We start from the raw sequence: 44,640 nt of genomic DNA, 5'->3' as shown, positions 1-44,640 counted from the left end.
GGTTTTAATAAGCGTTAAAACTGAGTACAAAACGCCTAAAATACCAAGATTTAGACCCACATTTTCGTTATAAAACAAAACGACGAATGCGATGGTGCTTAAAAATATATAGTGATGTGTTTTCATGAGGTTGAGGTTAAGCTTGAGATTAAGTTTGAGGTTGAGATTAATAGAAAACGGGTGTTTCTTTTTGTCTGAAAAATTCCTGAATGTTTTCAAAATTCTGCCACAATAAAGATTCAAAATCGATGTGGTGAAACGCTCTCATATTTTTCCCTTTCTGATAAGCATTGCGATACATTTTATGGTATTCCGGGAGAATAATACTTCCTAAAACAATGGCTGCCAAAAGATGGGCATTAAGTTTTCCGTTCCCGAGAAGCAGGAACTGCATTGCGATTTCGTCTTCGAAATTGGTTCCGCAACCGGTCAGCAAATGATGCACATCGTGGTTTTCCATTTTTGGAATCATCGTAAAGCCATGTTTTTTATAAAACTCGCCAAGCTTTCTGCCTAAAGAATCTTTATGAAACTCAAGCAATTGCTTTTCATTAAACTGCCATTGCCTTTTTTTCTTTTTAAAATATTTCCTGTACAATTTTTGTGTTTTGTCGTAAACAAAAAGAAGGAACTGAACGCGTGTTTTTTTCATTGTTAATGTATTAATAAAATTCTAAAAAGTATGATAAAAGAAGCCAAGCTGGAGCTAAAAATGGCAATGAAACGGAAAACCAAAAGCCAATATTGAATAAATTTTCCCGATACTCGATTGTGTTTTCTTTGTTATGATTAAGATCTTTTGTAACGCCTAAATGATAAAATAAATTAGCAAAAACAATCATTATTAAATAACCTATTCCTTGAAAGGCAATTGTAAATAATGTAATTTCAAAATCTTCATCATAAGGCATTATAAAATTTACTCCAACAATTATATAAAGAATAAATGCAACGAATCCAGAAATAAACAATCCATAATTATAAAGCTTTCTTTTTTCACTCCACCAATCTTTGATTTGAGATTTTGTAAAGTTTGAATTATCTTTCATGATAATAGTATTAAAATGATTATATAGAAAAAAGACAGAATTGGAAAATTGAAAAACAGAAGAAATGCTGACTTTTTAAACTCAATTCTATTTTCTGGAAAAACGTAATATAAAACGAAGAGAAAAACTATTGAAAAAAGATTGATAATCAGATTAAATGCAGTCAAAAACAGTAAACTATAAGCAAGTTCATCATTCGTTTCAAACATTTTTAATAAAATGATTACAATTCCAATCAACCAGCTAGAGTAGAAATAAATAAATGCAACATTGTTTATTTTAAACTTTTTCATCTCGTACAAGTTTAAAAACCGTTATTTCCGGGCGCACCATAAAACGCACCTGATAAGAATGTCCTAAAGCCCGATTGATATAAAGCATTCTTCCGTCTTTCAAATCAATTTCTCCGGAAACATATTTTCGGTTTTCTACCGGAAGAACAGGAGTGATCACACCGGGAATTCTGCATTGTCCGCCGTGAGTATGACCGCTTAAAATCCATCCCTGATAACCATTCCAGACATCTTTGTCGCAAACATCGGGGTTATGACAAAGCACAAGATTTGCTTTTTCGGGATCGTAATCTTTCATTACCTTCATAGGATCAAAATTGGGCGACCACAAATCATCAAAACCGATAATGTTTAAGCCATAAGATTCCGTTTGCTGATTTTTAAGCATCGTAACACCACTGTTTTGCAGAATGCGATAAATTTCTTCCGAAGAACCTAAGTCTTTCCAGCTTTTTCCGTAATCGTGGTTTCCGAGAATCCCGAAAGTTCCCAGTTTTCCGTAAACAGCTTTTGACATTACTTTTTCTAAATTTTTATGGTCTTCAGGAGTTCCGTGGTTAACGTAATCGCCTGTGTAAACCACAAAATCAGGATTGAAATCTTGTGCTTTTCCGAAAGATTCAATCAAAAAATTCCAGTCGAATCTGTTTCCGACATGCAAATCTGAAATCTGCATCAAAATCTTTCCCTCTAATTCTTCAGGTAAATTTTTGATTGGAAGTTTGCGCTCTACAAACTCTACCCAAAACGGTTCGATCTGCCACGAATAAAGAAAAGGTAAAGCTCCGGCTGCAGAAAGTTGCATAAGTCTTTTCAGAAATTTTTTTCTAGTCATTATTGTATGCTTTTAAATAATTTTGCTCTTGCGGATTTAAAAGATTACGCTGATTTCTGATTGCAATCATCAAAATCAGATTATCACCGTGAAAATCATTCAAACTGAATTTTAAAATATTAGATTAGCTTCCCGCAAAAGGCGTCCCGAAAAGACCTACAGCAAGCTCTACCCAGGTAAGGATCAATACAAATAAAACCACGACGCAGAGAAGGATTTTATAGGTTTTGTTTTTCACAATCCTGCGGACCAAATCGATAATAAGAGCAGTGCCGAATAAAAGTATTCCTGCAATAAGAAAGTCTGAGGAAGACCAATTGAATTCTTTTGAGAATAAATTTCCGAGTACCGCAAACCCTAGTAATAGTATTGGTACAGAATAAATCATTGCTGTTTTTTGTTTTTGTGTCATCATAATAATTTAATTTTATTTATTAAAAGTACTTTGTGTTTCAAAGTTTATTTTCAAAAAAATATAGACTTTATCTGCCTATTAATTTTTCTAATGCATCTAAATGTTCGGTAAACGCTGTTCTTCCTGATTGCGTTACACGGTATGAAGTCTTTGGTTTTTTACCTACAAACTCTTTTTTAACTTCAATATAATTGGCTTTTTCCAAAGCATTGCTATGACTTGCCATATTCCCGTCTGTGATTTCAAGAAGGTTTTTCATTTCAGAAAAATCAACCCAGTCGTTGACCATAAGAACAGACATAATGCCCAATCTTACACGGCTTTCGAATTCTTTGTTGAGTTGACTGATGTTAATCATTACTTATAGTATCTTAATTAAAAAAGTTTTTTAGTTTTTTAGTTTTTTAGTTTTTTATAATTCTTATTTCTTTTGATGAAAGTTTTTTATTGTTTTAATATAACCTCCTAATAGTTTTGAAATTTCTTTACTGTGTTGATACGCATTTTCAAAAACTGTGTCATTTATATAACACAAATCTTTCGCCAGGATCAGATAATAATTTACTTCCTGCAAAGATCCTTCAGAATGCGAAATATAATTTAGTTTGTTAGGCAAAGTTTTTTTAGTAAATCCTTCAGCAATATTAGCCGGAACTGAAACTACAGCTCTTCTTAGTTGGCTTGTTAAAGCATAAGTCTCTTCTTTCGGAAACGCAGAACTTATTTTATAAATCTCCAAAACAAACGCATGCGACTTCTGCCAAACAATTAAATCTCTAAACGAAATAATATTCCCCATAACTAACTAACTAACTAACTAACTAACTAACTAACTAACTAACTAACTAACTAACTACTTATACTTCTTATGCATAATCAAACCATACACAATATGCAAAACGCCAAAGCCAAAAGTCCATGCAACCAATCCCCATCCTAAAAAGAATAATGAAATCAATCCCAGACCAATCTGGCAAAACCCTAAATATTTTACGTCTGTCAAAGTATATCTTTCAGCATTTACCAATGCCAATCCATAAAAAATCAAAGTAGCCGGAGCAACTAAAGAGAAAAGATGATGATACAAAAGTCCTAAACAAACAAATCCTCCCGTTACTAAGGGGATTGCAAAGGTAAACAAAAGTCTTTTGGTTGTGGCATCCCAAATTTTCAAACCTTTTTTCTTGCTTTTATTGGCAGTAAAAAAATATCCGCTTAAAATGGCAACTACTAAAATCACTGTCCCGGTAATAACCAATTCATTCACCATACTTTTACTGAAAGTAATTCTGTCGCCATCAAAATAATTGAGCCCTTCTCTTTCAAAAACGAAACAAACATACGCAGCTCCGGATATTGCTGCCAAACCTGCAACCACTCCTGATAATCCGCTTAATGAAATAAACCTTGAAGATCGTTCCATCATAGAACGAATGTGCGATAAGTCTTCGTGATAGTTTTTTGATTCCATATAAAAGAACTTTGAATTACAAAGTTATATTTAATTTTCAAATAGCAAAACTTTTTATGAAATATTTTACTCAAATTCTTAACTTTAAAAAAATGTATTGTATGGACAAAGAAACCTTGCGCTCAGAAATATTCAGACATTTGGACGGCGTTGTTACCGCACCCATCGTAGCTTCATTAATGAAAAAAGAAATGATTGCTCTCATTATAGAACGGAAAAAAATATCTTTAAGAGAGCTTTCAGAAGACTTTAAAGCCAACGAAGGTTATTTGAATGTTGCAATCCGCGCAATGGCGTCACAAGGCTTTGTAGATTATGAGGTTGATAATGAAATCGACCTAATTATATTTTCAGCTAATTCTAAAACTCAGTTTCTTCAAAAGTACAGTTTGCTGTACTTACAAGTAATTTCTTTCCTAAAACATTCTACGGATATTAAAAATCAGATCAATGAAAATATATTTATCGAAGAATTTAAACGATTGAGCGATGCTGTAAAAGATCATTTTGGGATTCAGTTTTCAGAGAATATCGAAGAAAAACAAATTCAGAGACAGATTTTAAAACATATTGAAGGCTGCATCATCGGTCCGGTGATTGTTTATCTTGGCATGACAGGAATGTTTCATAAATATTTTATGGAAACTTCGTTTCAGGCGGCAGAGTTTCACAAAAATTCAGAAAATTTTGAGGCGATTTTAGATTTTCTTACTTATTTAGGCTGGTTTAAAAAGACCGATGATAATTATAAATTTACAGAAACCGGAATTTATTTTGCCAAAAGAGCAACTTCTTACGGCGTTACGGTTTCGTATCTTCCGTTACTCAATAAAATGGATGATCTTTTGTTTGGTAATGCTTCAAAAATAAGAGAAATATCGGAAGGTGAAGACGAAATTCATGTTGACCGTGCAATGAATGTTTGGGGAAGCGGCGGTTCGCATTCCAATTATTTTAAAGTGGCAAACGATTTTATTATTCAGATTTTCAATCAGCCAATCCATCTTCAGCCGAAAGGTGTTTTAGACATGGGTTGCGGTAATGGCGCTTTCATCCAACATATTTTTGAAACCATAGAAAGGTATACCATTCGGGGAAAAATGCTGGAAGAGCATCCTCTTTTTTTGGTAGGAGCAGATTATAACCAAGCTGCTTTGAAGGTAACCAGAGCCAATCTTATCAACAACGATATTTGGGCGAAAATAATTTGGGGAGACATCGGAAATCCGAAACAATTGGCTGATGATTTAAAAGAAAAATATGAAATTGACCTTTCTGATTTACTTAATATCAGAACTTTTTTAGATCATAACCGGGTTTGGAAGGTTCCGGAAAATAATCAGCCAGCAAGAATCAGCACTTCAACCGGAGCATTTGCCCATCGCGGAAAAAGACTTCCGAATAATCTGGTGGAAGAAAGCCTGAAAGAACATTTGGAACTTTGGCTTCCGTACATCAGAAAAAACGGACTTTTAATTATTGAACTTCATGCTTTAGACCCTAAACTTACCAGCAAAAATTTAGGAAAAACTCCGGCAACAGCGTATGAAACGACGCATGGTTTTTCTGATCAATACATTCTTGAAGTTGATGTTTTTAAAAAGGTCTGCCTGGAAACAGGATTGAATATTGACAGAGAATTATTCAGAAAATTTCCAAATTCTGAGTTGGCAACGGTTTCTATTAATTTATTGAAAAACTAAATTTTAAAAAATCTCACATCGATTTTTCTGACTGACCAGGTTTTTAACAACTTACAACAGATATAAAGTGAATTGTCAATGGTCAATTTTTGCTTCGCAAGTCAATTATTGAAATTGATAAAATTTAAACAAACAAAAAAATGACATTTGAAACCATAGAAACAGATCGTCTGCTAATTCAAAAACTGGATTCAGACATAATGAACCAAATCTTTGAACTTAATAACGAAGACGAAATAAGGAAAATATTAGGCATAAAAACCGAAGAAGAGTTTACCCGCCAGAAAAAAATCCGTCAACAAGGCTATGAATCTTACAATCGAAAAATGCTGAATTTTCAAATTGTAGAAAAACAAAGCTCAGCCATTATCGGGAATTGCGGTTTTCACACCTGGAATCCTCAACATCATCGGGCAGAAATTGGTTATGCTTTGAATGCTGATGAATTTAAAAACAAAGGCTTTATGAAAGAAACCTTGGAAAAAGTGCTTGAATTTGGTTTTGAAAAAATGCAGCTTAACAGAATTGAAGCACTCATTGACGAAAACAACATCCCTTCAAAAAAACTGTTAGATCATTTTGGCTTTACCCGAGAAGGAAATCTTCGTGGCCATTATTTAGTTGACGGAATATTCGAAGATTCGGTTTTATATTCTTTATTACAATCAGAATACAAAAAATAAAGCGTTGAAAATCTCAACGCTTATTTTTTATTTTGCTCTTAACCTTTCCTTGATTGCCTCGATATTTTTCTTGGCAGAATCTTCAAGAATCAGACTTGCGCTCATATGAATTCTTGCGGGCATCAATTCGTTAAAATGCTCTGTTCCTTCCCATGAAACTTTTTTGATTAAAGCTAAAGCATCTTCGCTTCTTGTAGCCAGAGTGTTCAAAAATTTCTCAAGTTCAGCATCCATTTCTGCAATGTTTTCTGAAACCGAATGATAGATATTGTGCTGCTCCGCCCATTTTGCCGATCTAAAATCTGCATCAATTGCCATCGCCGAAAACTGAGACTTCCCGATTTTTCTTTCCACATACGGCCCGATTACGAAAGGACCAATTCCCAAATTGATTTCAGTTAAAGCCAACGAAGAATCTTTGGTTGCAAAACAGTAATCTGCTCCACAAGCCAAGCCAACACCGCCACCCGTGGTTTTCCCCTGTACTCTTACTACAACTATTTTCCCACAGTTTCTCATGGCATTTAAAACTTTGGCAAAACCTCCGAAGAATTTTGTAGAAGCTTCCAGCTCTTCGATTGCTAAAAGCTCATCAAAACTTGCACCTGCACAAAAAGCTTTTTCGCCTTCACTTTTTACAAGAATCGCTTTAACTTCACTTTTTGCACCTTCGTCAAGAATAGTTTGTGCTAATTTTTCAAGAATTGCTCCGGGAAGAGCATTACTTTTTGCAGTACCGAAAGTGATTTCGGCAATATTATTTTTAATTTCTGATGTTACAAAATCACTCATCTTAATTTAAATTCGATTTTTACAAAAATACTAAATAAAGGACTTTTGAGAAAGCTAATCTCATAATTTTTAGTTCTAAAAATAAATAAATCAAAATATCATCAGTATAAATACGGAATATAAAATACCGTATTTATACCCTGTTTTACTCTGTGAAAAATCCGTTATTTTGTGATAGATAAAAGAAGTTATCAACTAATTCCCATGAAAACTTTTTATATCTTACAAGTTTTCAAAAAAAACGATTCTAGGCAAATGAAATTCCCCAGTTAATGGGGAATTCATTATTTAAATTTCCYTCCGTACAATAACATTCTTTTGAATGCATAAATTGCAGGAAATTGTACAAAATTTTCTGCTATTCTCTTTTTATATTCATCAATAAAGTCTTTTTGCTGCTCTTCATTCAATATTTCCAGATACGGAATCAGAGCCGAACCTGAAATAAACTTAAACAACTGATCTGCATCTTCAGCAATAATCGGGTAAACTTTCACAACGATATTTAAATCTTTCAATCCTGCATCAAACATCATTTTTGTATATTCATCCAAACTTAAAACCGGAGAAATCCTGTTCCAATCCTGAAGCCGGGTTTTGTAAGGCTCCTCCGATGCAAGTTGAAATAAAATCTGATTGAGTGTATTTTCAGCCTGAACTGGCATTTGAACAGCGAATTGTCCATTCTCACTCAATAAAGAAAGCAGTTTCGGGAATAACTTTTCATGATCATCCGACCATTGCAAAGCCGCATTGCTAAAAATAAAATCCCATTTTTCGGTTGAGTTGTAAAGTTCTTCAATGGTTTGCTGTTTAAAACTCAATCTCTCATTTTCAAATTCAGAAGTTTCCTCAAGCATTTCTGCAGAAGAATCTATTCCTAAAAATTCCGCATTCGGAAATTTTTCCGATAGAATATGAGTTTGTTCACCCGTTCCGCAACCAATATCAATTGCTTTCTTGAGATTTTCTGATGAAATTAAATTCATTAAATCAAAAAAAGGCTGATAACGAATGTTTTTAAATTGGTTATAAATTTCAGGATTCCAAGGCATATCATTTATTTTAGTTAATTAATTTCTGTTACTTCAACAGGAATTTTTAAGCTAATTTTTTATTTTGTCCATTTGTGAAGATGTTCTATTTGTCTATTTTTTTTCATTAAAGACTGAAATCTTAGCTTCAATAAAATTTGTCGCCCTTCAATTGTTCTTGTGAAAATTAGATCAGATTTATCAAAAGTTTCACTCCATGATTTACGGAAGAACTCTGCGCTCTTTTTATTTTTTGCGAAAATTTCAGGAATTGGAAAATATACATTTTTCTTCATGAAAAAAAAATTCTCCCTTTGCTGTAATAAGTATCTCGGATTGTCAACAGGAGAAATCAACTCCTGTAAGGTTTGAATAAACTGAGACTTTTCATAATTACTTCCTCCTTCCAAATAACAGATTGAATTTTTATAAATATCACTTGATGTTATAATTTTTAATTTTTCAGCAGGAGTCTGAACAATTTTTCCGTTGATAAGGTTTTGCAACACTACATTTCCTATCAATTCCAAATGTCTGGCAATTTTTTTATACTTTAAATATTGTTTCGTAGCCCATACAAATTTACTTCCGTAAACAATAATGCCTAAAACTCCGGCAAAAAGAGCAACCTTGAAAAATCCGTTTCGGGAATGAATATCATCTAAAGATTTTATTATCTCTGAAACGACTTCGTATAGAAAAGTGAAAGCTGTAGAAATCATGATCCCGGAAAAATTTCCTATCATTTTTTTCAGATAGCTCAGTTTTATTTCTTCATTTCTGTACATTTCGCTACTTGGGATCTTCATTTCTTCAATCAACACATTTCCTTTATCCAAAGCATTCTTCCAACGTTTTGAAAGATTTTCCCGATCTTTGGCATAAGCAAATGTCTGAAGATTGATCAAAGAAAACTCTTTTTTATTTTCAATGATCTTAATGTTCAAACGTTCAAAATTATTTTCAATAGAAGAGCTATCACTGTTTGAAACACCAACAAAAGTCTTAAATCTTCTTTTTAAAATATCAAAATCCTGTCCGCCTGTCTGGCTTTTTTCGTCAAAACAAACCAAATGCCAGATATTTCCTGTTTTTTGCGGATCATCTTTATCTGTGCGGATCACTCTGCCTCTCATCTGATTGGAAAGGACGAATGAGCTTACGAAACTCGCAAGAATCAGAGAATTCATTTTCGGCGCATCCCAGCCTTCTCCTAAAAGTGATTTTGTTCCAATCAAAACCTGAATTTCTCCCGATTGAAAAATTTGTGTAATAATATGAACAATTACGTGTCTTATCTGATCCGAAACAGCAATCAATAAATATTCCCGATCATAAGAAAGCTCAGAAACTGAAACTCCCGAAACTTCCTTTCTCATGCAAAAATTATCAAAAATTGCTTTCGAACTTTTAGGAATAATAACAATACTTCCCGTAAGAACGCCAATCTTTTTCTTATCAAAATTTTCTCTCCTCAGTTTCTCAAAAATAGGAATCGCACCTATTTTATCAAGATTAAAATTATTTTGCTAATTATTTGTCAAGAATTCTTTTTTGATGAAATCTGTAAGAACAACCATTTTTAAACTTTCCTTAAGCACGGAATATTCAAAATCAACAATTTCTTTTATACCCTGAAGTTTTCCGATGCTCGAATTGAGAATTTGCGTTAAATTTTTATTATTGAAAAAACTTACCATTTTTTTCTCCAAGAAACCATTTCTTCCCAATTTGTTTTCAAGATTGGTACGATGTTCTTCAAACTGTTTAAAATGGATTTCGTCTACAAAAAGATAAAGATTCAGCAATTCCTCAAGCCAGAAAAAATCAAATTCGGGAACAAATTTTTGCTGATCGCCAACAATTTTAAAATGAATATCTGCAATTTCCCTTCCTCTGAAATTTAAATACACCAATCCTGAAGTATAAGATGAAAGATTTTCGTAGATCCAGTCCAGATATTGTTCCGGGTTTCGGTAAATAGGATGGTTTTCTAAAGCAAGTAATATGATTTTATCATTTTTAATTTCTTCGAAGAATTTATTTGCATAATTGTAATGATCTTCAATTTTGTATTGCTCTTTTTCAGTCGGCAAAGTAAAATAAACTAAATCCTGATGTGGACAAAGATCTCCTTCAATCATCAATTCAGGAACCGATATTTCTACATCCATCGGCCCGTTGAGCTGAATATATTTCTGCCATTCTGCGCCTGAAACATCAAAAGGAGGAGTTGCCGTTAATGTAACAATGGCAGGATTGATTTTTTGCTTCAGATCCATCAGACTTTTCCACCATGCATTTTTCAGGTGGTGAGCCTCATCAAGAATGAAGGTATTTATTTTCTGCTTTTTTAGCTTGTTTACAATTTCAGAAATATTACTAGGAGAGTATTCTTCATCGGAATTTTCATCATTTTTTTCTATTTCTTTTGTATCGCTACAAGCCGCATGAATTCCCTGATAAGTCGTCACTGTAACAAAATTGGGATTTCTAAAATCTGTGGATATCCAATCAGGAATATTTTCAGTTTCTAAAAATAATTCGCAAAATCTATGTATCCATTGATTTCTGATAGCTAAAGTCGGAGCCACAATTAAGGTCGGCTTGTTCAATCTTAACATAATTTCCAATCCCAAAACTGTTTTTCCAGAACCTGGAGGCGCTACGATATGAAGATGGTTGTCATTGAGATATTCACCAGCGGAATCCAAAAATTTTTTCTGATATTTTCTCCAATTATATTTAAATTGTATTCCTGAAGGAAATGAATTCATTTGCGTCTATTTTTTTAAGGCTAAAATATACTTATCAATATACAACTGTTTTTCTTTCGATTTGTATTGCTGAATGTATCTCGGGTGTTCCAAAACTGTCATTTTTTGAAATAAATTTGCTTCCTGATTTAATTTTGAAATAAAATCTGCGTTTTTTTTACCTAAAATAAACACTTCTGAAGTATCGAGATTTAAACTGATATGTTTTTTCAAAGAGTCGATCATAAAATCTTTTACATCATTAAAAAGTTCTTTATCGTCGTAATAATTAGCATTAATCCAGCTTCCTTTTGATTTTCTGACAATCGCTAAAGGAAACGGAGAATTGATGTAAACATCTTTGTAGAATTCTTCTGCACCGCCATAAGCAGCAATCATATCATACATAAAAACCGAAGAAACTTCATGCGTGTGAGCAGATTTCATTTTAATTCCGCAGACACTTTCCAGACGTTTCGTGTCGGTAAAAGGAACACCTGTAACTCCTGCTCCGTGACGACTCGGATTAATTCCTATCAAAAATTTACGCTGATTTGAATCATTATAATATTTTTGATAAAATTGTTTCATGGCGAACATCGTTTCAGGATTATCTAAATACGGATTTATAACCTGAAAATCTTCGGGAAGCTTTCCATCGTATCTTAAATTTTGATTAAACTCAATAACTTTATCTCCGAAGGRTTTATTCATTCTACCTATTCAATAATTAATATAAATTAAATTCCTCTTCGTTTTTTAAACCTTTAATAAAAGCCTCGAAATCTTTAGCAAGAAAAGTTTTTTTATAATTATTTTCCTGATCTATATGTACAACTTTTGGTTCACCATCTTTTCCACATTTCGAATAATCAAGTAAGATCATATCATGCCCTGCCGAAGGACAATCTGCAATATAAACTCCAATGGATGGATATCCCCATTCGTCAATCATGAACTTACTTCCAAGCTCTCCGCAAATAGAATATGTTTTTTCTCTTCCGATCCCAATAATTCCCGTAATCGCAACATGATCTTCTGCCCAAGAATTGACTTCTGTTGTCGGAAAACAATTTTTTTCTATCAGTCCTCCATTTTGAATTTTCATTAATTCGATATAAGAAGCCGGAAGTTTATATCCTAGTTCATTTTCGATTGAAACAATCATCTCATCATCCGGATATCCTTCAATATAATCTCTTACCGAATAACTGCTTTCATTCCAAAAATCTGTAAAATCGAAGTCTTTGAAAAATTTTAGTTCCATATTTTATTTTAGATAAATAATATTCTGATTTTACTGTAAAAGTAATTATCATTTTTTTAATAAACAGTAAAAATCCTTGATAAGGTTTAAAAATAAAAAATCCCTTTCAGTAATAACCAAAAGGGATTATAAATTTAAACTTTTATTTTGAATTAAATCAATCCAAATTGTTCAAAATGATGCGTAAAATGCTTCTTATGCAYCAGTTCCCACATTTCTTTATTCAGTTTTCCGAAAACAAAATTCATGTGTTCAGCCTGTGGATTTTCTTTATAATAAATGGAGAACCTCTTCAAATTTTCCAGGAAAGAAGTCTTTGCAACTTCAAGATTTTTATGTCTTAATTCTAATAATTTTTCGTCATCCACTAAGAACGGCGCAGGGAAATCTTTCGGCATTTTTCTGTGATTGTAAAGAGAATCCTGCCATTTTTCCAATTGCTCTTCAGGGGTGAAACATTTGTTTGCTTCCGGTTCTCCTAAACTAACCAAAACGCCATGTTCCAAATGCTCAATCATTTGCTGAGGAGACATTTTGCCCCAAGATGGTTGAGTATTTTCAGATAATCCGTTTACAATTTTCTGAACATTTTTAAGGTCAATAAAAGGAGAATGTTTAGCCACCAACGTTAAAATTGTCGCTACACAAACGATTTCATCTCTTTGGTTCACAACCTCAACCAGCCATTTCACAACTCCTGAAGGAATATTTCTCCCTTTAACTCCTCTGTTGATTTTTTCTTTTGCTGTCAAATAAACCGTAATCGTATCTCCCGCATAAACAGGTTTGAAGAACGAACAGTTTTCCAATCCGTAATTCGCAATAACAGGTCCTTTCTTCCCTGAAACAAATAATCCAGCCGCCGCAGAAAGGATGAAATATCCGTGAGCAACGGTTTTATCGAAGATCGTTCCTGTCAAGCTCGTTGCATCTGTATGTGCATAAAAATGATCCCAAGAAACATTAGAGAAGTTCACAATATCTGCATCAGTAACTGTTCTTCCTGCTGTTTCTAAAGAATCTCCCACCTCAACTTCTTCAAAATATTTCTGGAAAGGATGTTTGTCTGAATATTTTTTCTCAGCGCCTTGCTGATAAATTTTAGTAAGTGCTGTCAACGTATCCGGAGAACCCTGAATTGCTGTTTTTTGAAGGAAAAAATGAAGACCGTTTAATCCGCCCATTTCCTCACCGCCTCCTGCTCTTCCGGGACCACCATGCATCAAAGTAGGAAGCGGAGAACCGTGACCTGTACTTTCTTTCGCATTGTCTCTGTTTAACACAAAAATCCTTCCGTGCTGAGAAGCCATTTTCCACGCCGTTTCGGCGATAAATTTATCATCATGTGATACAATTGAGCCAACAAGACTTCCTTTTCCTCTTTTTGCCAACGCTGCCGCTTCTTCTGCATCCTTGTAAGGCATCAACGTAGAAACCGGACCGAAGGCTTCGACATCGTGAGAAATATTTTTTGTAAATGGAGAATTATTTAAGAACAGTTTCGGGCTCATAAATGCGCCATTTTCATAGTTCGCATCTAACAATTCGTGCTTTCCATCATAAATCAATTCTGTTTCTGCTTTAAGTAAATCAACTTTTCTTAAAACTTCATCATACTGTTGTTTTCCAACCAAAGAACCCATTCTTGTTTCTCTGCTTAACGGGTTTCCGATTTTTGTCTGGTCTAAAGCTTTAGATAAAGCATTCTGAACATCTCCAACCAAATTTTCAGGAACGATAATTCTTCTGATCGCCGTACATTTCTGTCCGGCTTTTGTAGTCATCTCATTGCGAACTTCTTTAATGAAAAGATCAAATTCCGGAGTTCCCGGTTTTGCATCCAAACCAAGAATCGAGCAGTTCAAAGAATCTGCCTCCATATTGAAACGAACCGCATTTCCGGCAACAGAAGGTAACGATTTTAATTTTCTCCCCGTTGTTGCAGAACCCGTGAACAACACAGAATCTCCATCCTGAACATAATCCAAAATATTTCCCGGTTCGCCACAAACCAATTGAACAGCACCTTCCGGAAGAATTCCGCTTTCAATCATGTCGTGGAAAACAGCGTTGGTTAAATAAGAACCAAACGGAGATGGCTTCACAATTGAAGGTACACCTGCCAACAAAGATGTGGATAATTTTTCCAACATTCCCCAAACCGGAAAGTTGTACGCATTGATTTGTACTGAAACTCCTTCACTTGGCGTTAAAATGTGAGTCCCCAAAAAAGTTCCTTTTGCAGAGATTTTCTGAGTTTCTCCATCCACCCAAAACGGAGTATTCGGAAGCATTCTTTTTGCCAATCCTGAATACGTGAAGAAAGTACCGAAACCTCCTTCGATATCTACCCAAGAATCAACGTGAGTTGCCCCAGTTTTATAAGATAATTCGTAATATTTTTTCTTTCTTTCTAAAAGGTAAAGCGCTACTTTTTTCAACATTTCTCCACGATCATAGAACGTCATGGATGAAAGGTTTTTATAACCGACTGTTCTTCCGTAATCCAAAGCCTGCTCAAAATTCAGACCTTCCGTATCGGAAACAGCAACCTGCTCACCGTTTACAGCGTTATATAAAGGAATCCCGTTTCCGCTTCCTTCCACCCATTCACCGTAGATATAGTTTTTTAATTTTTCCATAAAATATTTTATATTTTAATTTAGCAATGTATCAATTTAACAGTTTACCAATTCAGATGCTTCGACAGGCTCAGCATGACATAACGACATTATTGTTAGATTTTTACATTGGTATATTGTTAGATTTATTTCACGTCATCCCAAATACTGTAATCAACAATTTTCGTAGGAATCTGCTGAACATATTCTGTAAATGGCTCACATGGAAGAATTGCGTCTTTACCTTCTCTTGCCAATTCCTGATACAATCTTGTTCCTTCCGTTTTCCATTTGATCATTTCATCAGAAACATCACGGATAATTTTTGCGGGACTTCCGACAATTAATTTTCTTGCATCACATTTAAAATTTGCCGGAACGAAAGCCAAAGCTCCGATGATGCATTCGTCACCGATTACGGCTTTATCCATCACAACAGCATTCATTCCAACCAAACAGTTTTTTCCAATATGTCCGGAATGAATAATCGCACCGTGACCGATGTGTGCAGATTCTTCTAAAATAGTTTCAATACCCGGAAAAACATGAAGTGTGCAGTTTTCCTGAACATTGGCTCCGTCTTTGACAATAATTTTACCCCAGTCCCCACGGATCACTGCGTTTGGACCGATATAAACTTCCTCACCGATCTCTACATTTCCGATAATCACCGCTTGTGGATGAACGTAAGCAGAAGGTTTGATGATAGGACGGATTCCGTGATATGAGTAAATGTTCATAGTTTTTAAATTTAACAATGTATCAATCTAACAGTTTACCAATTGAGATGCTTCGACAAGTTCAGCATGTCAAGAATTGTTAGATTGATACATTTCTATATTGTTACATTATAAAAAAATTATATTTTTTCAATCACCATTGCATAGCCTTGTCCGACACCGATACAAAGGGTACACAATGCATATTTTTTATTTTGTTTTTGAAGTTCGATTGCAGCAGAACCGACAATTCTTGCTCCAGAAACTCCAAGTGGATGACCGATTGCAATCGCTCCGCCGTTTGGATTGATTCTTGAATCGTCATCTTGTAAACCTAAACTTCTTGTTACTGCTAAAGCTTGAGCAGCAAAAGCTTCATTCAACTCAATGATATCCATATCGTCTAATGAAAGATTCAGTCTTTTTAATAATTTTTGAGTTGCTTCAACAGGCCCAATTCCCATAATTCTTGGTTCAACACCGGCAACGGATGAGCCTAAGATTTTTGCTTTAGGCTTTAAACCATATTTTTTTACTGCTTCTTCGCTTGCTAAAATTAAAGCAGCAGCTCCGTCATTCATTCCAGAAGCATTTCCGGCAGTTACTGTTCCGCCTTCTTTTCTGAAAGCAGGACGAAGTTTTCCTAAACCTTCCATTGAAGAAGTTGGCTTGATGAATTCGTCGGTATCAAAGATTTTTGGTTCGCCTTTTCTTTGTGGAATTTCAACTTTTACAATTTCTTCCGCCAGTCTTCCGCTTTCCTGAGCTTTTGTTGCTTTTTGTTGTGACCAAAGAGCAAATTTATCCTGATCTTCACGGCTGATATTATGCATAACTGCTAAATTTTCAGCAGTGTCGCCCATTCCGTCAACGCCATACATTTCTTTCATTTTTGGATTTACAAATCTCCATCCGAAAGTCGTATCAAACATCTGACTGTCTCTACCGAAAGCTGAGCTTGGTTTTGACATTACATAAGGCGAACGCGTCATGTGTTCAACTCCACCAGCAATATAAATTTCACCTTCACCGGAAGCAATCGAACGGAAAGCATTTGCCACCGCCGACATTCCCGAAGCGCACAATCTATTTACCGTTTCACCGCCAATTTTATAGGGAAGTCCAGCCAATAAAAGTCCCATTCTTGCTACGTTTCTGTTATCTTCACCCGCCTGATTGGCACATCCGAAAATAACGTCCTCAATTTCGTCAACAGGAACTTCAGGATTTCTTGCAACGATTTCTTTGATAACGATCGCTGCTAAATCGTCTGCACGAACTTCAGAAAGCCCTCCAGCCAATTTTGAGATGGGCGTTCTTACATAGTCTATGATATATACGTTGTTCATTTTTTATTAGATTTTAGATGATAGATTTCAGATAACAGACATTTTCAAATCTAATATCTGAAATCTGATGTCTTTTATCTTATTATAATTCTGTTACTTTTTTCCCTATTTTGTAAACCGTTCCGACGAATTTTGCAATCAAATCGTTGTTTTGATTGGTAATTTTAATGTCGTAAACAGCAGTTTTTCTGGTATCATTGACCAAGATACTTTCTGCTCTGAAAACATCGCCTTCTTTTCCGGCTTTGGTAAAATTAATGATACAGTTTAACGCAACAGCCGCATCTCCCGTATTGTTGGACGAAAATGCCAATGCAGAATCTGCAAAAGCAAACGTAATTCCGCCGTGAACTGTTTTTAACCCATTAATCATTTCTTTTTTGATGGGCATTTCCAGTAAACAATAATTTTCTTTGACTTCGATCATTTTGATATTCATCCATTGGGAAAACTCATCCTGATCAAACATATATTCTGCAACCTGTCTTGGATTCATTTTTAGTGTACGCTTGTTATTTGTTCATATAATTCATCAGACAATTTATCATAAATATTCATGGTTTTGCCGAGAATTATTTGTTCATATGTAAGATTTTCAGAATTTGATGGATTTTCATTTGAATAAGAAGCATTTACATCAATTCCTTCTTCAGTAGCAATTCTTTTAATCAGCTCTTTATATTTTTCATTGAATCTTCCTAATAAATCAAGTTTTTCCTTTTCATCATTGATTGAAGAAAGTTCCTGAATGATGTATTCTTTTTCAATGAGAAGCCTTGTTTCCAATTCGGCTCTAAATCCTTCTATATCCATTTTTTAATGTAATAATTTAACAATGTAACGGTTTACCAATTGAGATTTTTCGCTTTGCTCAGAATAATAGACAAATTGCTACATTGTTAGATTGGTATATTGTTACATTTTACGAAGTAACGGGCTTTGTCTGTATCTTTCTTCCTGATATTCTTCGTAAAGACTTTGAAGAGTCTCGGAAATTTTTGCATATCCGATTTCTTTTCCCCAAGCCAATAATCCTTTTGGATAATTTACGCCTTTCTGCATTGCCAATTCTAGATCTTCGTCATTTGCAACACCTAATCTTTTGGCTTCAACCGCTTCGTTAATTAGCATAGAAATAATTCTCAAAAATATTTGCTGATAAAGTGCATCGTCTTTTTGAGCAACAGGATTTTGAGCATTTTCAGAATAGTCGTAGAAACCTTTTCCTGTTTTTCTGCCGTGAAGCTTGGCTTCCGACATTCTTTGCTGAAGAAGAGATGGCTTGTATTTTGGATCGTAGAAATATTCATTGTAAACCGTTTTCGTTACAGAGAAGTTCACATCAACACCAATGAGATCCATTAATTCAAAAGGTCCCATTTTAAAGTTTCCAATTATTTTCATGGCATCATCAACCTGTTCTACTGTTGCGATGTTTTCTTCAACAATTCTCAAACCTTCTCCGTAATAAGGACGGGCGATTCTGTTAACGATAAATCCGGGAATATCTTTAGCAATAACCGGAGTTTTTCCCCAATCTTTCATGAGATTATAGATTTTTTCCGCTAAAGATTTTTCTGTAAGTAAAGATGGAATTCCGCACCGAGAGAGGTGATGGAAATAGATGATGTATTGGAACCAATCACACAGCTTTCTGAAACGTGTTTCTCTAATTCTGTGAAAACTTTGGTTTTTATGTCTTTGTTTTCGATGATGGCTTCAATGATGAGTTCACAATCTTTGAAGTCCTTCAATTCTGTAGCAATGGAAATATTAGACAAAATTTCGACCATTTTTTCTGATGAAATTTTCTGCTTATCAACCAATTTGGTTAATGTTTTTTCCAAACCTACGGTTGCCGTTTCTACTTGTTTTGCGTTGGCGTCGTAGACCCAAACTTTGCATCCGTTCGTTGYGGCTACTTGTGCAATGCCGATTCCCATCGTTCCGGCACCGATAATTCCTACTTCCATAATGTAACAGTGTATCAATGTAACAATGTAACAATCACTGCCATGCCGAGCTTGTCGAAGCATTTCATTGATAAACTGCTACATTGGTACATTGTTATATTAATTCTTATCTTCCTTTATAATCAGGTTTTCTTTTTTGTAAAAAGGCACTTACGCCTTCTTTAAAATCTTCGGTTTCGGCTGCTTCTTGCTGAAGATCTCCTTCCAGCTCCAATTGCTCTTTTAAAGTATTGTCGTAAGAATTAGCAAAAGCTTTTTTAGTTAACTTCAGACCAACAGTCGGCATATTGGAAACTTTTTCTAAAATTTCCATTGATTTTGAATTAAATTCTTCCTCTGTGAAAACCTCAGCTACCAAACCGTAAGATTTTGACTCTTCAGCCGATAATTTTTTACCAGTAAATGCTAAATAATTAGCTAATTGTCTTCCCAATAATTTCGGCAAGAAATAAGTTCCGCCCGTATCAGGAATCAATCCGATATTGGAGAATGCCTGAGCGAAGTATGCTTTATTATTGGCTAAAACAAAATCACAGATCAAAGCCAGCATTGCGCCCGCTCCTACTGCAGGACCGTTTACTAAAGCTACAACAGGTTTTCTGCAACGTGTAATTTCAAGTACCAAAGGATTGTAATAATCGGTTACAATTCTTCTGATGATGTCGTTATCATGATGTTCATTGCCCTGAACAAAAGCATCATCCAGATTCTGACCGGAGCAAAACGCTCTCCCTCTTCCGGAAATCGCAACACATCTTACTGTTGGATCATTGCTGCATTCGTTGACAAAGTCCTTTAAATCTCCCAAAGACGGCTTTGTTAGCGCATTCATCGTTTCAGGCTGATTCAGATATGCAATTTTCAGCTTTCCGTCGAAATGTGATTCAATATCGAGTTGTGTGTACATAGTTTTATTTTTTATAATTAATGTAAATTTACGCATAAAAATGTAGCAATGTATCAGTTTACCAGTCTAACAATATTTGCCGCATTCAAAATTGTTACATTTTTACATTGCTAAATTGTTACATTAATCTAATGGCATTTAAAGTAATCAAACGGCTCTAAACAGTCTAAACATTGATAAGAAGCCTTGCATAATGTAGACCCGAATCTGCTGATCTGTTTTGAATTCATAGAACCACAACGCGGACATTTTTTCGGTTTCCCGATGTGGTGTTCGTCGGCTCCTTTTTCCGGAGGTGTGATTCCGTAAACGCGAAGTTTTTCTCTTGCTTCATCTGTCAACCAATCTGTCGTCCAGATCGGAAACATTTTGGTGACTACTTTCGCATCCCAACCGTTTTCCTTCATGATTTTGATGATGTCTTCCTCAATGGTAAACATAGCGGGACAGGCAGAATAAGTCGGCGTAATCGTTACTTCACAAGAATTCTCGCTGGTAACTTTTGCTTCTCTTACAATACCCAATTCCACGATATTGATTACCGGAATTTCCGGGTCGGGAACGAGTTCTAATATTTCTAAGGGATTTTTCAATCTTTTTTTATCTGAAGTTTTTTAAACGCAAAGTGCGCTAAGTTTTTTTTGACTACTAACTGTTTTTAAGTTCGCAAAGGCGTTCTACTTAACAAAGTCAACAAAGAGTAAACTCAATGGTAGTTCAAAATTGTTACATTATTAAACTGCTACATTGTTACATTCAAGATTTTACCAAGTACAACCAGGATACGCTCTCTGCATATACTGCAATTCACAAAGGATAAATCCAAAATATTCTGTGTGGTAACCCGTTCTTGATTTCGGCTGCATGAAAGGATTTGCAGGATATTCTAATTGAAAATCTGCAAAATCTTTCTGTGTAATTGCTAAAAATTCTTCATAAAGACCGTCTGTATTCGGAGCAATATTTAAAGCCACCAAATCATCTTCTCCTTCCGATTTTGCGAATAAACCTTTCGTATATTCCCAAATATTTTCGATTGCTTTTTCAAGACGAGATTTGCTTTCTTCCGTTCCCTGAGCGAAAATTTTCATCCAGGATGCAGCGTGAGTATAGTGATATCTTACTTCTTTCAAAGATTTCTGAGCAATGGCAGAAAGTTCTTCATTTGCAGAATTTGATAATGCTTCGTACATCAATTTCTGATACACCGCGAAAACATACACTTTTAAAATTGTCTGGGCATAATCTTCGTTGGGAAGCTCTGTCCAGTGTGCGTTTACGTATTCGTGCTCGTATCTTAAAAATGCTAAATCATCTTCACTTTTCCCGTTATCGATCACTCTTGAAGCGTAAACATAAAAGTTATTCGCCTGTCCAAGTTCATCCAACGCAATGTTCGTTAATGCAATATCTTCCTCCAAATAAGGACCTTCACCGCACCAAGCAGACAAACGCTGTCCCATAATGAAACTGTCGTCTGCTAATTTTAATAAATAATTATATAATGGGTTCATTGTTTAGTAGATTTCAGATTTCAGACATTAGATTTCAGATTGACAAAAAAGTCTAGTATCTGACATCTCATATCTTAAAATCTTTATTAATTACATATTTTTTACATCGTTTGGAATGTCGTAGAACGTCGGGTGACGGTACAATTTATCATCAGCAGGATCAAAGAAAGCTTCTTTATCGATTCCTTCCGAAGTCACGATATATTTACTTGGAACTACCCAAACAGAAGTTCCTTCTTTTCTTCTTGTATAAACGTCTCTTGCGTTCTGCAAAGCCATTTCTGCTGTTGGCGCCTGTACAATTCCAACGTGTTTGTGAGATAATCCCGGTTTAGTCTGAATAAACACTTCCCACATATCTAAATTTGCCATAGTCAAATTTTATTTTTTATCTAAATTTTAGATTTTGAATTATTTTAAACTTTAATTTTTGAACAATTAAGGACAATTAAGTTGTTAAGAATATTAAGTTTAGCTTCGCTTTTAGATTTAAAATCAGAATGATTTTTCTTAATTAAACTAAATTCTAAACAAAACCTTAATGGTTTAAATTAAATAATTAGTTAACCTTTTCGTTTTGCTTCTCAGCAAAAGCTGCCGCTGCTTCTTTTACCCAAGAATTTTCTCTTTGCGCTTTTCTCTTGGTTTCAATACGTTTTTTGTTAGCAGGACCGTTTCCTTTTAAGATTTCCATGAATTCATCCCAAGGAAGTTCTCCGAAATCGTAATGTTGTCTCCCTTCATTCCATTTTAAATCTTTATCCGGAATGGTTAATCCTAAAAATTCAGCCTGAGAAACGGTAACGTCAATGAATCTCTGACGAAGACTGTCGTTACTTTCTCTTTTTACTCTGTAATTCATAGAGATTTTAGAATTTGGTGAGCTGTCGTCATTTGGACCAAACATCATTAAAGCAGGCCACCAGAAACGGTCTAACGAAGCCTGAGCCATTTCTTTCTGCTGTTTTGTGCCTCGACAAAGCGCCATTAAAATTTCATAACCCTGTCTTTGGTGGAAAGATTCTTCTTTACAGATTTTCACCATCGCTCTTGAATAAGGACCGTAAGAATTCCCCATCAACATTACCTGGTTCATAATCGCAGCTCCATCAACCAACCAGCCAATTGCACCGATATCTGCCCAACTCAGCGTCGGATAATTGAAAATACTTGAATATTTCGCTTTTCCTGACAGCATATCGTCGTAAGTCGCATCTCTGTCTGCTCTTATTGTTCCGTTTCCTAAAGTTTCTGTCGCAGAATAAAGGTATAAACCATGCCCCGCTTCATCCTGAACTTTAGCCAAAAGAGCCATTTTTCTTCTCAATGAAGGTGCTCTGGAAATCCAGTTCGCTTCCGGCAACATTCCTACGATTTCAGAATGGGCGTGCTGTGAAATCTGACGAACCAATAATTTTCTGTAATCATCAGGCATTACATCTTTTGGCTCTACTTTATTTTCGTCGTGTACGTATTGTACAAATTTTTCTAAATCCATAATTTTTCCAATTTAACAATGTATCAGTGTAACAATATACCAATGATTGTTACACTGGTAAATTGATATATTGTTACATTAAATTATACGTCATAATTAAGCATCACCACATTCGTTGTCGGGTGACATTGACAGGTAAGAACGAAGCCTCTGGCTACTTCTTCTTCGGTAAGCGCGTAGTTTTTCTCCATGAAAACTTCTCCTTCCAAAACTTCCGCTTTACACGTACAACAAACTCCTCCTTTACATGCAAAAGGTACAGGAAGATTGTCTTTCAATGCTTTATCTAAGATACTCTCTTTTTTTGAATTCAAGTGGAACGAATATTCATCATCATCAATGATTACTGTTACCATACTTTCAATATTGGCAATGGCTTTAAACTCATCACTCATTTCCTCCGTATTTTCTTCGTCAGGAGCAGTGAAATATTCAAATAAAACCTGAATTGCCGGTACTTTTTTATCTTTCTTTAAATAATCTGCAATTCCCTTAATCATTTCAGAAGGTCCGCAAATAAAGAAAGTTGATTCTTTAACATCGATATCTGTATATCTTTCAAACAGCTGATCTAATTTTTCAGGAGAAATTCTTCCTTCAAAAATAGGATCTTCGTGTTGCTCACGGCTTACTAAATAAACAACTTTCAGTCTTCCGTTAAAATGTTCAACCAACTTATCGATTTCTGCCTTTTTCATCACGTGATTCATGCTTCTGTTGCTGTAGAACAAATAAGCATTTGAATTCGGCTCCTGATAAAGACTTTCTTTAAGATTCGATAAAACCGGAGAAATTCCGCTTCCTGCCGCCAAACCAACGTAAGTTTTCACGTTTGTCGGATGATAAGAAGTGTTGAAACCGCCCATCGGAGGCATTACTTCAAGAATTTCATCCATATGAAGATGCTCGTTGAAATACCCCGAAACTTTTCCGTTTTCTAAAAGCTTAACCAATACTTCCAGCGTGTTACTTTTTTCACTTGGAGCGTTGCAGATAGAATAAGAACGTCTCTCTTCATTTCCGTTGATCATCATTCGGAAATTAAGATACTGCCCCTGTTTGAATCTGAATTTATCTTTCAGTTCTTCAGGAATTTCAACGGCTACACTGACTGCGTCGTTGGTATCTTTCTGAACTTTTACAGTTTTAAGTTTATAAAATGAATTCATTTATTTTTTAAGTATTCTGTTAATTTTTCCGCCTTCACATTTCGGAAGACTGTCCTGAGCGTGGATTTTCACTTTTGTTGTGATTCCTACCCTCTTTTTAATTTCATTTTCGATGCTTTTTCCAAAGTTTCCGGCAAAAATAGCATAATCATCGGTATTTTGATTTAAATTTTTCGAAGCTACCAATTCGTCATCAATTTCAACATCAATATCCAGTGCTACACACATCTGTTCCTTCTCAATCGGTGTTAAATAATAATTCGGAACGACTCCTTCTACATGAGAAAATGCTTCTTCAATCTGACTTGGATACACATTTACACCTCTTACAATCAGCATATCATCAGCTCTTCCGAGAATCGGTCTCATTTTTACCATGGTTCTTTTACCACTTTCGTCATAATAAAGACTTGTGATATCGTTCGTCCAGTAACGTAAAAGTGGCATTGCTTTTTTCGTTAAAGTCGTAATGACCAAAACACCTTCTTCTCCGAAAGGAACGGGTTCTTTGGTAATCGGATCTAAAATTTCAGGGTAAAAATGATCTTCCCAAATGTAAGAACCGCCTTTTTCCTCGAAATCTTCCATCGAAACTCCGGGACCGATAATTTCACTTAAACCATAAATATTAGTTGCATGAACACCCAATCTTTCTTCAATATGATGTCTGATCAATTCCGTCCAAGGCTCTGAACCCAAAACAGCGTATTTCAAACTGATTTCGTCTGCAGAAACTCCACGTTTTGCAAATTCATCAGCGATTGTTAAAGCATAAGAAGGAGAACAACAGATCACTTCAGGTTTAAAATCGATAATTAAATCAACCTGTCTTGCTGTCATTCCTCCGGAAATCGGAAGAACGCTCATTCCTAATTTTTCCGCTCCGTAATGAAGTCCAAGTCCGCCCGTGAAAATTCCGTAACCGTAAGCGTTGTGTAGCTGCATTCCCGGTTTTGCTCCCGCTGCGTTCRATGATCTCGCCACGACTTCACTAAATAAATCAATATCTTCTTTGGTATATCCTACAACCGTTGGTTTTCCTGTTGTTCCGCTTGAACAGTGAATTCTCTGCAGTTCATTTTTCGGAACGGTAAATAATCCGAACGGATAATTGTCTCTTAAATCCTGTTTATAAGTAATCGGAAGCTTCGTAATATCTTCAATAGTCCTTATTTCCTGTGGAGATATTCCTGATTCATCAAATTTTCCTTTATAAAAATCTGATTTTTCCCCAAGATAACTGACCAAATCGGTCAATCGCTGAGACTGAAGCTCTCTCAACTGATCGAGCTTTAAATATTCCACTGAAAAATCCATATTCAACTAACTAACATTTGTTAGGTGTAAATTTAAAAAGATTTTAGAACGTGGCAAAATTTTTATGACTTTTGTCACATTTTGAATGATTCTAAATAGTTAAGACTAAGGTTGAGATTGAGTTTTAAGATTGATTCTATACAGATTTTGTCATTCTGAAAGGAGGACAGCGGATTGAAGGATCTTTAATAATAATGTTGAGATTCTTCCTTCGTCAGAATGACAAAAATGCAGTATAAATATCTACAAAGTTTGTCATTCAGAGCGTAACGAAGTGAAGCGTGGAATCTATTTATGTCCGTAAAGATTACTTCCAAAATAACAAATTTTAAAGACCTGAATAGTTTTCTCTCGCAGATTTAGGGGATCAAGCAGATTTTTTTATTTGCTTCATAAAAGATTAGACTTTGAAAATTTCAAGAATTTCCGGTCTTTCTGAATCATCTGCGATCTTTCCGCTATTGGCAAATTCAGTCCAGAGTTTTCTTAATTTCTTTCCGTTTTCATCAATGTATTTCCATGGAATATTTTTTAAAATCCCGGCATTTTTCCAGGCAGATTCATTTCCGAAAATAAAAGGAAGATCAATAGCATGAGCGCCCAAGAAATGATTGCTAACTTCAAAACGCGGGTAAATTCTGAATAAATAAACATTTCCACCGGCGTTAGCAAAGTTATTAGCAAAATCTGCTGCCGGTTTTCCATAAATAATTTCTGTCGTCGTACGGATTGCTTTGCTTACAATTTTTGAAGGAATGTATTTATTGATCGTATCGGAAGCTCTCAGATAAAAAGAGGTTTCTTCGTCATTCAGCCCAATTAAAACATCGATTTCTTTAGCCTTTTGTTTCCATTTTTCTTCGGCTTCATCTTCAATGCACAAAGGCGGAAAACCATATTGTGTACCGAAAGGCATTGCCGCTTTTAAACCATATTTCAAAAAAGAGGGCGCAAAATTTTTATAATTTTCAATAATTTCGAGAGCATCCGATTTATCATTAAATAGTCGGGTATTTTCAAGAAATTCGGTCGACATTTTTTGACGGTTTTTTCTTAAACCTAATGGTGCGCTGTGAATAATTACTCTTTTAAATAAATTTTCAGTTCCTTCAGAAATCATCAAATGAGCAATAGCATCACCGCCTGAAGACTGCCCGAAAAGCGTAATATTTTCCGGATCTCCACCAAAAGATCCGATATTTATTTTAATCCATTTCAAAGCTTCAATCAAATCAAATAAACCAAGATTGGCGGGTCTCTCCTGATTTCCGCCTAAAAAACCAAAAATTCCCAAGCGATAAGAAACCGCAACTATAATGACATTCTGTTCTTTCACCCAATCTGTAGGATCTGCCGTAGCAATGTCTCCGCAGCCAATTTCATAAGAGCCTCCGTGAATCCATACGATGACAGAAAGTTTTTCGTTTTCGTTACAATTTTCCGGTCTGAAAACTGAAATATATTGTGGCGATTCATCAACCTCAAAATCATCCAGATTGGTTTTTCCAATCATCTTTTCTAAAAGCGGACTTATATTTTGCGGACAAACGGGAGTTTTTTCAAGGAAAATAATTTCTGAAGCGGAAGGTTCAACGGGAATCGGTTTTTGAAATCTTTCAGAATGAGCATACCGAATGTTTTTAGCTTTTAAAATTCCGTTTTCTCTGAAAGCTAAGATTCTTCCGAAAGAGGTGTGAAAAGTGTGCGTATTACTATTCTGTTTTGCAGTCATCGATTTCAAGCCTAAGCTTTAGATAAATTATGAATACAATTTACAAATTTTTGTTTTTTATTTAAAACTTAATTCAGAGATTTAAACTCGCTCGGAGAAACGCCTACTTTGCTTTTGAACAGTCTTGTAAAATGCTGCGGATATTTAAACCCAAGATCATAAGAAATTTCACTGATGGATTTTGTTGCATCAAAAATCTGTTCTTTCGCCACATCAATCAGTGTGTTATGAATAAATTCCTGAGCGGAAATTCCGAGCTCTTTTTTAATAAGATCCCCAAAATAATTTGCTGAAAGGTTGAGCTGTTCCGCAAAATAATTAACCATCGGAAAACCAATATTTTTAGGCTTATCAGATTTCAAATAATCATCCAAAGATCTTTCAAATTTATTGATATAATTCTGATTGATATGATCTCTTGTGATAAACTGACGATCGTAAAAACGCATGCAATAATTCAGAAACAGCTCGATATTATTCACAATTAATGATTTGCTGTGCTTATCAATAGGCTGTTCTAGCTCAAATTTTATATTTTTAAAACATTCCAAAATAATTTCTCTTTCTTTTTCGGAAAGATGCAACGCTTCATGAACTTCGTATGAAAAGAAATTGTAATCTCTGATGTTTTTCCCCAAGTTGGTTCCTTTCAGCAGATCTGGGTGAAAAATCAATGCAAAACCTGCAGGCTGAATGTATGTGTCTGCGTTGTAAATTCCGTAAGTCTGTCCCGGAGCAATGAAAACCAGCGTTCCTTCCTGATAATCGTAATTGTGCTTTCCGTACTGCATGTCGCCACACATCACATCTTTCAGAAAAACAGTGTAAAAACCAAAGGTTCTTTTGAACTGACAAATAGGATCAGACTTTGAAAAATCGATCACGCTTACCAAAGGATGCATCGTTTCATGATTCACCATTTTGTTGTATTCTGAAACGCTGCTGTATATTTCAACTTCCTGATTTTCCATGAAGTATTTTTTAATTTTAATTCAAATTTACCAATTTCCAGACGACAATTTTGAGCGTAAGTAAAATTGGTAAATGATTCTGTAATTTATATAAGTATTTTTACATTTAAAGTATCGACTTTTGTATCAGAAAATTGATGGCCTGTTCTTTAAATTATAATATTTATTTTAACGCAAAGAGCGCAAAGTTTTTTTAAATGTTTGAAAATATTTTTCGTTCGCAAAGGCGTTTGACTTCGTCGAATCTACGATTTCACTCAACAAAGAACGCGAACATTTCAAATTATGAATGATTGTAGGTAATCAGTTTAGAAAAAATAGAAATAGTATAATCAAACTAAATTAAAAAAATATGGACACATTCACCGTAAAAGCTTTTGGAGCAGAATCTAAAACTGCCGATTTAGCAGAAATGAATATCGAAAGAAGAGAAGTTACCGCAAACGATATAGAAATTGAAATTCTGTATTGCGGAGTTTGCCACTCTGATCTTCACACCGCAAGAAACGATTGGGGCGGAACAAAATATCCTTCGGTTCCCGGTCATGAAATTATCGGAAAAATAACGAAAGTAGGAAGCGAAGTTTCTAAATTCAAAGTCGGTGACCTTGCAGGAGTTGGCTGCATTGTAGATTCGTGCGGACATTGCAACAGCTGCAAACATGACCTGGAACAATACTGCGAAAATGGTTTCACAGGAACGTACAATGGAAATGACAAGCATTTGGGAGGTCATACTTTTGGCGGATATTCTCAGAAAGTAGTTGTAGATGCAGGTCATGTTTTAAAAATTCCGGCAAACTTAGATTTGGCGGCAGTTGCCCCGTTACTTTGTGCAGGAATTACCACCTGGTCGCCATTAAGACACTGGAATGTAGGTCCTGATTCTAAAGTTGCCGTTGTCGGTTTAGGCGGATTGGGACATATGGCGATTAAATTAGCAAAAGGTTTGGGAGCTGAAGTGACTTTGTTCTCAAGAACTCCGGGAAAAACTGAAGATGCTAAAAAACTGGGCGCCGATCACGTTGTAATTTCTACAGATGATTCTCAAATGGATTCTGTAAAAGGAAAGTTTGACCTGATTATTGACACCGTTCCTTATGATCACGACGTAAATCCTTACATCAGCACTTTAACGATTAACGGAACCCACGTTTTGGTAGGTTTTATCGGTAAAATGGAAGATTCTTTATTCACTCCACCGATGATTATGGGAAGAAAATCGGTTGCAGGTTCTGTGATCGGAGGAATTGCCGAGACTCAGGAAATGCTTGATTTCTGCGGTGAACACAATATTGTTTCTGAAATTGAAATCATTAAAATGGTTTTACCCTATCCTGTTTTAAGTCGTCCTTTCAGGACTCCTAATTTTCTTTTTTCAGAGTTTTATTGAGAACTTTAATTTTCCCATCGATGGGCTGTGTGATTTTTAAGCCTAAAATTTCAGCAACCAAAGGATAGACATTAATGTTTTCAAACTCATCAATCACCAGATTATTTTTAAATTCCGGTCCCCAAGCGAAGAATGTGGCTTTCATTTCAGGAACAAGTTTCGGGTTGTAACCGTGTTTTCCTATTGAAGTTTTTTTGCCTTTTTCTAAGAATATTTTGGGTGCTTTTGGAATTAATAGAATCTGTCCGATTCTGTTGTATTTGTCATCTTTTGTTCGAAAATGAAGATATTTCGGAAGTTTTTTGTCAAGATACACATCGTAATCATCAGTTTGGTTGGCTTTAAGTTCTTTGTAAACTTTCTTTACCTCATCAGGATTTTTAACATAAACTCTTAACAGTGTCTGAGAATTATAAAAATCGAATCTGTTTTTATCTAAAAGCATAGCCGGAATTTCGAGTGGATTTCCGCCATCAACTTTTATCATTCCGTGATCTGAAACGAAAATAAAATTTACATTTTTTAAACCTAACTGATTTACTTTCTGAACCAGATTTCCAATCGCCTCATCAATCAAATGTACTGCAGCTTCTGTTTCTTTGGCTTCAGGTCCGAAATGATGTCCCGCCCCATCGACTTCCGGGAAATATAATGAAATAAAATGCGGCCTTTTTTCTTCAGGAAGCTTCAGCCAATTAATTATTTTATCTGCTTTTTCTGAAGGTGAAAATTTTTCGTGATAAGGATAATAATACGTTGGTCTTATTCCGCCTGCGTCACTTGCCGAGCCTACCCATTGCAAAGAAGCGCTGACTGTTCCTTGTTTTTCTGCCAAACTCCAAAGCGGAGTTCCGCCGTACCAGCTTCCGTCTTCTGCATTTTGGCGGTTGCTCATTGCATAAGCTTGTTTTCTTTGATAATCGTAAAAATAATTATCAATCAAGCCGTGATGAGAAGGATACAGCCCTGTAATCAAAGTCCAGTGATTCGGAAATGTAATGCTTGGATAACTTGGAATCATTGCGTTTGACTGAATACCTTCATCCGAATATTTCAAAAGATTTCGAGCATTATATTTTTTAGTATAATCATACCTAAAACCGTCTGCAGAAATCATAATCACGTAAGGTTTTTTCATTGCTTCAGCATCATTAAAACGATCAGGAATAACAATCTGTGCGGTATCTATAGTTCCTTTTTGAGCGTAAATTGTCAGTGAAACAATCAGCATTAAAAATGCCAATACTTTTTTCATTATAAAGATTTTGTGCAAAGGTAGCCTCCGAAAAATTCACAAAAAAGTTTCGTAAGTTAAAAAAACATTAAAACGATATTCTGAATGTTTAGGAATATTCTTCAAAAGGTCTTCCTGAGCAAAGGCAAAACCTGAAGCTAGCATTGACAAAAAAAGGAGAGCTTTTGTCATACACATAATTGTTGATTATTGGTATGACAAACTTATACACTAAAATTTTTAAACCTCGGTGATAAAGATCACCGAGTGAATTGTTTTTATCAATCAGATTTTAATATTATTACAATTAAATCCTAACATCCTCATTTACAAGTATTTTAATACCTTCTTTAGTCTGAATAATTTCGCCTTCGTTTTCAACTTTTTTTAAAAGTCGGCTCACTACCTCTCTTGAAGTTCCCAAATTGTGGGCAATTTCTTTATGAGTAAGCTTAATGGGGTTTTGCCCTGTAAGCGTAATCTGTTGTTTGATATAATTCATAATTCTTTTATCCAGCTTGTGAAAAACCGCATCATTTACCATATTCATAATATCTGTAAAACGAAGGTCAAATTCGTAATAAAAAAGCTTATTAATTTGGGGATATTTGATCAGCCAGTCGAGTAAAACTGTAGCCGGTATCACCAGAGCTTCAGTATCTTCTTCCGAAACAACGTATACTCTGCTTACAAAATCATTAAAAATTGTTGAAAAACTCATCAAACAGGTTTCTCCGGGTCTTATATAATTATAGATGAGCTCCCTTCCATCATTTAGAGCATATACTTTTAAACTTCCGCTTACTACAAAAGGAATATTTTTTATTTTATTTCCTTCTGCAAGGATCTCGGTTTTTCCTTTTATCTTTACCTGAGAACTATGTTTCTGAATTTCTTCTAAAAAATCATTTCCTAAAAACCCAAATTTTTCGATAATAAATTGTTGATATTTCATCTTTATTGTATTTTTATTACAAATATAATTTAATTATAAAAAATTGGGCCTAATTTTATTGCATTATTTTTAACTTATTTAAAATTAAAAGGTTCTTTTTTTGATTGAACTAAGCGCCTATTAAATTTTTATAATATTTTTCAACAAAGAAATAAGATTTTCAGAGGACTGAGCGTAATGCGTTTTAATAAAAACAATTTATTGATTTTAAATTATTCATTATCAAAGCAATTGTTAATTATTTTAATATTTTAAACAAATTTATTTGAATTAACAGTTTAAAAGGATACCGATGATAACCGTCTTAAAAACAAAAATACCCCGGTAAAACCGAGGTATTTTATCTTTATTGTAAGAAAAAATCTTAAGCGTTAACGTTGTTTCCTCCTAATACGAAAGGTTCAACTTCTTTGATTTCTCCAAACTGCTGCTCATAATTAGCAACATTTTGCTGAAGTGCAGCTAAAACTCTCTTAGCGTGAAGAGGAGCCAAGATTACTCTTGATCTCACGTTTGCCTGCTGTACACCCGGCATAAGCTGGATGAAATCTACTACAAACTCAGATGGAGAGTGGTTTACTAAAGCAAGGTTACAGTAAACTCCTGAAGCTACCATCTCGTTAAGTTGGATGTTGATGTTGTTTGGATCGTTGTTTTGATTTTGATTGTCCATTGTATAAGTTATATTTTTAAATATGAAATTTGAGATTGTGAAAGTATAAAAATAATTTCAAACCTCAAATTTCAAATCATTAATTTTAATTAAGGTCTTCGAATTCTTTCTTAGAACCAACAATTACATTTTGGTACTCTTTAAGACCTGTACCTGCAGGAATTCTGTGTCCTACAATTACATTTTCTTTAAGACCATTCAGGCTGTCTACTTTACCGGCAACTGCTGCTTCGTTAAGAACTTTCGTAGTTTCCTGGAATGACGCTGCAGACATGAACGACTTCGTTTGTAGAGCCGCTCTTGTAATACCTTGCAATACTGGTGTTGCAGTAGCAGGTAAAGCATCTCTTACTTCAACTAAAGCCTGATCTTCACGCTTCAATTTAGAGTTTTCGTCTCTTAATTCTCTCGCTGTAATCATCTGTCCAGGTCTGAATACTTTAGAATCTCCGGCTTCCGTAACTACTTTAAGACCAAATACTCTGTTGTTTTCCTCCAAGAAATCAAACTTATGCTCTAAAGCAGCCTCAAGGAACTGAGTATCACCTCCATCAACGATTGATACTTTTGTCATCATCTGTCTTACGATGATCTCGAAGTGCTTGTCGTCGATTTTTACCCCCTGAAGACGGTAAACTTCCTGAATTTCGTTTACTAAATATTCCTGAACCGCAGTTGGTCCTTTGATCTTCAAGATATCATCCGGAGTAACTGAACCGTCAGAAAGTGGCGAACCAGCTCTTACGAAGTCATTCTCCTGCACCAAGATCTGGTTTGATAATTTAACTAAATAAATTTTTCTCTCTCCAGTTTTAGCTTCAACAATCAATTCTCGGTTACCTCTCTTGATTTTTCCGTAAGAAACAACCCCGTCGATTTCTGTAACAACCGCTGGGTTTGAAGGATTTCTCGCTTCAAATAATTCGGTAACTCTCGGAAGACCTCCTGTAATATCCCCAGTCTTAGCAGCTTTTCTCGGGATCTTGATCAAGACTTTACCAGCCTTAATTTTTTCACCGTCGTTTACCATTAAGTGGGCTCCTACCGGTAAGTTGTAGCCTTTTTGCTCAACACCTTTAGAATCTACTACTTTTAATGTAGGTACGGCTTTCTTATTTCTGGATTCAGAGATTACTTTTTCTTCAAATCCTGTAGCTTCGTCAATCTCCAACTGGAATGAAATACCCTGGATAATATCTTCGTATTCTACTTTACCAGCAGTTTCTGCAATAATTACAGCGTTATAAGGATCCCATTTTGCAATGATATCTCCTTTCTTCACTTTATCACCAGATTTAACTAATAATTGAGAACCATAAGGTACGTTAGCTACCATTAACGGAGTTCTGGTTTCATTATCCGCAACCAATCTGAATTCTGTTGTACGAGATACTACTACCTCAGTGGTGTTACCGTTTTCGTCTTCAGAAGTAATTGTTCTTACCTCATCCAATTCTACGATACCGTCTCTTCTTGCAGAAATTGAAGGGTTTTCAGATACGTTTGTAGATACCCCCCCTTGGTGGAAAGTTCTCAATGTAAGCTGAGTTCCCGGTTCACCAATTGATTGTGCAGCAATAACTCCTACAGCTTCACCCATGTGAATCATCTTACCTGTTGCCAAGTTTCTACCGTAACATTTAGCACAGATTCCTTTTTTAGTTTCACAAGTAAGCGGTGAACGAACCTCAACTGCTTCAATACCGAGTTCTTCGATTTTTTTAGCTAAAGATTCATTAATGATCTGATCTGCCTGAGCGATTAACTCATCTGTTTCAGGATCGTAAATATTATGTAAAGAAACTCTACCTAAGATTCTTTCAGAGATTTTTTCAACGATCTCGTCATTTTTCTTAAGCGCAGTAACTTCTGTACCTCTTAAAGTTCCACAATCGTCTTCTGTAACGATAACATCCTGTGCAACGTCTACCAATCTTCTCGTTAAGTAACCTGCATCGGCAGTCTTAAGAGCGGTATCCGCAAGACCTTTACGAGCACCGTGAGTAGAGATAAAGTATTCTAAGATGGAAAGACCTTCTTTAAAGTTTGCAAGGATCGGGTTTTCAATAATTTCCGCACCGGTAGAACCAGCTTTTTGCGGTTTTGCCATCAAACCTCTCATCCCTGATAACTGACGGATCTGTTCCTTAGAACCCCTCGCTCCAGAGTCAAGCATCATATATACAGAGTTGAAACCACCTTGGTCAGTTTTCATTCTGCTCATGATCATTTCAGTTAATCCGGCGTTGGTGTTTGTCCAAACGTCGATTACCTGGTTATAACGTTCTGTATCGGTAATTAGACCCATGTTATAGTTGGCTCTAATTTCGTCTACAGTTTCAATAGATGAAGCAATCATTTGTTTTTTCTCAACAGGAACTACAATATCCCCTAGTGAGAAAGAAAGACCTCCTTTGAATGCATTTGAGTAACCTAAGTCTTTCATTGCGTCCAAGAACTTCACAGTTGTAGGGAAATCTGTATCAGCAAGGATCTTACCGATAACATTTCTTAATGATTTTTTAGTTAAAAGTTCATTAATATATCCTACTTGCTTAGGTACAATTTGGTTGAACAAAATTCTACCCACAGAAGTTTCGATCAATCTTGTAACGATTTCGCCGTTTTCTTTTACAGGAAGTCTACATCTTACTTTAGCATTTAAAGATACTCTACCTTCAGCGTAAGCGATTTCCGCTTCTTCAGGAGAATAGAATGCAAGACCTTCACCTTTTACTTTCATCTCTTCTGTAGAAGACAATTCTTTAGTCATAAAATAAAGACCAAGAACCATGTCCTGAGAAGGTACCGTGATCGGAGAACCGTTTGCAGGGTTCAAGATGTTTTGAGAACCTAACATCAATAACTGAGCTTCCAAAATCGCTTCTGGACCTAAAGGTAAGTGTACCGCCATCTGGTCACCATCGAAATCGGCGTTGAATGCTGTTGTTACCAACGGGTGTAGCTGGATTGCCTTACCTTCGATCATCTTAGGTTGGAAAGCCTGAATACCCAATCTGTGAAGCGTAGGTGCTCTGTTCAGTAGAACAGGGTGACCTTTCATCACGTTTTCTAAGATATCATAAACTACCGGTTCTTTTCTGTCAATAATTCTCTTTGCAGATTTTACTGTTTTTACAATTCCTCTTTCAATTAGTTTTCTAATGATGAACGGTTTGTAAAGTTCCGCAGCCATATCTTTAGGAATACCACATTCGTGAAGCTGCAAGTTTGGACCTACAACAATTACCGAACGCGCCGAGTAATCTACCCTTTTTCCTAATAAGTTCTGACGGAAACGACCTTGCTTACCTTTCAATGAATCTGAAAGAGATTTCAATGGTCTGTTTGATTCAGATTTTACTGCTGAAGATTTTCTTGTATTATCGAATAATGAATCTACTGATTCCTGAAGCATACGCTTCTCGTTTCTCAAGATTACTTCTGGAGCTTTGATCTCCAATAATCTCTTCAAACGATTATTTCTGATAATAACTCTTCTGTAAAGGTCATTCAAATCGGAAGTAGCGAAACGTCCACCATCCAATGGAACTAATGGTCTTAGTTCTGGTGGGATAACAGGAAGTACACGCATAATCATCCACTCCGGTCTGTTGATCATTCTTGTATTAGCACCTCTCAATGCTTCTACAACGTTCAATCTTTTAAGAGCTTCAGTTCTTCTTTGTTTTGAACCTTCGTTGTGAGCTTTGTGTCTCAAGTCGAAAGACAATGCATCAAGATCGATTCTTTTTAATAATTCCTCAACAGCTTCAGCACCCATTTTAGCGATGAATTTGTTTGGATCGGAATCATCAAGATACTGGTTCTCGATTGGAAGAGTTTCCATAATGTCTAGGTACTCTTCTTCAGTTAAGAACTCCATGTTTTCGAAATCAGAACCGTCTAATTTCTTAGCAATACCTTGTTGGATCACTACATATCTTTCGTAGTAGATGATCATATCTAATTTCTTAGAAGGAATTCCTAAAAGGTAACCGATTTTATTTGGTAAAGAACGGAAATACCAGATGTGAGCGATAGGAACTACCAAATTGATATGTCCGATTCTCTCTCTACGTACTTTTTTCTCCGTAACCTCTACACCACAACGGTCACAAACGATCCCCTTGTAACGAATTCTCTTGTATTTACCACAAGCACATTCGTAATCCTTGATAGGACCGAAGATCTTTTCACAGAACAAACCATCTCTTTCAGGCTTGTGCGTTCTGTAGTTAATAGTTTCCGGCTTAAGAACTTCCCCTCTTGAATCCTGAAGAATAGACTCCGGTGAAGCTAAACCGATGGTTATTTTATTAAATCTACTTGATTTATTTTTATTTGACATTTGTTAGATTTTAAATTTTAGATTTTAGATTTTAGATTAATTTTTGAATGTTTCCATTCAACATTTATAATTTAAAATTTAAAATTATTCCTCTAGTCTTACGTCTAATCCAAGACCTTGTAACTCGTGAAGTAGTACGTTGAAAGATTCAGGAATACCCGGTTCAGGCATTGCTTCACCTTTCGCAATTGCTTCATAAGTTTTTGCTCTACCAATCACGTCATCCGACTTCACAGTCAAGATTTCTCTCAAGATATTTGATGCTCCGAATGCTTCAAGAGCCCAAACCTCCATCTCTCCGAATCTCTGTCCACCAAACTGAGCTTTACCTCCTAATGGTTGCTGAGTAATCAATGAGTATGGACCAATAGAACGTGCGTGCATTTTGTCATCAACCATGTGACCTAATTTCAACATGTAAATGATACCAACTGTTGCAGCCTGTGTAAATCTTTCTCCGGTTCCACCATCATAAAGGTAAGTGTGACCGAATTTAGGAACTCCTGCTTTCTCAGTGTACTCAGTAATCTGATCAAGACTTGCTCCGTCAAAGATCGGCGTAGCGAACTTCAATCCTAATTTTCTACCTGCCCATCCTAAAACGGTTTCGTAGATCTGACCGATGTTCATACGAGAAGGTACCCCAAGTGGATTCAATACGATATCTACCGGTGTTCCGTCTTCCAGGAATGGCATATCTTCTTCACGAACGATTCTCGAAACGATACCTTTGTTACCGTGACGACCCGCCATTTTATCTCCTACATTCAGTTTACGTTTTTTAGCAATATAAACTTTAGCCAACTTCATGATCCCTGCAGGAAGCTCATCTCCGATAGAAATTGCGAATTTCTCACGGTTTTTAACCCCTTGAATATCGTTGAATTTGATTTTATAGTTGTGAATTAATTGTTTGATTAATTCGTTTTTATCAGCATCAACTGTCCAGTCTGCACCGCTTACGTTTACATAGTCTTCAACTGAAGTCAATAATTTATGAGTGAATTTCACACCTTTACCGATGATTTCCTCATCTAAGTCGTTGGTAACTCCCTGAGAAGTTTTACCGCTAACTAAAGTGTTTAATTTTTCAATTAAACTATTTCTCAACTCATCAAACTTAGCTTTGTAAGTATTTTCAATCTCTTCAAGCTTAAGTTTTTCTTCAGTTCTTTTCTTTTTATCTTTAATGTTTCTTGAGAACAATTTTTTGTCGATCACAACACCTCTTAATGATGAATCTGCTTTCAATGAAGCATCTTTCACATCACCAGCTTTGTCACCGAAGATTGCTCTAAGAAGTTTTTCTTCAGGAGTAGGGTCTGATTCACCTTTTGGAGTGATTTTACCAATCATAATATCTCCAGGCTTCACTTCAGCACCGATTCTGATCATACCGTTCTCGTCAAGATCTTTTGTAGCTTCTTCAGAAACGTTTGGAATATCTGCCGTCAATTCTTCCATACCTAATTTGGTATCACGAACTTCAAGAGAATACTCGTCAACGTGGATTGAAGTAAACCAGTCTTCACGTACAACTTTTTCGTTAATTACAATCGCATCCTCGAAGTTGTAACCCTTCCAAGGCATGAACGCAACCACTAAGTTTCTACCAAGAGCCAATTCTCCYTTTTCAGTAGCGTAACCGTCGCAAAGAACCTGACCTTTTACCACCTGATCACCAACTCTTACATTTGGTCTTAGGGTAATTGTCGTACTTTGGTTGGTTTTTCTGAACTTAGTTAAGTTATATGTTTTCGTAGCAGATTCGAATGATACTAAATCTTCGTCTTCGCTTCTTTCATATTTGATAACGATTTTGTCTGCGTCTACATATTCTACAGTACCGTTTCCGTCTGCGTTGATCAAGATTCTTGAATCTTTTGCAACCTGCTGTTCCAAACCTGTACCTACAATTGGAGCTTGTGGTTTCAACAAAGGAACGGCTTGACGCATCATGTTTGATCCCATCAATGCACGGTTCGCATCATCATGCTCCAGGAATGGAATTAATGAAGCTGAAATACCGGAAATCTGGTTTGGCGCAACGTCGATCAAGTTAACTTCAGAAGGCTCAACTACAGGATAATCACCGTCAAGACGAGCGATAATTCTGTCTGTTTCGAAAGCACCTTCGTCATTCAGTTCAACGTTTGCCTGAGCAATTACTTTATCTTCTTCGTCTTCTGCATTTAGGTAGATCGGATCTGCATTTAAATCAACTTTACCGCCTTCTACTTTTCTATATGGAGTTTCGATGAAACCTAAAGTATTGATTTTAGCATAAATACCTAAAGAAGAGATCAAACCGATGTTTGGTCCTTCCGGAGTTTCGATCGGACAAATTCTTCCGTAGTGTGTATGGTGAACGTCACGAACCTCGAAACCTGCTCTTTCTCTTGATAAACCACCAGGTCCTAGAGCAGAAAGTCTACGCTTGTGCGTGATTTCTGACAATGGGTTGGTTTGGTCCATGAACTGAGAAAGCTGGTTGGTACCAAAGAATGAGTTAATAACTGATGTTAAAGTTTTAGCATTAACAAGATCAAGCGGAGTAAAGATTTCGTTATCTCTAACGTTCATTCTTTCCTTGATTGTTCTTGCAATTCTAGAAAGACCTACACCGAACTGACCTGCCAATTGCTCACCAACAGTTTTAATTCTTCTGTTTGATAAGTGGTCGATATCATCAACCTCCGCTTTAGAGTTTACCAATTCGATCAGGTGTCTTACGATCGCAATGATATCTTCTTTTGTAAGAACCTCAGTTGTAGTAGGAATATTAAGACCTAACTTTTTGTTTAGTCTGTAACGTCCTACTTCACCAAGTGAATATCTTTGCTCAGAGAAGAATAATTTTTCGATAATTCCTCTTGCTGTTTCCTCATCTGGCGGATCTGCATTTCTTAACTGACGGTAAATATATTCTACCGCTTCTTTTTCAGAGTTGGTAGGGTCTTTTTGTAAAGTATTCTGAATGATAGAGAATTCGTTTGAATTTTCTTTGTGAATCAAAATAGATTTCACACCTGCATCCAAAATAAGATCTAAATGTTCTTTTTCAAGAATAGTTTCTCTATCCAAGATGATTTCGTTTCTTTCGATAGAAACTACTTCACCAGTATCTTCGTCTACGAAATCTTCGAACCATGTGTTCAATACTCTCGCAGCTAAAGTTCTACCTTCTACTTTTTTAAGGGCAGCTTTAGAAACTTTCACCTCTTCTGCAAGGTCAAAAATCTGAAGAATATCTTTATCAGACTCAAAACCGATCGCTCTTAATAATGTTGTTAAAGGTAACTTTTTCTTACGGTCGATATATGCGTACATTACGCTGTTGATATCGGTAGTAAATTCCATCCAAGATCCTTTGAAAGGAATGATTCTTGAATAGTAAAGTTTAGTTCCGTTTGCGTGGTAAGTCTGCCCGAAGAATACACCCGGAGATCTGTGTAACTGAGTTACAATAACACGCTCTGCACCATTGATAATGAAAGAACCACTATCTGTCATGTAAGGAACCGGACCTAAATATACATCTTGTACAACGGTCTGAAAATCTTCATGTTCAGGATCTGTACAGTATAACTTAAGTCTTGCTTTTAGAGGCACGGAATACGTTAAACCTCTTTCCACACACTCGTCGATCGAATAACGTGGAGAATCTACCAAATAATCTAAGAACTCCAATACAAATTGGTTTCTGGAATCGGTAATTGGAAAGTTTTCCTGGAAGGTTTTGTGCAAACCTTCTTTCTTTCTGTCCTCAGGAAGTGTATCTAGCTGGAAAAAATCTTTAAATGACTCTAACTGGATGTCTAAGAAATCCGGAGTAATGATTTTTCCTTTAGCCGAAGAGAAATTAATTCTCTCAACTCCCCTAGTTGTTGATGTTGTTTTACTCATAAAACTTTTAAGAAAGGGTTAAAAAATATTTTGTTTTTATTCAAAAATATCAGATAATCAAGAGTCAAGAAAAAAGTAAAAAGATTAAAGGAATATATAACTTTGGCGCCGTTATGTATGTTTCTTTTGCCTTTGTTTCTTTTGTCTTTTATCATCTAACTGCAACACCGGTATATCTTTTCACGGCGTAGTGCAAAATATTTTTATTTTTATTCTAAAGACGAAAAAAATAACAGTTACAGCAAAAACACAAAGCTCCCTTTCAAATTAATGAAAGAGCTGATTTTCAATATTTTACCGTGTTATGTTTAATTTTTAGCGCCAAAAGAGATTGCAAATTTACAAAATTTTATTTTCTTACACAACAAAAACCACTTCATTATGAAGCGGTTATAAAAATTCATTTTGAAATTTAGTACAGAATAAAAATTTTTACTGTAAAAGAGGATTTTATTGACTGAAATATTTTGTAAAATAGTTTAAGAGTCTGTTTAAAAATTAATAAATATGAATTTCATAATTGGTTTTTCGCAAAGGCGCAAAATTGTTTAAATTTAATATGCTTTAAGGCGCAAGGATTTTATCTTCGATAAAATTGATCATCAGCACTATAAAAGAAAAATCTTTGATTTTCTCCTTGTGCCTTAAACAAAGAACTTTTATCAAATCTTGCGTCTTTTCGTTATTTAAACAGGCTCTAAAAATAATATCATTTTTATTAATGCAACAAAATTTTTTTACCGTAAATAAATATCAAATAGATTTTGTGATATAAATAAAAAAAAAGCAACTACAAAATGTAGTTGCTCCTTTTATCTTTAAAGTAAATGATTACTTCTTACTTCAATTCTACTTCAGCACCAGCTTCTTCTAATTGCTTCTTAAGAGCTTCAGCTTCGTCTTTAGAGATCCCTTCTTTGATAGCAGAAGGAGCTCCATCTACGATGTCTTTAGCTTCTTTAAGACCAGCACCAGTTAAATCTTTTACCAATTTAACGATAGCTAATTTAGAAGCACCTGCAGACTTAAGAATTACGTCGAATTCAGTTTTTTCTTCAGCAGCTTCACCTGCACCTCCACCTGATACTACTACAGCAGCAGCAGCTGGCTCAATTCCGTACTCATCCTTAAGGATAGTAGCTAATTCATTTACGTCTTTTACTGTTAAGTTTACTAGCGTTTCAGCTAAATTTTTTAAATCTGACATTGTTGTAATGTTTTTGTTGATTATTTATTTAATTTTTTGAGTGTAATTATTCAGCAGCTGGAGTCTCACCTTCGGCAGCTGGAGTTTCCGGAGTTTCAGTAGCAGGAGCTTCTTCTGCTGCAGGTGCAGCTTCTTCAGCTTTAGCTTCTACTGTCTCAGGCTTGTTTTGAAGAGCAGAAACAACTCTTTGAATTGGAGACTGAAGTAATCCGATGATTTCACCGATCATTTCTTCTCTAGACTTGATGTTTACTAAAGTATCAAGGTTGTTGTCACCAACATAGAAAGTTTCTTGTACGAAAGCTGATTTTAAAGCCGGCTTCTCTTCTTTTTTTCTAAAGTCTTTGATTAATTTTGCAGGAGCGTTAGCTGTTTCAGCAATCATTAATGCAGAGTTACCTTTGAAAGTCTGGAACATTTCAGAGAAATCTACTCCGTCAATTTGTTCCATTGCTTTTTGCAAAAGTGTATTTTTTACCACTTTTACTTTGATATTTTGCTTGAAAGCCTGTCTTCTGAAATCAGAAGATTTAGAAGCATTCAAACCGTCTAGATCTGCTACATAAACTACTTTAGCATCCTGAAGCAAATCTTTGATCTCTTGTATCGCTACAACTTTTTGGTCTTTTGTCATTGTCTTAAGGATTATAATTAGTTAACAGATTTAGTATCGATTGCAATACCAGGACTCATTGTAGAAGACAAATAGATCGACTTCACGTAAGTACCTTTAGCAGCAGTTGGCTTCATTTTGATCAAAGTCTGGATCAATTCCTGAGCATTTTCCTTGATTTTAGCAGCATCGAAAGATACTTTACCAATACCAGCATGGATAATACCGTATTTGTCTACTTTGAAATCAATTTTACCAGCTTTTACTTCAGTTACTGCTTTACCAATTTCCATAGTTACAGTACCTGATTTAGGGTTTGGCATAAGACCTCTTGGTCCTAAAACTCTACCTAATGGTCCTAATTTACCCATAACAGCCGGCATAGTAACGATAACATCAACGTCAGTCCAACCTTCTTTTATTTTTTGTAAATATTCGTCAAGACCTACATAATCAGCACCAGCTTCTTTAGCTTCAGCTTCTTTATCTGGAGTTACTAAAGCCAAAACTTTAACATCTTTACCAGTTCCGTGAGGAAGAGATACTACACCTCTTACCATTTGGTTTGCTTTTCTTGGATCTACACCCAATCTTACAGCGATATCTACAGAAGCATCAAACTTTGCAGTGTTCACCTCTTTTACAAGAGCAGAACCTTCTTCAAGGTTATAGATTCTTCCTTTTTCTACTTTGCTTAAAGCTTCCTTTTGCTTTTTAGTCAATTTTGCCATTTCTCTAAGTATTAAGCGTTAAAAGTTGGTTTAGTTCCTGTTACTCTTAATCCCATAGATCTAGCAGTACCTGCCACCATAGAAACTGCAGAATCGATTGTAAAGCAGTTAAGGTCAGTCATCTTGTCTTCAGCGATCTTCTGAACCTGAGCCCAAGATACAGCACCTACTTTGTTTCTGTTTGGTTCTCCGGAACCACCTTTGATCTTAGCCGCATCCATCAACTGGATTGCTGCAGGAGGAGTTTTGATTACGAATTCAAAAGATTTGTCTTCGTACACTGTAATTACTACAGGTAAAACTTGTCCTGGCTTATCTTGGGTTCTCCCGTTAAATTGCTTACAAAACTCCATGATGTTCACACCTGCAGAACCCAAAGCTGGACCTACTGGTGGAGAAGGGTTAGCTGCGCCACCTTTCACCTGAAGCTTTACCATTTTAAAGACTTTTTTAGCCATTTTTTGTTTTTTAAATTTGAATAATTAATGAGTTTGGAAGCATTTATTATTCAGCAGGTTACCGCACTCACATAAAGTAAACCTACTTTTCGGACTGCAAAATTATGAAATATTTTTTAATTAGCAAATACTTAACTGATTAAAATTCAGAAAATAAAATAAATAAAAAAGTACTCCTTAGTTATTTATAATTATATATGATACAATTATGAGATTCTATTAAATTTTTGATGAAGTTTTCCTGAAGCTAAAAACCTTATTACGAATAGAAATTATATTCTTATCACAAAGATGTTGCTTTATCAATTTTAAAACAACTAATTATAATTCAATAAATATTAAGAATATCAATTGTATATTTGTTTTAAAACAAAAAAAACCGCTCAAAATCTGAACGGTTTTTATATTTTAAAAAGTATGAGTTATACTTTCTCTACCTGCATATAGCTCAACTCCATTGGAGTTTTTCTTCCGAAGATCAAAACAGATACTTCTACTTTCTTCTTATCTTCAAGAATTTTTTCTACTGTACCGTTGAATCCGTTGAAAGGACCATCGATTACTTTTACATTCTCTCCAACGATGAATGGAATTTCTGCATCAGTAGCAAATTCTGAAAGCTCATCCATTCTACCAAGCATTCTGTTAACCTCAGATTTTCTCATCGGTACAGGATCTCCGCCTTTAGTTAAACTTAAGAAAGAAATTACACCCGGAATGTTTTTTATAACGTGAGGAATTTCTCCCATCAGATCTGCTTCTACCATCAAGTAACCTGGATAGTAAGGTCTTTCTTTAGGAACTTTTTTTCCGTTTCTAAGCTGAATCACCTTTTCCATAGGAATAACCACCTGAGTAACATACTGCTCAAACCCTAAACGTTTGATTTCTGTCTCAATATAGTTTTTCACTTTATTTTCCTGTCCGCTGATCGCTTTCAGTACATACCATTTTAATTCGCTCATTATTTAGAAAATAGTTTTTATTAGTTGAAGCTGTTAATTAATATTCCTAAGATGTTGCTGATTGATTTTGAAAACAACTCATCAAC

At 35.4% G+C, this 44,640-nt stretch carries 40 protein-coding genes and 1 pseudogene; 3 read left to right on the top strand and 38 right to left on the bottom strand.

The annotated features are described in order from the left end of the window. Nucleotides 1–166: 166 nt before the first annotated feature. The 7 genes from AB4Y90_RS05455 to AB4Y90_RS05425 form a co-directional block, all read right to left on the bottom strand. A complete protein-coding gene (locus AB4Y90_RS05455; RefSeq protein WP_441556440.1) occupies nt 167–652 on the bottom strand; it encodes a Coq4 family protein in 486 nt (161 codons plus the stop codon). A 10-nt stretch (nt 653–662) separates the two neighbouring features. After that, nucleotides 663–1,049, bottom strand: coding sequence for a hypothetical protein (locus tag AB4Y90_RS05450; RefSeq protein ID WP_441556439.1), 387 nt, complete (start codon nt 1,047–1,049; stop codon nt 663–665). Between the two features lie 279 nt (nt 1,050–1,328). Then, nucleotides 1,329–2,177 (bottom strand): metallophosphoesterase, encoded by an 849-nt coding sequence (locus tag AB4Y90_RS05445; RefSeq protein ID WP_441556438.1) that lies wholly within the window; start codon nt 2,175–2,177, stop codon nt 1,329–1,331. 124 nt (nt 2,178–2,301) lie between these two features. Then, entirely contained in the window at nt 2,302–2,592 is a 291-nt protein-coding gene (locus tag AB4Y90_RS05440) for a hypothetical protein (RefSeq protein WP_441556437.1), read from the bottom strand. Between the two features lie 67 nt (nt 2,593–2,659). Next, a complete protein-coding gene (locus AB4Y90_RS05435) occupies nt 2,660–2,950 on the bottom strand; it encodes a winged helix-turn-helix domain-containing protein (protein ID WP_076560069.1) in 291 nt (96 codons plus the stop codon). A gap of 63 nt (nt 2,951–3,013) precedes the next feature. Next, on the bottom strand, nt 3,014–3,391 hold the full coding sequence (locus tag AB4Y90_RS05430) for a four helix bundle protein (protein WP_441556436.1): 378 nt from the start codon (nt 3,389–3,391) through the stop codon (nt 3,014–3,016). Between the two features lie 54 nt (nt 3,392–3,445). Then, complete coding sequence (locus AB4Y90_RS05425) at nt 3,446–4,063, bottom strand: hypothetical protein (RefSeq protein ID WP_441556435.1); 618 nt, start codon at nt 4,061–4,063, stop codon at nt 3,446–3,448. Nucleotides 4,064–4,164: 101 nt separating this feature from the next. Here AB4Y90_RS05425 and AB4Y90_RS05420 point away from each other — a divergent pair, with 101 nt between their 5' ends. Beyond that, nucleotides 4,165–5,766 carry a class I SAM-dependent methyltransferase gene (locus tag AB4Y90_RS05420; RefSeq protein ID WP_441556434.1) on the top strand — a complete coding sequence of 534 codons (1,602 nt, stop codon included), beginning with the start codon at nt 4,165–4,167 and terminating at the stop codon, nt 5,764–5,766. Between the two features lie 140 nt (nt 5,767–5,906). Continuing rightward, nucleotides 5,907–6,449, top strand: coding sequence for a GNAT family N-acetyltransferase (locus AB4Y90_RS05415; RefSeq protein WP_441556433.1), 543 nt, complete (start codon nt 5,907–5,909; stop codon nt 6,447–6,449). Between the two features lie 27 nt (nt 6,450–6,476). Here the strand turns inward: AB4Y90_RS05415 and AB4Y90_RS05410 are convergent, their stop codons facing one another. From AB4Y90_RS05410 to AB4Y90_RS05310, 21 genes and pseudogenes are all read right to left on the bottom strand, one after another. Further along, complete coding sequence (locus AB4Y90_RS05410) at nt 6,477–7,241, bottom strand: enoyl-CoA hydratase/isomerase family protein (protein WP_441556432.1); 765 nt, start codon at nt 7,239–7,241, stop codon at nt 6,477–6,479. Between the two features lie 284 nt (nt 7,242–7,525). Continuing rightward, complete coding sequence (locus AB4Y90_RS05405) at nt 7,526–8,296, bottom strand: methyltransferase domain-containing protein (protein WP_441556431.1); 771 nt, start codon at nt 8,294–8,296, stop codon at nt 7,526–7,528. Nucleotides 8,297–8,355: 59 nt separating this feature from the next. After that, nucleotides 8,356–9,654 carry a hypothetical protein gene (locus AB4Y90_RS05400; RefSeq protein WP_441556430.1) on the bottom strand — a complete coding sequence of 433 codons (1,299 nt, stop codon included), beginning with the start codon at nt 9,652–9,654 and terminating at the stop codon, nt 8,356–8,358. Between the two features lie 150 nt (nt 9,655–9,804). Beyond that, entirely contained in the window at nt 9,805–11,052 is a 1,248-nt protein-coding gene (locus tag AB4Y90_RS05395) for a DEAD/DEAH box helicase (RefSeq protein WP_441556429.1), read from the bottom strand. A 6-nt stretch (nt 11,053–11,058) separates the two neighbouring features. After that, complete coding sequence (locus tag AB4Y90_RS05390) at nt 11,059–11,745, bottom strand: SMUG2 DNA glycosylase family protein (protein WP_441556428.1); 687 nt, start codon at nt 11,743–11,745, stop codon at nt 11,059–11,061. 16 nt (nt 11,746–11,761) lie between these two features. Beyond that, on the bottom strand, nt 11,762–12,298 hold the full coding sequence (locus AB4Y90_RS05385) for an SMI1/KNR4 family protein (protein ID WP_441556427.1): 537 nt from the start codon (nt 12,296–12,298) through the stop codon (nt 11,762–11,764). A gap of 152 nt (nt 12,299–12,450) precedes the next feature. Further along, complete coding sequence (gene paaZ, locus AB4Y90_RS05380) at nt 12,451–14,940, bottom strand: phenylacetic acid degradation bifunctional protein PaaZ (protein ID WP_441556426.1); 2,490 nt, start codon at nt 14,938–14,940, stop codon at nt 12,451–12,453. A gap of 125 nt (nt 14,941–15,065) precedes the next feature. After that, nucleotides 15,066–15,659, bottom strand: coding sequence for an acyltransferase (locus AB4Y90_RS05375; RefSeq protein ID WP_441556425.1), 594 nt, complete (start codon nt 15,657–15,659; stop codon nt 15,066–15,068). Between the two features lie 119 nt (nt 15,660–15,778). Further along, the gene (gene pcaF, locus AB4Y90_RS05370; protein ID WP_441556424.1) at nt 15,779–16,987 is read right to left on the bottom strand and encodes a 3-oxoadipyl-CoA thiolase; all 1,209 of its coding nucleotides are present in this window, start codon (nt 16,985–16,987) and stop codon (nt 15,779–15,781) included. Between the two features lie 82 nt (nt 16,988–17,069). Then, nucleotides 17,070–17,483, bottom strand: a complete 414-nt coding sequence (locus tag AB4Y90_RS05365; RefSeq protein WP_441556423.1) for a PaaI family thioesterase — start codon at nt 17,481–17,483, stop codon at nt 17,070–17,072. 2 nt (nt 17,484–17,485) lie between these two features. Further along, a complete protein-coding gene (locus AB4Y90_RS05360) occupies nt 17,486–17,800 on the bottom strand; it encodes a hypothetical protein (protein WP_441556422.1) in 315 nt (104 codons plus the stop codon). A 102-nt stretch (nt 17,801–17,902) separates the two neighbouring features. Further along, nucleotides 17,903–18,960, bottom strand: a pseudogene (locus AB4Y90_RS05355) (3-hydroxyacyl-CoA dehydrogenase family protein). A 106-nt stretch (nt 18,961–19,066) separates the two neighbouring features. Next, complete coding sequence (locus AB4Y90_RS05350) at nt 19,067–19,867, bottom strand: enoyl-CoA hydratase/isomerase family protein (protein WP_441556421.1); 801 nt, start codon at nt 19,865–19,867, stop codon at nt 19,067–19,069. 128 nt (nt 19,868–19,995) lie between these two features. Further along, complete coding sequence (paaD, locus tag AB4Y90_RS05345; RefSeq protein ID WP_441556420.1) at nt 19,996–20,460, bottom strand: 1,2-phenylacetyl-CoA epoxidase subunit PaaD; 465 nt, start codon at nt 20,458–20,460, stop codon at nt 19,996–19,998. A gap of 171 nt (nt 20,461–20,631) precedes the next feature. Beyond that, nucleotides 20,632–21,381, bottom strand: coding sequence for a 1,2-phenylacetyl-CoA epoxidase subunit PaaC (gene paaC / locus AB4Y90_RS05340; RefSeq protein WP_441556419.1), 750 nt, complete (start codon nt 21,379–21,381; stop codon nt 20,632–20,634). A gap of 90 nt (nt 21,382–21,471) precedes the next feature. Beyond that, nucleotides 21,472–21,753 (bottom strand): 1,2-phenylacetyl-CoA epoxidase subunit PaaB, encoded by a 282-nt coding sequence (paaB, locus tag AB4Y90_RS05335; protein WP_034679196.1) that lies wholly within the window; start codon nt 21,751–21,753, stop codon nt 21,472–21,474. A gap of 187 nt (nt 21,754–21,940) precedes the next feature. Beyond that, nucleotides 21,941–22,879 (bottom strand): 1,2-phenylacetyl-CoA epoxidase subunit PaaA, encoded by a 939-nt coding sequence (paaA, locus tag AB4Y90_RS05330; protein ID WP_441556418.1) that lies wholly within the window; start codon nt 22,877–22,879, stop codon nt 21,941–21,943. A gap of 83 nt (nt 22,880–22,962) precedes the next feature. Further along, nucleotides 22,963–24,048, bottom strand: coding sequence for a 2Fe-2S iron-sulfur cluster-binding protein (locus tag AB4Y90_RS05325; protein WP_441556417.1), 1,086 nt, complete (start codon nt 24,046–24,048; stop codon nt 22,963–22,965). Next, nucleotides 24,049–25,365, bottom strand: a complete 1,317-nt coding sequence (locus AB4Y90_RS05320; protein WP_441556416.1) for a phenylacetate--CoA ligase family protein — start codon at nt 25,363–25,365, stop codon at nt 24,049–24,051. Between the two features lie 400 nt (nt 25,366–25,765). After that, complete coding sequence (locus AB4Y90_RS05315) at nt 25,766–27,097, bottom strand: carboxylesterase family protein (RefSeq protein WP_441556415.1); 1,332 nt, start codon at nt 27,095–27,097, stop codon at nt 25,766–25,768. Nucleotides 27,098–27,165: 68 nt separating this feature from the next. Beyond that, complete coding sequence (locus AB4Y90_RS05310) at nt 27,166–28,068, bottom strand: helix-turn-helix domain-containing protein (protein ID WP_441556414.1); 903 nt, start codon at nt 28,066–28,068, stop codon at nt 27,166–27,168. Nucleotides 28,069–28,420: 352 nt separating this feature from the next. On the opposite strand from AB4Y90_RS05310, the gene AB4Y90_RS05305 reads away from it, so the two are divergent. Further along, entirely contained in the window at nt 28,421–29,461 is a 1,041-nt protein-coding gene (locus AB4Y90_RS05305) for an NAD(P)-dependent alcohol dehydrogenase (RefSeq protein WP_441556413.1), read from the top strand. On the opposite strand, the gene AB4Y90_RS05300 is transcribed toward AB4Y90_RS05305, so the two are convergent. From AB4Y90_RS05300 to nusG, 10 genes are all read right to left on the bottom strand, one after another. Further along, the gene (locus AB4Y90_RS05300) at nt 29,433–30,716 is read right to left on the bottom strand and encodes an alkaline phosphatase family protein (protein WP_441556412.1); all 1,284 of its coding nucleotides are present in this window, start codon (nt 30,714–30,716) and stop codon (nt 29,433–29,435) included. The genes AB4Y90_RS05305 and AB4Y90_RS05300 overlap by 29 nt on opposite strands. Before the next feature lie 286 nt (nt 30,717–31,002). Then, a complete protein-coding gene (locus AB4Y90_RS05295) occupies nt 31,003–31,650 on the bottom strand; it encodes a Crp/Fnr family transcriptional regulator (protein WP_441556411.1) in 648 nt (215 codons plus the stop codon). A 364-nt stretch (nt 31,651–32,014) separates the two neighbouring features. Further along, nucleotides 32,015–32,323, bottom strand: a complete 309-nt coding sequence (locus AB4Y90_RS05290) for a DUF3467 domain-containing protein (RefSeq protein ID WP_441556410.1) — start codon at nt 32,321–32,323, stop codon at nt 32,015–32,017. An 85-nt stretch (nt 32,324–32,408) separates the two neighbouring features. Continuing rightward, nucleotides 32,409–36,674, bottom strand: a complete 4,266-nt coding sequence (gene rpoC, locus AB4Y90_RS05285) for a DNA-directed RNA polymerase subunit beta' (RefSeq protein WP_441556409.1) — start codon at nt 36,672–36,674, stop codon at nt 32,409–32,411. Nucleotides 36,675–36,758: 84 nt separating this feature from the next. Further along, nucleotides 36,759–40,580 carry a DNA-directed RNA polymerase subunit beta gene (rpoB, locus tag AB4Y90_RS05280; RefSeq protein WP_441556408.1) on the bottom strand — a complete coding sequence of 1,274 codons (3,822 nt, stop codon included), beginning with the start codon at nt 40,578–40,580 and terminating at the stop codon, nt 36,759–36,761. Nucleotides 40,581–41,418: 838 nt separating this feature from the next. Next, nucleotides 41,419–41,787: a 50S ribosomal protein L7/L12 gene (gene rplL, locus AB4Y90_RS05275; RefSeq protein WP_441556407.1), complete on the bottom strand. Its 369-nt coding sequence runs from the start codon at nt 41,785–41,787 to the stop codon at nt 41,419–41,421. A gap of 46 nt (nt 41,788–41,833) precedes the next feature. Continuing rightward, nucleotides 41,834–42,421 (bottom strand): 50S ribosomal protein L10, encoded by a 588-nt coding sequence (rplJ, locus tag AB4Y90_RS05270; RefSeq protein WP_441556406.1) that lies wholly within the window; start codon nt 42,419–42,421, stop codon nt 41,834–41,836. A gap of 17 nt (nt 42,422–42,438) precedes the next feature. Further along, nucleotides 42,439–43,131 carry a 50S ribosomal protein L1 gene (rplA, locus tag AB4Y90_RS05265; RefSeq protein ID WP_265428794.1) on the bottom strand — a complete coding sequence of 231 codons (693 nt, stop codon included), beginning with the start codon at nt 43,129–43,131 and terminating at the stop codon, nt 42,439–42,441. An 11-nt stretch (nt 43,132–43,142) separates the two neighbouring features. Next, nucleotides 43,143–43,589, bottom strand: a complete 447-nt coding sequence (gene rplK / locus AB4Y90_RS05260; RefSeq protein ID WP_265428793.1) for a 50S ribosomal protein L11 — start codon at nt 43,587–43,589, stop codon at nt 43,143–43,145. 422 nt (nt 43,590–44,011) lie between these two features. Further along, nucleotides 44,012–44,554 (bottom strand): transcription termination/antitermination protein NusG, encoded by a 543-nt coding sequence (gene nusG, locus AB4Y90_RS05255; protein ID WP_076560133.1) that lies wholly within the window; start codon nt 44,552–44,554, stop codon nt 44,012–44,014. Between the last annotated feature and the right edge of the window lie 86 nt (nt 44,555–44,640).

It is taken from the genome of Chryseobacterium sp. 2TAF14 (assembly GCF_052115105.1).
In the GTDB taxonomy this organism is placed as follows: Bacteria; Bacteroidota; Bacteroidia; order Flavobacteriales; family Weeksellaceae; genus Chryseobacterium.
The sequence above is the reverse complement of the archived record's forward strand: the minus strand, read 5'-3'. Positions and strand labels throughout refer to the sequence as shown.

Bases quoted from the DNA above. Each gene is read 5' to 3' on its own strand.
- rplL (WP_441556407.1), bottom strand. From the start codon at position 41,787: ATGTCAGATTTAAAAAATTTAGCTGAAACGCTAGTAAACTTAACAGTA.
- AB4Y90_RS05450 (WP_441556439.1), bottom strand. From the start codon at position 1,049: ATGAAAGATAATTCAAACTTTACAAAATCTCAAATCAAAGATTGGTGG.
- AB4Y90_RS05420 (WP_441556434.1), top strand. From the start codon at position 4,165: ATGGACAAAGAAACCTTGCGCTCAGAAATATTCAGACATTTGGACGGC.
- AB4Y90_RS05375 (WP_441556425.1), bottom strand. From the start codon at position 15,659: ATGAACATTTACTCATATCACGGAATCCGTCCTATCATCAAACCTTCT.
- AB4Y90_RS05310 (WP_441556414.1), bottom strand. From the start codon at position 28,068: ATGGAAAATCAGGAAGTTGAAATATACAGCAGCGTTTCAGAATACAAC.
- paaC (WP_441556419.1), bottom strand. From the start codon at position 21,381: ATGAACCCATTATATAATTATTTATTAAAATTAGCAGACGACAGTTTC.
- AB4Y90_RS05325 (WP_441556417.1), bottom strand. From the start codon at position 24,048: ATGAATTCATTTTATAAACTTAAAACTGTAAAAGTTCAGAAAGATACC.
- AB4Y90_RS05395 (WP_441556429.1), bottom strand. From the start codon at position 11,052: ATGAATTCATTTCCTTCAGGAATACAATTTAAATATAATTGGAGAAAA.
- rpoC (WP_441556409.1), bottom strand. From the start codon at position 36,674: ATGTCAAATAAAAATAAATCAAGTAGATTTAATAAAATAACCATCGGT.
- nusG (WP_076560133.1), bottom strand. From the start codon at position 44,554: ATGAGCGAATTAAAATGGTATGTACTGAAAGCGATCAGCGGACAGGAA.
- AB4Y90_RS05400 (WP_441556430.1), bottom strand. From the start codon at position 9,654: ATGAGAAAGGAAGTTTCGGGAGTTTCAGTTTCTGAGCTTTCTTATGAT.
- AB4Y90_RS05290 (WP_441556410.1), bottom strand. From the start codon at position 32,323: ATGGACAATCAAAATCAAAACAACGATCCAAACAACATCAACATCCAA.
- AB4Y90_RS05455 (WP_441556440.1), bottom strand. From the start codon at position 652: ATGAAAAAAACACGCGTTCAGTTCCTTCTTTTTGTTTACGACAAAACA.
- AB4Y90_RS05385 (WP_441556427.1), bottom strand. From the start codon at position 12,298: ATGGAACTAAAATTTTTCAAAGACTTCGATTTTACAGATTTTTGGAAT.
- AB4Y90_RS05430 (WP_441556436.1), bottom strand. From the start codon at position 3,391: ATGGGGAATATTATTTCGTTTAGAGATTTAATTGTTTGGCAGAAGTCG.
- AB4Y90_RS05360 (WP_441556422.1), bottom strand. From the start codon at position 17,800: ATGGATATAGAAGGATTTAGAGCCGAATTGGAAACAAGGCTTCTCATT.
- rplJ (WP_441556406.1), bottom strand. From the start codon at position 42,421: ATGACAAAAGACCAAAAAGTTGTAGCGATACAAGAGATCAAAGATTTG.
- AB4Y90_RS05415 (WP_441556433.1), top strand. From the start codon at position 5,907: ATGACATTTGAAACCATAGAAACAGATCGTCTGCTAATTCAAAAACTG.
- AB4Y90_RS05425 (WP_441556435.1), bottom strand. From the start codon at position 4,063: ATGGAATCAAAAAACTATCACGAAGACTTATCGCACATTCGTTCTATG.
- AB4Y90_RS05445 (WP_441556438.1), bottom strand. From the start codon at position 2,177: ATGACTAGAAAAAAATTTCTGAAAAGACTTATGCAACTTTCTGCAGCC.
- AB4Y90_RS05305 (WP_441556413.1), top strand. From the start codon at position 28,421: ATGGACACATTCACCGTAAAAGCTTTTGGAGCAGAATCTAAAACTGCC.
- AB4Y90_RS05365 (WP_441556423.1), bottom strand. From the start codon at position 17,483: ATGAATCCAAGACAGGTTGCAGAATATATGTTTGATCAGGATGAGTTT.
- AB4Y90_RS05410 (WP_441556432.1), bottom strand. From the start codon at position 7,241: ATGAGTGATTTTGTAACATCAGAAATTAAAAATAATATTGCCGAAATC.
- AB4Y90_RS05300 (WP_441556412.1), bottom strand. From the start codon at position 30,716: ATGAAAAAAGTATTGGCATTTTTAATGCTGATTGTTTCACTGACAATT.
- rplK (WP_265428793.1), bottom strand. From the start codon at position 43,589: ATGGCTAAAAAAGTCTTTAAAATGGTAAAGCTTCAGGTGAAAGGTGGC.
- AB4Y90_RS05440 (WP_441556437.1), bottom strand. From the start codon at position 2,592: ATGATGACACAAAAACAAAAAACAGCAATGATTTATTCTGTACCAATA.
- AB4Y90_RS05350 (WP_441556421.1), bottom strand. From the start codon at position 19,867: ATGTACACACAACTCGATATTGAATCACATTTCGACGGAAAGCTGAAA.
- AB4Y90_RS05295 (WP_441556411.1), bottom strand. From the start codon at position 31,650: ATGAAATATCAACAATTTATTATCGAAAAATTTGGGTTTTTAGGAAAT.
- AB4Y90_RS05315 (WP_441556415.1), bottom strand. From the start codon at position 27,097: ATGACTGCAAAACAGAATAGTAATACGCACACTTTTCACACCTCTTTC.
- rplA (WP_265428794.1), bottom strand. From the start codon at position 43,131: ATGGCAAAATTGACTAAAAAGCAAAAGGAAGCTTTAAGCAAAGTAGAA.
- pcaF (WP_441556424.1), bottom strand. From the start codon at position 16,987: ATGAACAACGTATATATCATAGACTATGTAAGAACGCCCATCTCAAAA.
- paaA (WP_441556418.1), bottom strand. From the start codon at position 22,879: ATGGATTTAGAAAAATTTGTACAATACGTACACGACGAAAATAAAGTA.
- paaB (WP_034679196.1), bottom strand. From the start codon at position 21,753: ATGGCAAATTTAGATATGTGGGAAGTGTTTATTCAGACTAAACCGGGA.
- AB4Y90_RS05435 (WP_076560069.1), bottom strand. From the start codon at position 2,950: ATGATTAACATCAGTCAACTCAACAAAGAATTCGAAAGCCGTGTAAGA.